Raw genomic sequence first — 56617 nt, 5'->3', positions numbered from 1 at the left:
CTTAAAAAATGTTAAACAGCCAATCTTTTTGGTGATTAATAAGATTGATCAAATTAATCCAAATGACTTGCCTGAAATTACGGCTCAATACAAAGACGCCCTCCCATTTGCAGGGATTTACCCAATTTCTGCACTTCAGGGGAATAATGTTAACCCACTAATCAACAAGTTAATCGAAACATTGCCTAATGGACCACAATACTACCCAAGCGATCAAATTAGTGATCATCCTGAACGATTTGTAATTGCAGAAATGATTCGTGAAAAGGTTTTTGAATTAACTCGTCAAGAAGTTCCCCATTCAGTGGCGGTTGACGTAACTTCTGTAAAGCGGGAAGATGACAAGCATGTGCATATTTCTGCCAATATTATTGTTGAGCGTCCCGGACAAAAGGGAATTATTATTGGTAAAAAGGGGCAAATGCTAAAGAAGATCGGTACAAGGGCGCGTCTAGATATTGAGCATCTTCTTGGCGATAAAGTCTTTCTTCAATTATGGGTTAAAGTTGTTCCTGATTGGCGGGATAAGTCTGCAATGTTAAAGGACTACGGTTACCGGAACAAAGATTATTAGTTGAAGGGATGAACCCCAATGAGTCGGATTAATACTGATTTTCGGGGAATTATAATGTTTCGTCGCGATTATCGCGAGCGGGATCTCCTGGTAAAAATCTTAACTGATAAAATTGGCCCGGCAATGTTTTTTGTTAAAGGGGCTAAAAAACGGGGCTTTCGTTTAGCTGCAGATATTTTGCCATTTACCTATGGTGAATATATTGGATCATTGGCTAATGATGGGCTCAGCTTTATTAATGCGGCCAGTGATACAGCTCAATATCGGAATATTGCAACTGATATTAGTAAAAATGCATACTCTACGTATATTCTGGCTTTAGTTGATAGCGCATTTCAAGATGGTCAAGGAATTGGTGGCTGGTTTGAGCAGGTTGCTGCTGCTCTAAAACTAATTAACCAAGGACTTGATGAACAGGTAATCGCAAATGTCATTGAAACACAATTACTGATACGCTTTGGTGTTTCGCCAACGTGGGATCGGTGTGTTATTTGTGGGCGTGATGATATTCCCCTAGACTTTTCGGAACAGTCTGGAGGAATGCTTTGTCGAAATCATTGGCATCTTGATGAGCGACGAATGCACCTTGATCCACGGTCTGTTTATTATTTACAACGGTTTTCAACCTTAAACCTCCAAAAGCTTAACTCAATTAAAATTAATCCTTCTACTAAGCGTCGTATCCAGTTTGTATTAGATTCGTTGTATGATAATGAAGTTGGATTAAATTTAAAGAGTAAACGGTTTATCCGTCAAATGGGAAAATGGGAAGAGAAATTAAAAAAATAACAATTTGCCAATTGACATTTAGAAGATGTTTATCTATTATAAGTCACGTATAAAAATATATTTACAGCAATGACAAAGAAAAAGCTAATGATGATTAATGTGAAGCGACAAGGGGAGAGTGAAAGCCCTTGAATTAGTCTATTAGTGGGGCACTTTAGCAGCTGTACTAACTAAGCTGTTTTGTAGCAATACAAAAAAGCAGGGTGGAACCGCGAATTAATTCGTCCCTGTAGAAATTGGTCGTAGACTAGTTTCTACAGGGACTTTTTTGAAAGGAAGAGTCTATATGTCTGATAAGTTAAGTGTTCAAGATATTATATTTACACTTGAAAAGTACTGGGCAAAGCAAGGCTGCATGTTGATGCAAGCTTATGATAATGAAAAAGGTGCCGGAACAATGAGTCCTTACACCTTCTTGCGAGCAATTGGTCCAGAACCATGGAATGCTGCTTATGTCGAACCATCACGGCGGCCTGCCGATGGACGGTATGGTGAAAATCCTAATCGTCTATACCAACACCACCAATTCCAAGTGATTATGAAGCCATCCCCTGATAATATTCAGGAACTTTATTTAGGAAGTCTCCGTGAATTAGGAATTGACCCACTTGAACATGATATCCGTTTTGTTGAAGATAACTGGGAAAACCCTTCAATGGGATGTGCAGGTGTTGGTTGGGAAATTTGGCTTGATGGAATGGAAGTTACTCAATTTACTTACTTCCAAGTAGTTGGTGAATTACCAATGAACCCAGTAGCTGCCGAAGTTACTTATGGACTTGAACGGTTAGCTGAATATATTCAAAATGTTGATTCAGTTTATGATCTTGAATGGGCTGATGGTGTTCTTTATGGTGATATCTTTAAGGAACCTGAATATGAACACTCCAAATACGCATTTGAAGAAAGTAACCAAGACATGCTACTAAAAGAATTTAATAACTATGAAACTGAAGCAAAACGGTTAATTAAGCTTGGGTTAGTTCACCCAGCATATGATTATGTTCTAAAGTGTAGCCATACCTTTAACTTATTAGATGCTCGTGGTGCTGTTTCCGTTACTGAACGTGCTGGTTACCTTCACCGAATCCGGATTATGGCAAAGTCCATTGCTAAGGCCTTTGTTGAAGAACGACGGAAACGCGGCTTCCCACTAATTCATGATGAAAAGCTTCGGCAAAAGACATTAGATGAATACACAAAGAAAGCTGAAAAAGCTAAGCAACGGGCAGCTAAGCAAGCTACTAAAAAGGCAAAGAAAGCACAAAAGGGGGACAAGTAACATGGCTAACTCATACTTACTAGAAGTCGGCGTTGAAGAAATGCCTGCCCATGTTGTAACACCAAACATTAAGCAGTTACATGAACGGGTAGCAAAGTATCTTAAGGAACAACGGATTTCTTTTGATGAGATCCAAGAATTTGCGACCCCACGGCGGATGGCACTCTTAATCCACGGCTTAAGTGATAAGCAACCAGATATTGATGAATCTGTTAAGGGACCAGCTAAAAAGATTGCCCAAGATGCAGACGGTAACTGGACAAAGGCCGCAATTGGGTTTACTCGTGGTCAAGGAGCCTCAGTTGATGACATTGAGTTCAAAGAGGTAAAGGGTGTTGAATATGTTTTTGTTGAAAAGCATATTGCTGGTAAGCCTGTTGCCGAAGTGCTTAAGGGATTACCAGATGTGATCACCTCAATGACTTTCCCAACACTAATGAAGTGGGGCTACAATAATCTCCAATTTATTCGGCCAATTCGGTGGTTAGTTTCATTACTAGATGACCAAGTAGTGCCATTTAAGATTCTTGACATTGAGGCGGGACGGACTACTCGTGGTCACCGTTTCCTTGGTCATGAGGTTGAATTGAAACAAGCAACCGATTATGAAAAGGCATTGCATGATGATTTTGTCATTGCTGATCAAGCAAAGCGGAAACAACTGATTGAAGAGCAAATTGATAAGATCGTTTCTAGCAATGATTGGGTAATTGATAAGGATCCTGACCTGCTAGAAGAAGTTAATAATTTGGTTGAATGGCCAACCGCCTTTTCTGGTTCATTTGATAAGAAATACCTGGTCCTTCCAGATGCTGTTCTAATTACTTCCATGAAGGATAATCAACGGTTCTTCTATCTTCGTGATCATGAAGGAAACCTCCTACCAAACTTTATTGCTGTTCGTAATGGTAATACAGATTATCTGGAAAATGTGATTAAGGGTAACGAACGGGTCTTGGTTCCACGACTTGAAGATGCTAAGTTCTTCTATGAAGAAGACCAAAAGTTGAGCATTGCAGATTATGTTGAACGACTAAAGCGGGTTAGTTTCCATGACAAGATCAGCTCAATGTATGATAAGATGCAACGAGTTGCTGTGATTGCGGCAGTAATTGGAAAGCAATTAAACTTCAGTGAAGAAGAATTAGCTGATCTAGATCGTGCGGCTAATATCTATAAGTTTGATTTAACAACACAAATGGTTGGTGAATTTGCTGAATTGCAAGGGGTAATGGGTGAAATTTATGCTAAGCTCTTTGGTGAAAAGGCAGATGTTGCTCAAGCAATTCGTGAACACTACATGCCGGTTTCTGCAGAAGGAGCGTTACCAGAAAGTAAGATTGGGGCTGCCTTAGCAATTGCGGATAAGCTTGATAGTATTATGAGCTTCTTTGCTGTTGATATGATTCCAAGTGGTTCAAATGATCCGTATGCATTGCGGCGGCAAGCCTTCGGTATCGTGCGGATTATTGCTGATCGGAATTGGCACTTACCATTATTGGATATTCAACCAGAAATTATCAAAGCCTTTGCTGAAGCAAATCTTGATGTTGACATTGATATTGATAATAACGCAGATCAAGTTCGTGCCTTCTTTATGGATCGGATCCACCAGTTATTAAGTGGTCAGCACATGAAGCACGATGTGATTGATGCTGTTACTGATACTAACTCTAATGATATTGAAAATATCCTTGATGCCGCAAACTCAATTAAGGCTCATCATGATGATGAAAACTTTAAGGAAGTTATTGAAGCATTGACCCGGGTACTCCGGATTGCAAAGAAGGGGAAGAATGATTCTGCCACCAAGGTAGATCCTAGCCTGTTCCAAAATCCATCAGAACAAAAGTTATATGATGCAGTAAATGATTTGACCAGTAAAGCAGAGCAACGAACAGTTGACGAAAACTTTACAGCACTCCGTTCACTAGCACCAATTATTAATGAGTACTTTGATGAAAATATGATTATGGATAAGGACGAGAGTATTAAGAATAATCGTTTAACCCAGTTGGGAATTCTTGCTCAACAAGCATACTTAATTGGTAATTTGGATAAACTGATTGTTAAATAAGCCTTTTTAATTGTATTGTTGTTAACTTGTGGTATCATATATGTTAGTTAATTTTGGCTAAATAGTTATGGAGGTCGCATTCCGATGAGGTTGCGGCCTTTCGTAGCTGTCTTAGTATAAATGGGGGGTGTCAGCTAGTGGCAAGAATACCATCAGAGATCATCGATCGGATCCGGAATTCTGTAGATATTAGTGACGTGATTGGTCATTATGTTCAACTCCATCAGTCTGGTAAGGGATTTGTTGGTCTTTGTCCATTTCATGAGGAACGGACTCCTTCCTTTAATGTTAATATACAAAAGCAATTTTATTATTGCTTTGGTTGTGGTCGCGGTGGAAATGTATTCCAGTTTTTAATGGAATTGAAACATATTCCGTTTACTGAAGCTGTTGAGGAAGTGGCCCAATTAGCTAATATTGAGATGCCGTCTCAATATCTTGATAATAATAGTAAGGATAATAAGCAGAATAGTGATACCCCTAACGGTAAATTAATGATGATGCATGAAGAGGCCGCTAAATTGTACCACCATGTCCTTTTAAATACCCCAGCTGGAGCTCAGGCATTGAAGTACTTAAAAGGGCGGGGAATGACTGACGAGCTTATTAATGATTTTAATCTTGGCTTTGCGCCTGAGCAGCGAATTTTAAAGCCATTTTTAACCCAGAAAGTTAATGATTACCAGCTGTTAAGAAAATCGGGATTGTTTGTTGAAAATAATGAAGGAGAACTACATGATCGCTTTGTTGGCCGTGTAATGTACCCTCTTCGAAATCAATATGGTCGAGTAATTGGCTTTTCTGGTCGGGTAATTGGTAAAGTTCCGGAAGATACACCAAAGTATTTAAATAGTCCTGAAACACCCATTTTTAATAAGCGACGAACCCTCTTCAATTTTGACGTTGCTCGAAAAGAAGCACGACAGGCATCAAAGATTTACCTGTTTGAAGGATTTATGGATGTTATTTCTGCTTATGCTGCGGGCGTCAAAAATGGGGTTGCCTCAATGGGAACTAGTTTAACAGAGGAACAAGTAGCAGTTCTTGGTCGTGCAGTTAACCAAGTTGATATTTGTTATGATGGTGATTCAGCTGGGCAGAACGCGATTGATCGGGCAATCAGCCTTTTTCGTGATCACCAGCCGCAGGGGATGCAATTACGGGTCGTCCAATTGCCAGCTGGTGTTGATCCTGACGAATATGTTCAGCAAAATGGTGCTACAAAATTTAGTAAGTACCTAGTTGATCAGGAAGAAACAGTAGTTGACTTTTATTTGCGTTTCTACCGGATAAATAAGAACCTTAATAATCAGAACGAGTTGATTTCTTATTTGGATCAATCACTGAAACTACTTGCAACCCTGCCATCTTCATTAGAACAAGATATGTACCTTACAAAACTGGCAAAAGAGTTTGATCTTGATAAGGCGACGTTAAAAAGCCAGCTAGTGGAGATTAGCCATCGCTTAGGAATTAAAGGGCATTCTCCCTTGCGCTCTGCCACGGCTATACATGCTCAACCGATTGTTAGCCATACTGTTCAGCAGCAAAAAAAGATTAATCGGACTGAGTTAGCTGAGCAGCTATTATTAAGATACATGTTTCACGATCAAGAAGTATGGGACCATGTGACAGCAATAAATAATTTTCACTTTGCACATGAGCGCTATCAAACGTTATACTTATTAGCGGAGGGTTATTTTTCTGAACATGGTGAGTATTCGGCTGCAGGACTAATGGATTATCTAAAGGAAGATAGTATTCGTTCAACATTGGGTCAAATTGAACAATTAAATGTTGATGAGGTTGTAGATATGCAATTAATTGATGACTGTATTCAACTGATTCAAAAGCAAATTCCACTATCACAGAAGATTAAAGAATTACAGTCACAGATTAGGGAAGCAAGTTCACTAAACAATAATGAGTTAGCAACTCAACTAACAATGGAATTGATAAAACTGTTAAAAAAGCAACAAGAATTAAAAGCGGAGGAGACCAATTAATATGGCAAAAAGTAAAAAGAAAGAAATCATCATTTCAAATAGTGATAACTTCGATCAAAAAAAGTATGATACCGCTGTTGGTAAACTAATTCGTACTTATAAGAAGCGTAAGCACATTAAGTATAGCGATTTAACAGAACTTGTTGCAAAGCCATTCGAATTAAATGCCGATGGGATCGATAATCTACTTCAAAACGTCGAAGATTCAGGAATTAGTGTTGTTGATGAAAATGGTGATCCAGATCCTCGAGCATTAAAGGCAACCGAAAAACTATCCCAAAAGGCAATGAAGGATACTTCTGCACCAACTGGGGTTAAGATTAACGATCCTGTTCGGATGTACTTAAAGGAAATTGGTCGGGTTAATCTCTTGAGTGCTGACGAAGAAGTAGCCTTGGCATTACGAATTGAACAAGGAGACGAAGAAGCTAAGCAAGAACTTGCTGAAGCTAACTTGCGGTTAGTTGTTTCAATTGCTAAACGGTATGTTGGTCGGGGAATGCAATTCCTTGACTTAATTCAAGAAGGGAACATGGGTCTGATGAAGGCCGTTGAAAAGTTTGATTACCGGCGTGGATTCAAATTCTCAACCTATGCTACTTGGTGGATCCGTCAGGCGATTACTCGGGCAATTGCTGACCAAGCTCGGACAATTCGGATTCCAGTCCACATGGTAGAAACAATTAATAAATTGATTCGGATCCAACGGCAGTTGCTCCAGGATCTAGGTCGTGAACCATTACCAGAAGAAATTGGTGCCGAGATGGACATGCCAACTGAAAAGGTAAGAAACATCCTTAAGATTGCTCAAGAACCAGTTTCTCTTGAAACGCCAATTGGTGAAGAGGATGATTCACACTTAGGTGATTTCATTGAAGACCAGGATGCAACTAGTCCAGCTGATCATGCTGCTTATGAAATGATGAAGAAGCAACTAGAAAACGTTCTTGATACGTTAACGGATCGGGAAGAAAATGTATTACGTCTTCGCTTTGGCCTTGATGATGGTCGGACCAGAACATTGGAGGAAGTCGGGAAAGTCTTTGGAGTTACCCGTGAACGGATCCGGCAAATTGAAGCAAAGGCATTGCGGAAGTTACGCCACCCATCACGGTCTAAGCAATTAAAGGATTTCTTGGAATAATTATGTGAAAGAGACTCAGACTTGGGTCTCTTTTTAGTTTAAACGAAAAATATGGTGGTTATGTTTGAATTTATTTTAGAGTTACCTTATTTTATTAATTATTTTTAAATAAATACTTATTAAATTAAATAATTATAAGAAAATGATTAAAGAAATCTTGACTTAAGGGTAGTAAACAAAGTAAACTTAAATTGTTTAAGTTTTAAATGATTTTACTTAATTTTCTTTATAATGTGTGTTTTTTAACAAGGAGGAACCGTCGTTATGCCAGAATTAGCTAAAGACCTGACAGGTACTATTAATCATAAATTAGCAGCCACTTCCCCTTCAGGGATTCGTGCGTTTGACCGCTCAGTTTCTAAGATTCCTGGGATTATTAAATTGACCCTTGGAGAACCAGATATGAATACTCCGGAACACGTTAAGCAGGCAGCAATTAAGAGTATTCAAGATAATGATTCTCATTATGCACCACAAATGGGTAAACCGGAATTATTGAAAGCAATTTCTGGCTATATCAAGCGAACCCGTGGTGTTGATTATGATCCAGAAAATGAAGTTGTGGTAACGGTTGGTGCGACTGAAGCATTAGCAGCAACCCTGTTTTCCTTATTGAATACTGGTGACAAGGTAATCATTCCAACACCAGTGTTTGCACTCTACTTCCCCTTAGTAGCAATGGCTGGTGCAACGCCAATTCAGGTTGATACATCTGCTGATGGCTTTGTTTTAACTCCAGAAAAGCTTGAAGAAATATTGCAAAAGGAAGGCCACGGTGCACGAGCAGTTCTCTTGAACTACCCAAGTAATCCAACTGGTCGTGAATATCCGGAAGAAACTTTGAAGGGGTTAGCAAAAGTAATCGAAAAACACCACTTATACGCAATTGCTGATGAGATTTATAGTGACCTTGTTTATGGGGTTGATCACTACTCATTGGCTTCAATTATCCCTAACCGAACGATCTTTATTTCTGGATTATCAAAGTCTCATGCAATGACCGGTTATCGGTTAGGCTATGTGGCTGGTCCGCAAGAGATTATTGCAAGTATTGGTAAAATGCACGCCTTCCTTGTAACCACCGTTACGGATAATGTTCAGGCAGCAGCTGTCGAAGCATTGAATAATGGTCAAGATGATCCGGTTGAATTCCGCAAGATTTACGAAAAGCGTCGTGATTTTGTAACTGCTGGTTTACGTGATCTTGGTTTTGAAATGTCAACGCCAGAAGGAGCATTTTACATCTTTGCAAAGATTCCGGAAGCATTTGGCAAGGATGACGTTAAATTTGCTACTGAATTAGCCCATCAAGCTAAGGTTGGTGTAACTCCGGGAAGTGCTTTTGGTGCTGGTGGTGAAGGCTATGTTCGTCTTTCATACGCATCTTCAGATGAGGATCTTCATGAGGCACTTAACCGGATTGGTAAATTTGTAAAAGAACTAAATTAGAAAAGATGGAGGGAGAGCAATGAAGTCGGGATTGACTTTGTTGTTAACCTCCTCTTTTTTTAAACATTTGCTATACTTAATGTATAAAGAAATGTTGAGAGGAAATGGTAGAGAGTGGATGCGCAAAACTTATCCCAACGCTTAGAAACTGTAGCTGAATTTGTCCCCAAAGGAGCGCGAGTAGCGGATATTGGATCTGATCATGGTTACTTACCAGCGGCATTAGCCTTGCAGAAACGAATTACTTATGCGGTTGCAGGTGAAGTTGTAAAGGGCCCCTACGAAAATGCTGTACATGAGATTCAAAAATTAAAATTGGCTAATATTATTCAATCACGACTAGCAGATGGCTTAGCTGCAATTGAAGATGCCGATCGGATCGATACAATTACGATTGCGGGAATGGGGGGAGCATTAATTACCCAAATTCTTGATGCCCACCCCGAAAAATTGACTGGTGTGTCCCGTTTGATATTACAGCCGAACGTTGGTGAGGCTCGATTAAGAACGTGGCTGATGGACCACCAATTCCAAATTATGGCTGAAAAAATGATTGCTGAAGATGACCACATTTATGAAGTGATTGTTGCTGAACCATCAATTGTTCCTTTTCGTTATAGTAAGTACGAACTGACTTTTGGGCCGTTTTTACTTGAGGCACATTCTCCCGTGTTTGATGAGAAATGGCATGGTGAACTACAGCGACAGAAAATGGTGCTTCAACAAATGAGCCATGCAAGTCAACCACCGGTTAAGAAGATTCACCAACAGGAGGAATACATAGCTTTAATAGAGGAGGCGTTAAATAATGACGACAGGTAATGAATTGATTCACCGCTTTGAACAATTTGCTAGTCCAAAATTGGCAGAAAGTTGGGATAATCCGGGACTCCAATTAGGGAATCCTGATAAACCGATTGAGCGGTTGATGACAACGCTGGATGTCCGTCCAGAAGTTGTGCAGGAAGCAATTGAACAGGATGTGGATTTTATCTTTGCCCACCATCCAGTTATGTTTCATCCGGCAAAGAATCTTGACACTCGGATCTTACAAAATGAAATGTATGCCCAGTTACTTAGTCATGGAATCACAGTTTATGCTGCCCATACTAATTTAGATACAGCAAATGGGGGAATGAATGATTGGTTGGCTAGTCAATTACGGTTAACTAATACGGAACGTCTGATTGAGGCTGGTCTTGACCCAGTATCACAAAAAGAAGTTGGGATGGGCCGGATTGGAACGTTAAATGGTTCGATGAATGCTAAAGAATTTGCTCAATACTGTATGCGGATCTTCGGCATTAAGGGCCTTCGTTGGCTTGCTGCTCCATCAGATATGGACAAACCAATTCATCGAGTAGCGGTCCTTGGTGGGGCTGGTCAAGACTTCTGGCAAGCAGCTGTTGATAAGGGAGCAGATGCGTACGTCACCGGTGATGTCACTTATCACTTTGCACATGATATGGTTGCTAACCATTTAACTGTAATTGATCCTGGACACCATATTGAGGCAATTTGTGAACAACGATTAGCTGAGCTATTTGAACAATGGAAGAAAGAAAATAACTGGGATTTTGAGATTATTCAAAACCAGCTAAATACCGATCCATTTAATTTTATGTTGAATAATGAAGGGAAGAATTAATGATGACAGAAGAAAAATATGAAGGCTTATTACCTCGCTTTTTAAAGTACGTAAAGACAGAAACGCGCTCTAACCCTGATTCAGACACTATTCCGTCTGATCCCAAGGAAACAGCGTTCTTGAATGAATTAGCGGCTGAGCTAAAGGAATTAGGGTTAAGCGATGTTCATATTAACCCTCAATCCTCCTATCTATTTGCCACTATCCCAAGTAATTTGGATTATGAAGTGCCAACAATTGGTTATATTTCACATGTGGATACGGCAGACTTTAATGCACATAACGTTAACCCACAGATTGTTGAAGATTATGATGGTAAAAGTGATATCCAATTAGATGAAGACGGTAAATATGTATTATCAACCACGGAATTCCCTAACCTAAAGAATTACCAAGGAGATACGTTAATTACCACTGATGGTTCAACACTGCTGGGTGCTGACGATAAGTCAGGAGTAGCCGAAATTATGACAATGGCTGCATATTACATGAAACATCCGGAGATTAAGCATGGTGAAATCAAGATTGGTTTAGGCCCAGATGAAGAAATTGGTACCGGTGCTGATCACTTTGACGTTGACGACTTTGGTGCTGACTTTGCCTATACCGTTGATGGTGGCCCATTGGGTGAACTAGAATACGAAACCTTTAACGCTGCTCAAGCAGAAATAGAAATTTCCGGAAAGGATGTTCATACTGGGGTAGCTAAGGGAACCATGGTTAACGCTATCCAGGTTGCTATTGATCTCCATAACAGTTTACCAGTCCATGAGCGTGCTGAACGGACTGAAGGTCGGGAAGGGTTCTTTCACTTGTATAAATTTGATGGAACTGTCGACCATGTGCGGATGGTTTACCTTATTCGTGATCATGATCGGGAAACTTTTGAAGAACGAAAGCACCTGCTTGAACGGATTGTCAACGGTCTTAATAATGAGTTAGGTAGTAAACGGATCAACATGAACCTTTATGATCAATACTATAACCTTAAAGATGCGCTTAAAGGAAAGATGGAATCGGTTGAAATTGCTAAAAAGGCAATGGAAGATTTGAATATTAAGCCAGTAATTTACCCGGTTCGTGGTGGAACTGATGGTTCAACAATTTCTTATAAGGGATTGCCAACACCAAACCTGTTTGCTGGTGGCGAAAACATGCACAGTAGATTTGAGTACGTTTCCCTACAGACGATGGAAAAGGCATTGGATGTTCTTCTTAAGATTAATGAATTAAATAGTCAGAATAATTAATAATTATTTATTAAAGGAACTTGGCGGAAGTTATGTTTGTTTTCTGTAAAGTTCCTTTTTGTTTTGACTGATGTAAATACTTTAGAGATCATCATTGAGTTTAAACTTGCATTCAAATGAATAGTTTGGTAAGATAGCAACTGTTCTTAATGATAATGATTACTATTAAAGGAGAAGAGAATGAAAAAATACTTCATTGGTATGAGTGGCCTTGTTAGTTTATTACTTGTGATTTTAGCGTTGTCATTTATTCCCTTTAAAACGCTTAATACTGATAAAAAGCCAATTCGGGTAATTACTGGTTTAAACTTCTACGGAGAGGTTGCTCAGCAGGTTGCTGGAAAGTACGGGAAAGTAACGTCATTAATTGATAATGCATCGGTTGATCCTCATGATTATCAGCCAGGAACTGCGCAGGCAAAACAGGTTGGGGATGCAAATGTCGTTATTGAAAATGGCCTGGGTTATGATGAATGGTTAAATAAAATCGCTCATTCGGATAACCAGAATCACGCACAGAAAGTGGTAAATGTTGGTCGTTTAATGGGCAAACAAACCGGGCAGAATGAGCACTTGTGGTATGAACCATCAACGATGAAAAGACTAGCACAGGACTTAGCTGTCCAATACGGAAAGTTGGATTCAAATCACCAAAGCTATTACCAAAAGAATGAGCAAAAATACATTGACTCATTAAAACCATTGGAACAGGAAATTGCTAAAATTAAAGCAAACGTTAGCCCAGAAAATAATAGGGTTGCAGTCAGTGAACCGGTATTTGATTATGCATTAACGGCTTTAGGCTATCAAGTAGTGGATCAACACTTTGAAAAAGCCATTGAAGATGGTAATGATCCATCACCACAAGATATTCAACAACTGCAATCTGCAATTAAAAATCATGAAATTGCGTTTTTCGTTGAAAATTCCCAAACGAGTGATCACGTTGTTAATGGTTTGGTAAAGCTAGCACGTAAACATCATGTTCCAGTGTTAAAAGTAACGGAAACCAAGCCTAATAGTGCCAAGTCTTATCAAGAGTGGATGCTTTCACAATATCGGGCACTATCACGAATTCAGCAGGGAGAGAAGTAGAATGTCAATTGTCACAGTTAACGATTTAGCGGTTGCTTATGGTAACCATCAGGTAATTCATGATTTAAGTTTTAATATTAACCAGGGAGATTTTTTAGTAGTAATCGGCGAAAATGGGGTCGGAAAAACAACTCTTGTTCGGTCGATGCTGGGCTTTACTAAGCCACAAAAGGGTGAAATAATAATTAATCCGCAAACAAAAATCGGTTATGTTCCTCAATTCCGGAATATTGATCAGGAATACCCCCTTTCAATTCGCGATTTTATAGCATTGAATGTTCCTCATAGTTTTCTTCCTTGGCTAAAAAAGGATGAACGTCAACGGGTAAACAAGGTAATTAGCGAGACAAACTTACAAAAAATTGCTGACCGTCCCCTTGGCTTGGCCTCTGGTGGTGAGAAGCAGCGGGCTTACTTGGCTCAAGCCCTGCTTCCTAGTCCGGGACTGTTAATTTTGGATGAGTCAACTGCAAGTTTGGATAATGAGATGAAATATGAGCTATTAGATTTGGTTACTCGTTTTCAACAACAGGGACTTAGCGTGATGTTTGTAACCCATGACTGGGAACTAGCTCAACATTATGGAACTCGCTTTCTTCAGATGACCGGGGATGGGTACTTAACGGGGACGATCAATGAACTTCCCCAACCAGAAAAGGAGGTTAAGTAATGTTAGAACTAAGTTTTATGCGCCACGCCTTTATTGCCAGTACTTTTATTGCCATTGTTAGTGGCTTTGTTGGCGTCTTTGTTGTTGCAAGGAATCTTTCATTTCTGACTCATACACTATCTGAAATTGGCTTTGCTGGCGGTGCGTTTGCAGTCTTCATTGGCTGGCCGGTTCTTAATGGGATGATCCTCTTTACAATGCTTAGCTCAATTCTTGTTGGTCAAATGAGTATTAAAGAATCGCGTCGTGAAGCAGTTACTAGTGCTGTTTCGGCTCTTTTTATTGGCTTTGGAATCCTCTTTCTTTCTTTAAGCAGTAAAAACGCTAGCTCGGCAACTAATATTCTTTTTGGAAGCGTTGTGGGGATAAATTTAAGTGAAGTTTGGCAACTAATTTATTTATCAATCATTGTTATTTTGGTAATTTTTGCAACTTATCGGCAACTTAAATTTACTTCGTTTGATGCAATCGGAGCACGAGTGAGTGGACTTAATGCTACATTGTATTCCGTTATTTTTTTGGTTATTTTAGCATTAAGCGTGAGTGTTGCGGCTCAAATTGTTGGTTCACTCTTAATTTTTATCCTTTTAACTCTTCCGGCAGCTAGTGCAAAATACTTTACTCATGGGGTTGCTAAGATGATTGGGTTAGCAATTCTCTTTTCACTTTTAGGAACTTGGTTAGGGCTTTTCCTTGGTTATTTAACTAATTGGCCAGTCAGTTTCTTTATTGCAGTGATTGAAGTTATAATTTATTGCAGTGCTTTAATTAAACAAAAGATGAGCGGAGTTGAATAAAAAAAGAACCAGGAAATTGCTTTCCTGGTTCTTTTTTATTCTTTCTTTTTTTAAGAATTAGTTTCTTGATGGATCAGCTTTTCGTGTGATGAAGTATACACAGTTAGCAGCAACTAAGCCGAAGACAACGGCCAAAATACCGGTTAATAGGTAATCTGGTGTCATTGTTTCTAGTTGACTATCAATGTAAGCTAAGATCTCACCTAAGATGAGAGCAATAACACCACCACCGATGTTTGCTTCTAATAGTTTCACTCGGAACATCTCCTTATCCATCTCAATTAAAATAATTTTAACACTTACTAAATAATCCTGCTAGCCCTTCACAGCATAATTTAACAACATTTGCTATAATTTCTTAATGAAAGGGGGATGAATGAAGGTGAATTTTGCACCGCTTCAAGTAAAAAGTAGCTATTCACTGTTAAGGAGTCCAATTCGGATAAAGAAATTAGTTATGGCTGCTAAAGAACGTGGCTATTCAGCACTTGCGTTGACTGATAAAAATGTTTTATATGGTGCTGTTGATTTTTATAATGCTGCTAAAGAAGTTGGAATAAAACCAATTATTGGCTTGCAATTGACGATTACGTTAAATAACGTTGACGGGACTAACTTAGAATTAGTTTTTTTGGCTAAGAACAAGACTGGTTATAAGAACCTAATGGAACTTTCCACCCTTCAGCAGACAAGTAATCGTGAACAGTTGCCATTATCATTTGAGCAGATTAAATCATTTCTTTCCTCACTTTATGTTATTATTCCACCACAATCCACGGTGTTTAGTTGGCTAAAGGCTGATGACACAGTTATTCAGCTTTTACGTGATACGACAGATCAGGATAGCCTTCTTTTAGGAACTAATCCCCAATTAGATCAAATTCAACGGTCAACGTTAAGTCAATTAGCAATAAACCATTCCTTAGATCTTATAGGAGTGAGTCCCGTTGAATATTTGAATGCAGATGATTTGTTTGCCACTAAGGTTCTTCAAGCAATTGACGCGAATGTTCAGCTAGATAATGTGGAAACTAATGCAAGAAAGCTAGGCAACCACTACCTTCGTACACAGGCAGATGTTTTATCTGCTTATCAAAGAGTAAAACTTGACCAGGCAGCTGCGAAGACAGTAGAAATTGCAAAAAATTGTAATCTTGACTTTGAATTTAAACAACCAATTCTGCCACATTTTAGTACCCCTGAAGGACAATCAGCTGCTGAATACCTTCGACACTTATGCATTGAGGGATTGAAAAAACGGCGGATTGCTCCAGAATTGAAATTAAGTGATTACCAACAACGTCTGGCAAAGGAATTAAAAGTGATTCATGAGATGGGATTTGACGATTACTTCCTAATTGTTTGGGATGTTATGCGATTTGCCCACCGGGAAAAAATAACAACGGATCCGGGAAGGGGTTCAGCAGCAGGGTCTTTGGTAGCTTATGCCTTAGCAATTACCGATGTTGATCCCTTACAGTACCATCTGTTATTTGAACGTTTTCTTAATCCTGAGCGAGCACAGATGCCGGATATTGATTTGGATATTCCTGATAACCGACGTGGTGAAGTTCTTGAATATGTCCACCAAAAGTACGGGCATCAACGTGTTGCCCAGATTATCACTTTTGGTACCCTTGCGGCTAAGCAAGTTATTCGTGATGTGAGTCGGGTATTTGGCTTGAATCGCTATGCAGTTAATGAACTTGCTAGTGCCATTCCTCATGGCCTCCACGTCACATTAGCAGAGGGATTAAAAGAATCACAACGTTTGCAAAACCTGCTTAGTGATCATCCAGAATACCAATTATTGTATAAGGTCGCTCAAAAGTTAGAGGGCCTTCCCCGACATTATTCGATTCATGCTGCTGGGGTAGTATTATCCGAAAGCCCGCTTCATGAGATTGTTCCTCTCCAGGACGGGAGTGAGGGACTATTAATGACGCAATTCCCTAAGGATACGGTTGAAGCCTTGGGACTACTAAAGATGGACTTTCTGGGATTGCGAAACCTGTCGATTATGGATAATATCCTAAAATTAATTCGACAGCAGCAACCGGACTTTAATCTTTCTACGATTTCATTAAATGATCCCAAGACATTAGCCCTCTTTCAACGCGGCTTAACCGATGGCGTATTCCAATTTGAATCAGCGGGGATTAGGGAAGTGCTGATAAATCTTCACCCAGATGATTTTGAAGATATAGTTGCTGTTAACGCTCTTTACCGTCCAGGACCATTGGAAAATATTCCTCATTTTATTGCTCGTAAACGGGGAGAAGAAACATACCAATTACCAGATCCCTCGCTAGAACCTATTTTGGGATCAACATACGGGATCTTAGTTTATCAGGAACAAGTTATGCAACTGGCTTCAGCAATGGCTGGTTTTAGTTTGGGTGAAGCCGATCTGTTACGTCGTGCGATGAGTAAGAAAAAGCAGGCGACGATGGAAGGAATGCGTACTAAGTTCTTAAATGGTGCACAGGCTAATGGGTATACAGAAGATTTGGCGGAGCAGGTATTTAATTATATTGATCAGTTCGCTAATTATGGTTTTAATAAATCACATGCAGTTGCCTATTCAAAGATGGCTTTCCAGATGGCATATCTAAAAGCTAATTATCCGGGAGAGTTCTTTACCGCGTTAATGAACGCTGAGCCAAACGTTGATAAATTAAAGGCACACGTTCAAGATGCGCGTCAGTTTGGGGTTGAACTTGTCGGTCCACGCATCAACCAAAGTCAAACTAGTTTTTCACTCAATAACGGTCAATTATATTTTGGCTTAGCATCAGTTAAGGGACTGCGTCGAGACTTAATTCGAGAAATCATTCAAGAGCGCAAGCAAAACGGTCCGTATAAGGATATTCGAAACTTCATTTCTCGATTGGCTAGTAAGTGGCAGAAGAGTGAGCTAATTGAACCACTTATCTATGCCGGAGCGTTTGATGGATTAGGCTATAACCGTGCCGAGATGATTGACGCTTTGCCAATGTTAATCTCCGGAATTCAACTATTCGGAAGTACTGATGAACTTGAAAGTGATCCGGCATTACAATCAACCATTGCTTCCCGCCAAGAATATCCACTTACAGAACGCTTAGCAAAGGAAAATGAATATTTAGGGGTTTATCTTTCTGGACACCCTGTGGCCCAATATAAAGGACTAATGACGAGGTATAATATCCAGTCTGCTAGTCAACTCCGTCCTGGTCAAAATGTTATAGTTTTAATGCTAATTAATCATGTTAGAACGATTTATACGAAGAAGAATCATCGGCAAATGGCATTCTTATCAGGAACCGACCAAACCGGTGAAATTAAGGTAACGGTTTTTCCCCGTCAGTTTGATCGTTACCAAGAACTATTACAAAATAATCGCGTAGTAATGGTTAGTGGCTATGCAGAGCAACGTAAAGGACATGGCCTCCAAATTATTGCTGACCGAATTTGGGATGCAAAGCGGCTACGTCAACAACAACCGGCTACTCAGCAACGGTGGTTTTTGCGAATTTTACCCCAAAATAATACCGAACAAATTCATCAGCAACTTTATCAATTTATGGCAGCTCATCGAGGACCAATTCCAGTTATCATTTATTATCCGGAAAATGACCAAAAAAAGATTCTGCCCAAATTACGGTGGCTAAATTCAAAGAATGAGACATACCAGGGATTAATCAAAATCCTGGGAAAGGGAAACGTGGTCTTCCAAAAGCTATCTTGATATTTGTCAAAAATTAATACTTAATGAGATTTATTAAATGATAGCGTTTTCCCAATATCTTTTCGCAAAAAACTACAGACACAGATTTTGAAAAGTGCTATCATAAGGCTGTGCAAATGAGGTATGCAAATGCAAACCGCAGTTGATGCATAAATGCAAAGGAGAGATTCATTTATGAAGAAAACCAAGATTGTAAGTACACTTGGTCCTGCAAGTACAGATGTTGACACCATCGTTAAGTTGATTAATGCTGGTGCAAATATTTTCCGGTTTAACTTCTCACACGGTGACCACCCAGAACACTTGGGACGGATGGAAAACGTTAAGAAGGCGCAAGAAATTACTGGTAAGCACGTTGGTTTAATGCTTGATACCAAGGGTGCTGAAATCCGGACTACTGTTGAAAAGGAAGGCAAGATCAACTTTAAGATCGGTGACAAGGTTCGTATTTCCATGGATCCTTCAATTGAAGGTACCCACGAAAAGATCGCTGTTACTTACCCAGGCCTTTATGACGATACTCATGTTGGTGGCCACGTTCTTTTTGATGATGGTCTTATTGACATGTTAATCGATGAAAAGGATGAAGAACACAAGGAACTTGTTTGTCACGTCCTTAACAATGGTGTTCTTGGTTCTCGGAAGGGTGTTAACGCTCCTGGTGTTTCTATCAACTTGCCAGGAATTACTGAAAAGGATAGCAGTGATATTCGTTTCGGTTTGGACAACAAGATTAACTACATCTCAGCTTCATTCGTTCGTAAGGCTCAAGATGTTCTTGATATTCGTGAACTCCTTAAGGAAAAGAACATGGAAGATGTTCAAATCTTCCCTAAGATCGAATCACAAGAAGGTATCGACAACTTCGAAGAAATCATTGAAGTTTCTGATGGTTTAATGGTTCCTCGTGGTGACATGGGTGTTGAAATTCCTGCTGAAAATGTGCCAATCGTTCAAAAGCACATGATCAAGCGTTGTAATGAATTAGGTAAGCCAGTTATTACTGCTACCCAAATGCTTGACTCAATGCAAGAAAACCCTCGTCCAACTCGTGCCGAAGTTTCTGACGTTGCTAACGCTGTCTTTGATGGTACTGATGCCACTATGCTTTCTGGTGAAAGTGCTAACGGTGATTACCCTGTTAAGTCAGTTGCAATGATGAACGCTATCGATATCAAGGCTGAAAACCACCTTTGGGAATTCGGTACTGAAAAATTTGACTGGGACAAGTCAGACGTTACCGAAACTATCGGTTCAGCTGTTGCTAATGCAGCTAAGGACTTAGATATTCACACCATTGTTGCCTACACTGCTTCAGGCTACACTGCTAAGATGATTTCTAAGTACCGTCCTAACGCTGATATCGTTGCTCTTACTCCTAATGAACGGGTAGAACGCGGCCTTATGATCAACTGGGGTGTTCAACCATACGTTGTTGACGAAATGAAGAACACTGATAAGATGTTCGACTTAGCTGCCAAGAAGGCTGTAGAACTTGGCTTTGCTAAGAAGGGTGACAAGATTATCGTTGTTGCCGGTGTACCTCTAGGTGTTAAGGGTGCTACTAACATGATGCGGATTAAGACTATTGACTAATTAAGTCTTATGAAACTATCAAATTAATTAAAAGCTCTTGTGGAATTCCACGAGAGCTTTTGTTTTTCATAATACTAGTAAAATTACGCTGAGCCGTGTAAAATTAATTATTAGTAATTATGAAATCGGATTAATGAAAGTGGGATTATTTAATGAATTCAGCATTAGGAAAAGTTGTTACAGCAGTAATGATTGATGAAAATGAAAATGATTACTTTATCCAACCTGACCGGAATGGGCAAACGTACCGGCTTCCCAAGGATGAAAGCCCCCAAGTTTTAAATATTGGAGGCCAGGTTCGCGGCTTTGTTTATGAAAATGAGGATCACCAACTTCAAATGACGTGTAAGCATATTCCAACGGTCCAGGTTGATCATTATGATTATGGAACAGTGGTCAGTGTGCGGCGAGATCTTGGGGTATTTGTAGATATTGGTTTGCCAAATAAAGATATTGCAGTATCATTAGATGATTTGCCATCACTAAAGCACCTTTGGCCCAAACCCGGTGATCGACTTCTCCTTTCTTTGCAGGTTGATGATAAAGACCGAATTTGGGGGAAACTTGCTGATGATCAAATTTACCAAGCTATTTCTGTTGCTCCTAATAAACGCCTTTTAAATCGTGATACTTATGCAACTGTTTACCGATTAAAGATGAGCGGTACTTTTGTGTTAACTGATGGTTACCATCTTGGTTATATTCATCCAAGCGAACGTGACCAAGAACCGCGGCTTGGACAACGGGTAAAGGCACGGGTGATTGGCCTTTCATCTCATGGCGGCCTGAATCTCTCCTTAAAGCCACGGGCATACCAGGCAATTAGTGAAGATGCCCAAATGCTTCTGGCTATGTTGGAGCATAACCAAAATCGCCGGTTACCGTATACTGATAAAACGGATCCGACTGTGATTCGTGAGGTCTTTGGAATTAGTAAGGGACAATTTAAACGGGCGATTGGTCACCTATTAAAAGCTGGACTAGTAAAAGAAGAGGACGGCCAATTAATCCTCCTTGAAAAGAAGAATGATAATGCTGGAAACGATTGATCGCTTTATTGATTACCTAGTAACCCAAAAAGGACGCTCACATAATACATGTCAAAGTTATCGTCATGACTTAAAAATGTGTGTTGCTTTTTTTGAAGCCAACGGAATTGGAAGTTGGCAAAAGGTTGACCAATACGCTGTAATTAACCTGATCGCTAAACTGAAACAGGAACATCGTGCTAGTACGACGATTAATCGGACAATTTCTAGTCTTCGTCAACTCTTTCGTTATCTCTTGCGTCGGCATGAAATTCAGGTAAACCCCATGGACTATGTTGATCATGAACATGTGGCACCAAAGAAGCCCCCGATTACATTATCCCAAAAAGAAATTGAACAATTATTTATGATTCCCGATACGACTACTACTAATGGCTTGCGTGATCGGACATTATTAGAATTAATGTATGGAACGGGAATGTTAGTTAGTGAATTGATTAACCTCAAGCGCTCACAGGTTCATCTCGATTTACAAATTCTTCAGCTCCAGGATAATCCCCATCATCAGCGAATTGTTCCTTTAGGAAAAATGGCAGGTGAATGGCTTAAAAAGTATCTGGAGACTACGGCTGATACTTCCAGTGAATATGTTTTCTTAAACGCTCGTGGTCATCAGATGACACGGCAGGGGGTCTGGAAGAACTTTAAAAGGATTGTTAAGGAATCAGGGTTGAAAAAGGATATTACTCTTCAAACCCTCCGCCACACTTTTATTGCTGATCTATTGAATAATGGTGCTAGTTGGCAGGTAGTCCAGACGCTTCTAGGGAGAGAAAGTGGACGAGAAAATTATGAATCATATGTTCATTTTGATTCACAGGAATTAGTGACCATTTATCACCAATGTCACCCACGGGCATAAAATCTCAGGGAGGAAAAAATGTTAGTTCGATACCGAAAAGACTATGAGAAGATCGCAATGGGGCTTTTGTCCTTCCTCCCAGAATTGCGTGATTATGACCAGCTTGCTGATGCAATTAAATCTTCTTTGGATCAGAATTATCAGATTTATCTCTGGAAGGATACAGAAGATAATCATTTTATTGGAATTATTGTTATCGAAGTCGGTAAGGAATATGTCTTGGTCCGCCATATATCATTTACACCAACTGACCGTTCCGGAAAAAATGTTTATGCATTGTTAACGGCAGTTCACGGACAATATCGTGAACGAAGATTAATGGGGACATTAAAGACTCAACCGCTAATTTCAAATTGGGAGCGAAACAATGAAAAGTGAACAAGAAGTAATTCCACGCTATCCCTTTCAACCAACACTTAAGATTGGTGGTTTTGAGGGACCGCTCGATCTTTTACTCCATTTAATTCGGCAATCAAAAATGGATATTTATGATATCCAAATTGAGGAGATTACACAACAATACTTTGATTATTTAAGAACGATGAAAAGTCACCAACTTGAGGTAGCTGGTGATTATTTTGTGATGGCCGCAACCTTGATGAATATTAAAAGCCGATTGCTTCTTCCACAACCAGAGGAAGAAATAGAGGAACAAAACGAAGAAAGTGTTGACCCACGGCAAGAACTAGTGGAACAGTTATTGGAATACCAACGTTACCAGAAGGCAGCTTCACATTTGAAAGATAAGGCTGATTTTCGGCAGGCAGAATATACTAGGCCAGCAATGCATGTTCCGGCTGAAATGATTGCTAAGCATGTTGAACCAGGGGTTACGTTAGGCCAACTTCAGCAAGCATTTGCCGATGTCCTTAAACGTCACCAGTTAACTTCTCCAGTTCACGAAACAGTGGCAGCGGAAAAAGTAAGTGTTGCTCAAAGGATGAACCAGGTTTTTGCAATCGTTAAACAGGCAGCTACGAGGTTTGATGACTTATTTATTGGGAAACGAACCCGTGATGAATTGGTTACAACGTTTTTAGCAATTTTGGAATTAACTAAGCATCAAGCAATCGCTGTACACCAGGAAAAATTATTTGGACCAATTATTTTAGTGGAGGGATCAAAAGGTGAGCAATACCGAGCCAACTAACCTAGCGAAGATTGAAGGGTTACTCTTTATTAGCGGGGATGAAGGAATAACTTTAGGAGATCTCGCAAAAATTACTGGTTTCATGAAACCAGCTGTACTGGAACTACTAAAAAGATTAAAGGAAAGGTATGAAGGTGAGTCTGACTCTGCATTAGTTTTATTAAATAGTGGGGATACATACCGCTTAGCAACTAAGCATGAACTATCACCAGTGATTAAGCACTATTTTGAGGTGCCTTTAACGATTCCTTTGACACGGGTATTATTAGAAGTTTTAGCAATTATTGCCTATCGTCAACCAATTACTCGTTTGGAAATTGATGATATCCGTGGAGTTCAAAGTTCTGCTTCGTTACAAAAATTAATGGCCCGTGGATTGATCAGTACCCATGGACGATTAGAAGCACCAGGGAGACCATTCTTATATGTGACAACGGATAGTTTTTTAGACTACTTCGGCTTATCCTCATTAAAGGAATTGCCACCCTTGGCTGAACAAGAAGATCTTGATTTAAACAATCTGGATGGTGACTTATTTTTAGAAGCTTTACAGGCACGACAAAAACAACAGGAGGAGCAAAATGGAACGTCTACAAAAGGTAATGGCTGAAGCAGGAGTAGCATCTCGCCGGGCTTCTGAGAAATTAATTGCTAGTGGCCATGTTCAAGTTAATGGAAAGACAGTAACGGAGATGGGAATTAAAGTTAGTGAACACGATGAAGTGATTGTCGATGGTGTTCTCCTTCATCGTGAAGCCCATGTTTACTACTTGCTGAATAAGCCTCGTTCAGTAATTACGAGTGCTCATGATGATAAAGGGCGGCGGACAGTTGTTGATATCCTGAAGGAGGAAGGGATTGAAGAACGAGTATATCCTGTTGGAAGATTAGATTACGATACTACCGGAATTTTAATGTTGACTAACGATGGTGACCTTGCCAACCGGTTAATGCACCCAAAATTTGAAGTTGAAAAGACATACATTGCAAAGGTTCGGGGAATTATTAATAATAATGATCTTAAGCAATTGCGGGTCGGGGTAAAAGTTAATGGGCGATTGACGAAGAAGGCTAAAACTCGCCTAATCGAAACCGACCAGAGAAAGAAAACAAGCTTGGTTAAGTTAACCATTCATGAGGGACGTTACCACCAAGTAAAGTTAATGTTTGATGCAGTTCACCACCCCGTTATCAAACTTCACCGTGAAACTTATGGTCCATTAGATCTTCATGGACTCCAATCAGGCGAATTTCGGGAATTGAAACCTGATGAGGTTAAATTACTAAAGAAAATGAGTAAATAGTTATGATACCCGAGGAGGACTAAAAGATTAGGGGCAAAATGGGGCAAAAAAACGGAAAACTACGGAATTTTACGGAAATATAAGGAATGTAGCATTTTGCCTTATCCTTGACAGACCGCTAAATCCCGGGTATTATAATGGTGTAAAATTTTATAGGAGTTGTCTTCAAGGCGCGGTGAAATTCCCGACCGGCGGTATAGCCCGCAACCCATTTCGATGGTTGATCTGGTTTGATTCCAGAGCCGACAGTATAGTCTGGTATGCAGAAGATTCTACTACATTTATTTAAACATGAATGAGAATGCACGTTGCTGACAACCGAGGTTAAGTAACGTGTTTTTTATGTTTAAATATTTTGAAGGCAATCTCGATAGGAGGTTGTTGTCGATGGTTACATCGCATCAAAAGGTTCACCAAATGGTTGGTGTTAGTTGTTTAAGTGCATTGGCGTTTATTTTAATGTTATTTGAATTCCCAGTTTTGCCGGTTGCTCCATACCTTAAAATGGATTTTTCGGACTTGCCGGTACTGATTGGTGGGTTTATTTATGGCCCAGCTGCTGGGGTAATGATTGCATTTTTGAAGTGTCTTATCCATGCTCTAACCCGTGGCTTTTCTGCTGGTGAGTTAGTTGGAATATTGGGCAATTTTCTTTCCTCACTAGCATTGCTATTACCATTTTGCTGGGCTTGGAAACATAAGTCATGGTCATTTAAGCGTCAATTATGGCTAGGAGGAATTGCTTCTACAATTACCTTAGTTGTGGTTATGGCTCTATTAAACTGGTGGGTTCTAACTCCACTTTACATGGCCCTTTGGAACTGGAAATCAACACTACCAATTCCAGAGTTAATTGCTGTTGGTGTTGTTCCTTTTAATTTAATTAAAGGTGTCCTCGTTTCGGCTGTGTTTGCGCTAATAGCTGTTCGACTAAAATCGTGGCTTAATCAAAAACGACTTGAAGAATAATTTGATATTAATAAGCGACCTTTATCTTTGCAATTTGTGAAGTTAAAGGTCGCTTTCTTAGTCTTTAGCAACTTTAAAATGATCACGTTTCTTTTCGGATCATTTTAAATTCTTTCCGTTATAATTAATTAGAGTGGAGAGTGAAAAATGGATAACTTATTAAGGTTCTTTAATGAGCATCAGCCGCGGCGGATTAGGGTAATTGAAAATACGTTAAAAAACCGGCGAACAGTATCAACGCTTTTCTGGGCTAAGCAATACGGACTTCTTAACTGGACGGGAGCTTACCGTTCATTAGAACGTAAGGAATTTGATCATTCAATTAAGAGGTTGGTTAAAGATAATCTAATTCGTCTTGATTCAGCAGGACAAGCACTTTTAACAACTTCCGGAGTGTTGAAACAGGAGGAATTAGTTGATGAAGAATATCAACCACACTTCTTTGATTGGTATTGGTTAGCTAATACACGACGAATTGAACAACGGTTACTTCTCGGTATCCAGGTTGTTTCTGAACTAACATACCATAATCGTTATTATGCACCGTTAACTAATGAATATCATGAACAACAAGTTGTTAAACACTGGCTCTTTAATTGGCGTGGGAACATTGCTAAGCAGCTATTTAAGGAGCTTGAATTGTTTGGCAATTCGCTAGAGAGTGTGGATGAACGATTAGTTAACTATTTCTTTTACTCACTAATTGGTCATCAGATAACTGGTAAAAACGAACTTCAATTTTGTCAGCAGCTCCCCATTCCTAAGGGACAATTACCGATTATTAAGCAAGATGCCCTATTAGCAATTGCAGCTTTTGCTAATAGTTATCAAGGAGCATTATCTCGGTTGTTGGAGGAGTTATTAGCACCAAGCCCGTTGAGTTATAGTGGTAACCAAACTCTATTACTCTACCAACGTGGTTATTCGATTACTCAAATTGCAAAGAGAAGAAAGATTAAGGAAAATACCGTTCGTGAGCATTTGTTAGAAACAGCGATCGTTTATCCTGAGGCCATTGACTGGGAGCGACTTTTACCGGAGACTATCCGACTACAGTTGACTAAACAATATCATGGGCCAATCGATAAATGGAGATTTAATCCAGAGACTGTTCCTGGTGGACCAGCAGCTTTTTATTATTTTCGTCTTTTTCAACTTTATCAGGAGAGAGTAAGGTAAATGATTAGTGATCATCAATTATTAGCAACGTTAAACGCTAAATTCGGCTTCTCGTCATTTCGTGATGGACAAAAAGAAACCGCTAAAGCAGTTTTGGAACATCAAGATACGCTCGCTGTTCTGCCAACTGGGGGCGGAAAATCACTACTTTATCAATTGCCAGGATATTTGCTTCCTGGCTGTGTACTAATCGTCTCGCCACTAATTTCATTAATGCAAGATCAAGTTGAACGCCTACATCGCTCCGGAGAGAAAAAGGTTCTAATGGTTAATAGCCAATTAACCGGTAAGAGTCGTCAGCAGGCAATTCGGCAACTTTCTTCATTTAAGTTTATCTTTACTTCGCCTGAGTCTCTTACTAATCCGGAGATTATTCAAGCGCTAAAGAAAGCTAAAATTTCGCTATTTGTGGTTGACGAAGCCCATTGTATCTCACAATGGGGACCAGATTTTCGCCCTGAGTACCTTCTCCTTAGTGCGATTAGGAAGAACCTCGGTTCACCGACTACACTCCTGTTAACCGCAACCGCAACTCCAGAAGTACGACAAGATATTATCCAAAAAATGGGATTGGAAAAAGCGGCAGTTACTCAAGTGATTCGTTCTGTAAATCGTCCAAATATTTATTATGCTGTTGAGCGTTTCTTATCTGCAAACGAAAAGGAACAATACTTGATTGAGCAGGTTAGTCGGTTAGCTGGCCCAGGAATTATTTATTTTGCTAGTCGAAAATTAGCAAGTCAATTTGCAGAAAAGTTAAACAAAGAAACCAATAAAAACGTTGCCGCTTACCATGCGGGAATCGCACCGCTTGATCGGTACCGGTTGCAGCAGCAATTTATGGGAAATCAGATCCAGTTAATTTGTGCAACCAGCGCTTTTGGAATGGGAATTGACAAGGAGGATATTCGCTTTGTCATTCACTTCCATGAACCAGCAAACTTAGAAAGCTATGTTCAGGAAGTGGGACGAGCTGGCCGTGATGGTCAGCCAAGTTTGGCACTTCTCTTGTATTGCCCAGGGGATGAACAAATTCAGCGAACACTAAATTATATTGACTTGCCAGAAAGTACGCTCTTAGAGGCAGTTAAGAACAAACAACAACCTGCTAGTGTACTGGGAGATAATCATGAACTATTTTCCTTTTACCTAAAGCATGGGTATAACGGGAAAATGATTATAAAAGCATTTAAAAAACGGCAGAAGAATTTAAGCAGTCATTTGGAATGGATGGCTCGTTATATAAACAATACGAAGATTTGCCGACGAAAAATGATATTAGATTATTTTGGTGAGCAGCTTGAACATCCACAGGAGCCATGTTGTGATATTACTGAACCGACGTTAATTCAACGGTTTGAACACCATGGCGGTAAGACAATAAAAGGGCGACAGGCAAGTGTAAAATTAGATTGGCAGGAACAACTTTATCAGTTACTTAATATTAATCACGATAAAGAAAACTAGACATTTAATGATTACTTGCGCTACAATCAGAATGTTAATTTTAAATGAAAAGGAGGGGTAACCATGGGTGAACGACGAGAGGAAAGTCGTGAGGCAAATGACCGGTTATGGGATAAAAAGTTTGCTGATAATGAGGATTTAGGTAGTGATGGACACTTATCACGGACTGAACATCGGCGGCAAAGAGAACATAATTCTACAATTACCACCGTCCTGATTGTTTTAATCATTATTTTAGCAGCAATCCCACTGATATATTGGGTTAACCATAAGCAAACATTAAATCATCCAGTAAGGACCGAGCGGTTAGCAGAGGCTCAATCATCTAAAAAAAAAGCTCAATCAAAAAAACGGGAAACCAGTTCAAGCAAACGAAGCTCTATGAGCTCGTCTAGTGAGACTAAAGGAAGTTCCAGCTCAACAATGAGCAGTAGTTCATCAGTTAGTTCAAGTTCTTCTTCAACGGTGAGTCAGTCATCTTCAAGCATGGCCCAGTATGCAATTGTGCCACGTAATGGAAGTTTATATCGTGTTGCAAGACAGAATGGGATCTCTGTTAATGAGCTGATGCGGTTAAATGGTTTAACCCCCAATGCTCACCTAACACCTGGGCAACGTTTAAGAGTTCGATAATAGATTAGGAGAGGATTAAATGTCGACTGGATTACAAGTCGCTATTGATGGACCAGCTTCAGCAGGAAAGAGTACGGTTGCTAAGCTGGTTGCTAAAAAGTTTGGGTATATTTATTGTGATACAGGGGCAATGTATCGTGCAGTAACTGTAGCAGCATTGCAAGAAGGAATTGCAATGGACGATACAGAAAAGATTGCTGACTTGGCCAAACAGATTAAAATTACGTTTCAACCTGCTGAACCAGAACAACGGGTTTTCATTAATGGTCAAGAAGTAACAAGGGATATCCGTCTTCCAAAGGTTGCAAAGAATGTTTCAGCGGTTGCTGCGATCCCAGCTGTTCGTCAGGAAATGACCAAGCAACAACGACAGATTGCTGCTGAGGGCGGAATCGTAATGGATGGTCGAGATATTGGAACTACAGTGCTTCCCAATGCACCTGTAAAAATTTTTATGGTAGCTACAGCTTACGAACGTGCCCGTCGTCGTTACCTAGAAAATAAACAAAAAGGAATAACAACTTCGAGCCTTGAAGAATTACAACGGGCAATTGAATTGCGGGATAAGAAGGATTCAACCCGTAAGGTATCACCTCTAACTCAAGCGAGTGATGCCATAAGATTAGATACTACTAACCTAACAATTGACGAGGTTGTTGAGAAAATTAGTGAAATAATTAAAAAAACTGAAAAACATTTAGCATAATTACTGGAAATGTTAGCGCCTTTCTAGTAAAATAGTCTTCAGAGTTGATTGTCGCAAGGAGGATTTTTTTTAATGGCTGAAAACAACGAAAACAAAAACGATATGTTAGAAGCTCTCGATAGCATTGAAACTGTAAAAGTGGGTGATGTTGTTAAGGGTGAAGTATTGGCAATTGATGATGATCGCCAAGCTATCGTTGGTATTAAAGACGCAGGGGTTGAAGGTGTCGTCCCTGCTAAGGAATTATCAACCAAGCCAGTTGAAGACATCAATGACGCAGTTAAAGTCGGTGACGAACTTGACTTAGTAGTTATTTCTAAGATCGGTAACGATAAGGAAAATGGTAGCTACTTACTTTCACACCGTCGTCTCGAAGCTCGTAAGGTATGGGATGACATCCAAAAGAAGTTCGATGCTGGTGAACACATTACAGCTAAGGTTACACAAGCTGTTAAGGGTGGCTTAGTAGTTGATGCCGGAGTACGTGGCTTCGTCCCTGCTTCAATGATTACTGATCACTACGTAGAAGACTTGAACCAATTTAAGGGTCAAGAACTTGAATTTAAGATTATTGAAATCGAACCTAGTGAAAACCGCCTTATCCTTTCTCACAAGGAAATTGTTAAGGCTCAACATGAAGAAGCAGCTAAGGAAATCTTTGCTAAGCTTCAACCAGGTGATGTTGTTGAAGGTAAGGTTGCTCGGATGACTAACTTTGGTGCCTTCATTGACCTTGGTGGTGTTGATGGATTAGTTCACGTTTCTGAAATTTCTTATGATCATGTTGACAAGCCTTCTGATGTTTTGGAAGCCGGTCAAGATGTTAAGGTTAAGGTCCTAAGTGTTGACCCTGAACGTGAACGGATTTCACTTTCAATTAAGCAAACATTACCTGGACCATGGGATGATATTGAAGAAAAGGCTCCAGAAGGCAGTGTTCTTACTGGTACTGTAAAGCGGTTGACCAGTTTTGGTGCCTTTGTTGAAGTCTTCCCAGGTGTTGAAGGTTTGGTACACATTTCTCAAATCTCTCACAAGCACATCGCTACACCAGCTGATGTTTTGAAGCCTGGTCAAGAAGTTAAGGTTAAGGTCTTGAATGTTGATCCTGAACGTCAACGTCTTGGTTTATCCATGAAGGCTCTTGAAGAACGTCCAAAGGATGAAGAAAACAACGGTAACGAAAACCGTGGTCGTCGTCGTCCTCGTCGTAACAACAACCGTAACTTCATGAACAACGCCCCTGAAGAAGAAAGTGGCTTCTCAATGGGTGACTTAATTGGTGATCAATTAAAGGGCTTGAAGTAATCGAGACCACATATTAGCTTAGAAAGGGGTATGGCATTTCTGTCATACTCTTTTTATTTCGAATAAGAGAAGGAAGGTGTAAAGATGGCAAATCCTGTTGTTGCAATTGTCGGTCGACCAAATGTGGGGAAGTCGACATTATTTAACCGAATTGCTGGAGAACGAATTTCAATTGTAGAAGATACGCCTGGAGTTACACGTGATCGGATTTATGCCCATGCTGAATGGTTAGGAAAGAATTTTAACTTAATTGATACTGGTGGGATTGAAATCTCTGATCAACCCTTATTAACCCAGATCCGTCAACAAGCAGAAGTAGCAATTGATGAGGCAGATGTTATTGTCCTTGTCGTTGATATCCAAAACGGTGTTACTGATGCGGATGAGCAGGTTGCAAAAATCCTTTATCGTTCTGATAAGCCAGTTGTATTGGCTGTTAATAAGGTTGACAATCCTGAACGACGAAGTGATATATACGATTTCTACTCATTAGGTTTAGGTGAGCCTTACCCTGTTTCTGGAGTTCATGGGGTAGGGGTTGGTGATTTGCTTGATGCGGTTATTAACCACTTCCCTGAGACGGCAGATAACGAAGATGATGGAACAATTCACTTTAGTTTGATTGGACGCCCAAATGTCGGAAAATCATCACTAGTTAATGCCATGCTGGGTGAGAACCGGGTAATTGTGTCAAACGTTGCTGGGACAACTCGTGACGCTATTAATACCCGTTTTACTGCTAAAGACGGCCAAGAATTTACCATGATTGATACAGCCGGAATTCGTAAAAAGGGTAAAATTTATGAAAATACTGAACGATATTCTTTAATGCGTTCAATGCGTGCAATTGATGATAGTGATGTTGTCTTAGTAGTTCTTAATGCTGAAGAAGGTATTCGGGAACTTGATAAGCACATTGCTGGTTATGCTCATGAGGCCGGCTGTGGAGTGATTATTGTTGTTAATAAATGGGATACCATTAAGAACAAGGATCACCGAACAATGACTGATTTTACAAACTTAATTCGGAATGAGTTCCAGTACTTAAATTATGCCCCAATTGTCTTTGTTTCTGCTAAAACTAAGCAACGACTTAATCAATTACCAACAATGATTGAGGATGTTTATAAGCATTGTCGGCAACGAATTCAATCATCAGTTCTTAATGATGTCCTTATGGATGCATTGGCTGCTAACCCAACACCAACCCAGAATGGGCGACGATTAAGGGTTTATTATGGAACCCAGGTAGCAATTCAGCCACCAACATTTGTAATTTTTGTCAATGATCCAGAATTAATGCATTTCTCGTATCAACGATATTTAGAGAACCAAATTCGGCAGGCATTTGATTTTACGGGTACCCCAATTCGGATTATTAAGCGGAAGCGACAATAAATTGCTCGTTTTGGTTATAAAATTCTGAAAAAAAGGGTGAAAAAGCCTATAAACCGCTTGTCATCAAGGTTTCACTATGCTAATCTTAACAATGAAATTATACGAGTTCTTCGTATGTTTCGTTAATTTTGGACCACTCAAAATTAACATTCATTCATTGGTGCAATCGATTATTTGGTTGTATTAAATGTTGGAGGTGAAATTCAATGGCTAACAAAGCAGAATTAGTAAGTAACGTTGCAACTGCAACTGGTTTAACTAAGAAAGATGCTACTGCTGCTGTAGATGCAGTATTTAGCTCAATCCAAGCATCATTAGCTAAGGGTGAAAAGGTTCAATTGATCGGCTTCGGTAACTTCGAAGTACGTCAACGTGCTGCTCGTAAGGGTCGTAACCCACAAACTGGTCAAGAAATCCAAATCCCTGCAAGCAAGGTACCAGCATTTAAGCCTGGTAAAGCTTTAAAGGATGCTGTTAAGTAATTACGGATTACTTGATAATAAAAAGGACCGTGACTTTTGGTTCACGGTCCTTTTTTAATGCTCTTGGGAACTGTATTTAGTCTAACTATGCTAAGATAATTAGTGTGATGGGTAATGCTAGAGGAGGAAAATAATGACTTATTCTGAAAAAATGTTAGAACAAATTCAAGCTGGACAAATGCCAGCTGCACAACAATCCTTTACCGAGGCCCTGGCTAAAGATAGCGATGATATGATTTTTAGTTTAGCTGAAGAGCTTTATGGGATGGGTTTTTTACACCAGGCACGACAAGCCTATTTGCATTTGTTAGCAAAATACCCGAATGAGGATGAACTGCGGGTTAATTTAGCTGAAATTGCGATTAGTGAAGGTCATAATGATGAAGCACTAACATATTTATCTCAAGTACAGCCAGATTCTGATGCGTATTTACAGTCATTGTTAGTAGCAGCCGATTTATACCAAACTGAAAACGAATACGAAGTTACTGAAGAGAAGTTAAAAGAGGCCTACCGAATTGCCCCTGATGAACCTGCAGTCCAATTTGCCCTTGGTGAATTTTATTTCATGACCAGTCAATTTGACGAGGCGATCCAGTACTACTTTGAACTTATTCGGAGTGGCTATACCGAATTTGCTAAGATAAACATTGCTGGACGACTGGGAATTTGTTATGCCCAAAGCGGAAAGTTCAAGCAGGCCCTTGGTTACTTGAGACAGGTTAGTCCGGAATACCGAACAAGTGATATTCGCTTTCAAACAGGGTTAACTGAATTGCAGTTAGGGAAAACTGCTGATGCAATTAAGACTTTTAATGACTTAATCCAAGATGATTCTCAATATGCTTCAGTTTATCCTGAATTGGCTAAGTCTTACGTTCAAGAAAACAAGTACCAACAGGCATTAAAAGTTCTTCAAGAAGGGTTAGCCGTTGACCAATATAATGCTCGTCTGTATGCTCAAGCAGCTGAAGTAACTAGTCACCTTGGGAATAATAAGTTGATGGATGAATACCTAAAGAAGGCTCATGATCTTGATCCAGACAACCTAACTATTACCCTAGAATATAGTAACTTTCTTTTGCATATTCATGATGATGAGGACAATATTATGCTTTTGGAACCACTTGTCGAAGAGGATGAAGTTGATCCACAAATTTACTGGAACCTGGCTCGTTCATACCAACAACTAGAAAAGTTTGAGCTTGCTGGGAAATATTACCAAGAGGCAATGGTTACCTATAGTGAAAACCCAACTTTCTTAAAAGAACTAATTAACTTTTATCGTGAAGCCGGTGATACTGAACAAATGGTAGATGAATTAAAGCATTACCTTAAATTGGTACCGACAGACGATGAAATGCAGGAACTGTTGGATGAATACGAGGATTACTAAAGAGTTAAACAAAACAAGGATCAAATGATCAATGAGATGCATGGTCATTTGATCCTTGTTATTTATTATGGCTAATTAGTTGTTTTTGATAGTACAGTAACGACGCCGGATCTAACCTTAACCGTTCCATTAATTGAGTATCAGATAATTCAGGATGATGGCTAAGTTCATAAAGAACAAATGCTTGGTGAAGAAACTTGGGGGCAAGACTAAAACCAAGGTAAGTTTCATCCTGACGAAGATACTTATGAAGCCCGGCATTGGATAGTCCAGGATTATCGGGAGTAAAGCGCTGCTTGAGAAAGATTTGTGGAGAGTTTTGCAGTTCTTGAATGGGCTTAATGAACGAGTTGAAACTAGTAATGAATTGCTTTTCAGCTAGATTATTTGGGGCAAGACTATTCCAAACCTTTTCGAATCCTGGAGCGAGAAATTCACTGACTGTATAACCACGATTAGAAAGAAATAGAGTTAAACGGGTATAAAAGTGAATTTGATCGTCTTGAAGGATTTCGGGAAGCTTTGTAATCCACTTGGTGGTTAAACGTTTGTTAGGGTTAGTAGCTTTTCCGTGAATTGTAAGTGTAGGGTAGGTGCTAATTAATTGATGAGTGAAAAGGTAGCGGAAGTAACGGTTAAGGTGGGAAAGATTCTTATTATAAGTACTCAGAGTAATCTTTTCATCCTCTTTTAACGCTGTGAGGAAGGCACGGACATCAGCTTCTGTAAGATTCTTTAGTTGAGGATTGGTGGAAAATTCTGGTCGGTTACTCATCAGAAAGCTAAAAAAGTGGGCTAGTGTTGCGTTATAAGTTTTAATTGTTAGGGGAGCAAGTCCTTGTTGTGTTAAAAATAATTGAAAACGGTCTTGGTATGGGTAATTCATAGCGGCCTCCTTAATAAGCAGAAATTTACTTTAACTAGCATTCTAAAACAAAAACCACAAAAAGAAAAACAAAAACAACAGTTCGCACGTCCTTGCTAGATTTGCTATAATCGATGTTGACTAAAATACGGAGGACTTGATTAAATGATCATCAAACACTTACCAGCAATATTTGAACCTGCGCGACCTGTTTTGCGAAGGATTGAAGATGCAGGTTATGAAGCTTATTTCGTAGGCGGGTGTGTTCGGGATACAATTCTTGGGGACCCAATTCACGATATTGATATTGCTACGAGTGCTTACCCTAGTGAAATAAAAGCGATTTTTAACCGAACCGTTGATACTGGGATCGAACACGGGACAGTAATGATTCTTGATCATGGTACGGGGTATGAAACCACAACATTTAGGACTGAATCAGGCTATCAAGACTTTCGACGACCAGATAATGTAACCTTTGTCCGTTCTTTAAGTGAGGATTTAAAACGCCGCGACTTTACAATTAACGCTCTTGCTTTAAAGGAAAATGGTGAAGTAATTGACCTCTTTAACGGCCTGGATGATTTAAAAAAGCATCTAATTAAGGCAGTTGGCGATCCTAACGAGCGGTTCCATGAAGATGCTTTGCGGATGATGCGTGCGGTTCGTTTTGCCAGTAAATTAGATTTTGTGATTGCTGCTGAGACCTTAACTGGAATTAAACAAAATGCTGAACTATTGGCTAAGATTGCTGTAGAACGGATCCGGGTAGAATTTGAAAAATTATTAATGGGTCAAAATCCAGTTGCAGGTCTTAGTAATTTCCTTCGTACGGGACTTTATCGGTATTGTCCTGGATTAGCTAACCAACATGACTCCTTAAGTGGGCTATTATTACTGAATAACTGGCAAATCCAAAATGTTGATCAAGCATGGGCAGTAATTATGACACAGTTAGGACTTAATGCACAAGAAACCAGTAATTTTCTTCGGCAATGGAAAACTTCAAATGAGTTAATTGCTAATGTAAAAAGAATGTTACCGGTAATTCAGGAATTAAAGACTCAAAAATTATCATCGTTATTTTTATTTAACGCCGGTGAAAAAGCAGTTCAGGGCGCTAACCAAGTTGCTAAATTGTACGGTTGGTCAATTCCTGATGAACAGTTAAAAGAACAATATAACGCATTGCCTATCAAAAGTGGTAAGGAATTAGCGGTTAATGGTGGAACCTTAATTAAGGAATCTGGGATTAAACCGGGACCGTTACTAGGAAAGATTCTTAACCAGTTAACTGTGGAAGTGGTCAACGGTAATTTGGCAAATAATAAGGGCGACTTAATAACTGAAGTAGAAAAAATTAAAAAAGAGGGATAGAAAGAATGCAAACAATGCAGGCTGAAGGTTTAACTAGTACCTACGGGGAGAAGACCTTATTTGATAATATTTCCTTTACAATTAACGAGAATGATCGAATTGGGTTAATTGGTGTTAATGGGAGTGGAAAGTCCAGTCTTCTGAACGTTATTAGCAGACGAACAAGTCCAGAGAAGGGAACAATCACTACACCAAATGACTATACGATTGGTTATTTAGAACAACAACCCGCACTTGATCCAACTAAGACAATAATGGGTGCGATCTTTGAGGGCGAACAACCAGTTTTTAAGACAATTCGTGAATATGAACTTGCCCTTGATCGTTTTAGTAATCATCCAGAAGATCTTAAAGCAATGGATCAGTATACGAAGATGCAAGCAAAGATGGATCAGGAAGATGCTTGGGAGGCAGATAGTCGGGTTAAGACAATCCTTACTCAGTTAAAGATTAAAAATGTTAGCCAGAAGGTTAGTGAACTATCTGGTGGTCAACAAAAGCGGGTTGGCCTTGCCCAAGTGTTAATTCAACATCCTGACCTTTTACTATTAGATGAACCGACAAACCATTTAGATCTCGATTCGGTAGTTTGGCTTCAGGATTTTCTTGCTTCTTATAAGGGAGCAGTCCTTTTAGTAACTCATGATCGGTACTTCCTTGATCAAGTTACGAATCATATTTGGGAATTATCTTTTGGTAACCTTTATCACTATGATGGCAATTACCAAGATTTTGTTCAGCAAAAGGCAGAGCGTGTAGAGTTAGCTAAGGACACCGAAAAAAAGAATCAACAATTATATAAAAAAGAATTAGCTTGGATGAGAACGGGAGCTAAGGCACGGTCAACTAAACAAAAGGGCCGGATTAATCGCTTTCACGAGTTAGAGAATAAAGTTGGCAATCTTAAAACAGACGAAGATATTTCAATTAATCTTGGTTCCCAACGGTTGGGTAAGGATGTTATAAAGTTTAAAAATGCCAATTTAACATTAGGTGATCATCAAATTCTTCAACACTTTGACTGGTTAGTTCAAGCAGGAGATCGGATCGGAATTACGGGTGAGAATGGAGCTGGAAAGACAAGTCTCCTAAATGTAATTGCCCAACGGGTTCCATTGGATAGTGGTGTATTGAAGATTGGTGAAACAGTCAAGCTCGGTTACTATACTCAGCAAACTGAAGGAATTGATGATGATAAAAGAATGATCAGTTTCTTAAGTGAAATTGCTGAAAACGTTACTGATAAAGATGGTAATAAGTTAAGTGTTACCCAACTTTTGGAACGCTTCTTGTTTCCCCGCTTTATGCATGGAACCTTAATTAGGAAACTTTCAGGGGGTGAAAAACGTCGCCTCTACCTATTAAAAATTTTAATGCAACAACCGAATGTTCTTCTTCTTGATGAACCAACAAATGATTTAGATATTGGGACACTAACTGTCCTTGAAGACTATCTGGATAACTTTGCGGGTACCGTGATTACGGTTTCTCACGACCGTTATTTCTTGGATAAGGTTGCGGATGATTTACTAATTTTCCATGGGAATGGGGATATTCAACGTTATACTGGTCGCTTTACCGATTACCTGGCTGATACAAAAAAGCAAGTAGAGGTAGAACAACAGCAAAAGAAAGCGGAGAAAAAGCAGCAGACAGCAGAGAAGAAACAGTCAATAACTAGCGAAAAGAAAGAAAAGACTAAGTTAACTTATGCTGAAAAATTGGAGTGGGATCATATTGATGATGATCTTGACCAACTTGATAATCAGCGAAAAGAAATTGAAAAACAGATGACTGAACAAGCTGCAAATTACCAAAAATTAGCGGAATTACAAAAGAAGCTAGATCAGGTAAAAAAGAAAATTGACGAAAAGACGGCACGTTGGGAATATCTGAGCAACTATGTTGAGTAATAGATAGTGAGGGTAAGTAATGACAATAAATGAAAATGAACAGCAATATTTAACCTTAGCGCAATACGTACTGGATCATGGTCATACAAAGAGTGATCGTACCGGAACCGGAACTCGCTCTATTTTTGGTTATCAAATGCGGTTTGATCTTGAAAAGGGATTCCCTCTTTTAACAACTAAGAAGGTTCCGTTTGGTTTAATTAAAAGTGAATTACTATGGTTTCTTCGTGGAGATACCAATATCCAGTTCCTCTTGAAGCACAAGAACCATATTTGGGATGAATGGGCGTTTAAAAAGTGGGTTGAAAGTGATGAATACCATGGACCTGATATGACGGATTTTGGTCACCGTTGGTTAAAGGATCCAGAATTTAAGCAGGTATATTTGAAAGAGAAGCAAGAATTTTGTGACCGAATTATTAACGACGACGATTTTGCAAAGAAATATGGTGACTTAGGACTAGTTTATGGAAGTCAATGGCGTCATTGGAAGACAAGTAACGGACAAACCATTGACCAAATTGCAAATGTAATTCAGCAAATTAAAACAACTCCAAACTCACGAAGAATGATTGTTTCCGCCTGGAATCCAGAAGACGTCCCTTCAATGGCACTTCCACCTTGTCATACTATGTTCCAATTTTACGTGAACGACGGAAAGCTAAGTTGTCAACTTTATCAGCGAAGTGCTGATATCTTCCTTGGGGTACCATTTAACATTGCCAGTTATGCGTTGTTAACTCACATGATTGCTCATCAGTGTGGACTTCAAGTTGGGGACTTTGTTCATACTTTAGGAGATGCTCATATCTATTTAAACCACTTGGAACAAGTTAAGGAACAATTGTCACGAACACCACATGAAGCCCCTAAACTAATTTTACCGGAGGAGCCCAAGCCAATTGATGAATACCAAATGAGCGATATTAAGCTAGAAGGCTATACCCATGAACCGGCGATTAAAGCTCCCGTTGCAGTTTAACTTGATAAGGAGAGATAGAATGCGTGAAGTTAATTTTATTTGGGCAGAAGATCTTGATGGCTGGATTGGCAAGGAGAACAGCTTGCCATGGCATGTTCCAGAAGACCTAAAACATTTTCGTGAATTAACTGCTAGTCACCCAATTATTATGGGGAGAAAAACCTACGATTCAATTGGACGGCCGTTACCACATCGACAAAATATTGTATTAACTCACCAGGCAATTGCTGATGAACGGCTGACTGTTGTGCACGATGTTGAAACGCTTGATCAACTTATTGATGCTTTACCGGATAACCAAGTCTATGTAATTGGTGGGGCACGGATTTTTTCTTTGATGATGCCATTAGTTAATAAACTTGAACGAACGATTATTAATGGGCATTATAATGGGGATGTAAAAATGCCATCGATCAATTATGATCAATGGCATTTGATTAGACGCGATGAATCTAGAGATGATAATAAAGTTAATTGTTGGTTTGAAACTTGGGAACTAAACAAAGAAAAGAATTGAGAAAAACATCAAGATAGTTCCTGCTAAAACAAAGATGTGCCAAATAAGGTGGGTGTATTGAGTTGGCCGACTATAAAAGAGGGCACCGATTGTGAAGGTGATCCCACCGGCAAGAAGTAAGCCAAAGCCAACTGGCCCTAAAGCCTCCCAAAGCGGCCAAAAGGCGACAATGCATAGCCACCCCATAAGGACGTATAAAATGGTTGACCAATGACTCTTCTTTTTCAACCAGATACTCTTGTATACAACCCCAATGATGGCTAGTCCCCAAATGACACCAAATAAGGTCCATCCTTGCCAAACGCGAATACTTACTAAACAATAAGGAGTATACGTGCCAGCAATTAGGATATAGATAAAGTCGTGATCGAGAATTTGAAAGACTCGACGCGCTTTTGTAAAGTAAAGTGAATGGTAGAGAGTAGAGAATAGGTAAAATAGTACTAGGGTACTCCCGTATACGGTAAACGTAACAATTCTCATTGGATTGCCTGTTCGGACTGCATTAATGATTAGCAGAACTAAGCCAGCAACTGCAAGGCCAAGGCCAATTCCATGAGTGATTGCATTTCCAATCTCGATGACTACCGAATGCTCGGTATTTCTGCTTTTTTCCATTTTTCTACCCCTTTCGTATAATGTAGCAATGAATTTTGTTGCTACTTTTGCTATACTTAAATAATAAATAATTAAGTTGACCATAGCAAATCTATGTAGCATAATAGTTTATAAAATCTTGTCATCTAGTTTTGAAGACTAGAATATTATAACATAACATTTTCTAGGAAGAGTGAATTTTCATGGGAAAGATTAAGATCGTTTGTGATTCTTCTGCCGGATTAACGGAAGAAGAAATTAAGAAGTATGACATTACGGTTATTCCATTAACGGTAATGATTGATGGAACTGTATATGTAGAACGGGAAACCATTACTAATGACCAGTTCCCAGAGTTGATGAAAAAAGCTAAGTCACTACCTAAGACATCTCAGCCACCGATTGGTAAGTTTGTTGACGCATTTAATAAGCTTGGTAAGGATGGCAGTGAGGTTCTTTGTGTGAACATGATGGAATCCATTAGTGGAACTGTCCATGCTGCTGAGCAGGCTGCAGGAATGACTCAGACAAAGGTTACTGTCTATGATTCTCAAACAACCGATCGGGGAATGGCCTTTCAAATAATTGAAGCTGCTAAGGTGATTGAGAATGGGGGCTCTGTTGAGGATGCCATTGAACGAATGAAGTATGTTCTTGCCCATTCTAAACTTTACTTAGCAATTGATAATTTGGATAATCTGGTTGCAGGTGGTCGTGTTAGTAAATTTGCCGGTGCTCTTTCTAGCCTTTTGAATATTAAGGTAATGCTTCAGGTTTATGATGGTCAGATTCATATTATTATGAAGGGACGGGGGAAGAAGGCCCTTCATAAAGAATGGGATCGGATTCTCAAAGAAATGAAAGATGGAGCAAAAGTTATGGGTGCTGGTATCTCTCACGTTCAAGGTGATAGTGAAGTCAACCGTCTTTTAACTAAGATTAAGGAATTTGAACCCAATCTTGATGTGGTTGTTCGGGAAACAGTACCAATTATCGCTACCCATACTGGATTAGGAGCTTGTTGCTTGCTCTACTATACTGAATAAGTCTAAAATTTAACATTTTTAAAGCGGTCATAGTTACTATGCCGCTTTTTTGGTAAAAGGTGAAAATAATAATGAGAAAAAGAAAAATATGGTTTTGGGTAATTCTGATTTTATTACTGTTCCTAATTGGTAGTTGGTATAGCTACCGTTACTTCTTTCGTTCAGAAATTAGGCAAGAACAGCCAGTTAAGCGTGTAGAGAGGAGAAATGTAAAATTAGTTGCGGTTGGTGATTCGCTTACTTATGGTCAGGGTGACGAAGAAAAAGATGGCGGTTATGTTGGGATCATCAAACAGAAGATTCAAAACAAATATAAGAAGACTACTGTCTCGACAGCAAACTATGGTGTAAGTGGTGATCGGTCTGATCAAATCCTTGCCCGGTTAAATAAACAAAAAAAGATGCAGACGGATTTAAAAAATGCTGATGTAATTGTAGTAACGGTTGGCGGAAATGACTTAATGCAAACTCTTGAAAAAGACATTATGATGGATTCACAAAGTAAAATTCAATCAAGCATTAATCAGGCCCAGGGAACGTATGAAAATAAATTAAATCAGTTATTTACAGCAATTAGAAAAGAAAATCAACATGCACCCATTTTTGTAATGAGTATTTATAATCCGGTATATACGTACTTCCCGGATGTTGCAGCGATTAACGATTCGATTAAGCAGTGGAATCAAGCAACCGAAAAAGTAACGAAAAAATATGCTAAGATGCACTTTGTTAGTATTTATAAGGTGATGTCGTATGGCCAATATCAGACAAAGAAACAACGGCAACAATTAATTCAGCAAGAAGAAAAAGTTAACCATGGTAAAGTAAAGCAGTCACAGTTGCTATCGATTATGGGGAATAAGGATCATAACTTGAATGAGTATATTTCAACTGAGGATAACTTTCACCCCAATCATTTAGGATACCAACACATGGCAAACCAATTGTTTAGGAGTATGGTTAAGTATGATAGCTGGGAATATGTGAGGAAATAGATAATGGTTAGTAAGAAGAAAATTAATTGGTGGAAATGGGCATTTATTGTCTTAGTATTGGTAATTGTAGTTTCATCTGGTGTGATCCTCCATCGGACAACTGCACCAGCACCGCAACCGGAAATGGTCCAGTCAACAAAGGTTAATGATTCATCGTTTGTAGTTGAGTTAAACCGAAAGCAAGTAAATGCCTTATCAGCAAACTATTTGGATAACTTCTTAAAGGATAATAAAATTAAGTATAACTTTATGGTTGGTGAAAAGTACGCAACCTTAGTAGGAAACACTAAATTTCTCGGTACGAAAGTTCGTTTTGCAATTAATTTTATTCCTGAGCGTACAAGTCAAGGGAATGTTCTTTTACGTGCTAAGGGGTTAAGTGTTGGCCGCCTTAATATCCCAATTAAGTTTGTTATGGGGTATATTGCCAAGAATTATAATATTCCTAAATGGGCTTCTATTAATCCAAAGAAGAAGACGGTTCTATTAGACCTAAACCGTTACAGTAAGAATCGGCAATTGAAGTATTCAGCACAGGAAATTAATATGCAAGATGGTCACTTTAAATTCTTAATTACTGTTCCTGAAAAATAAGAGGAGGAGATTAGATGGCAATTCGCGATAGCTTTTACCATTACCTAATGACTCAACGGAAACCTACTGATGCAAATGAAGTTGAACAATTTGCTAATAACGCATTTTTTGATTCAGCATTTCCTAAACAGTCAACAGATTTTGATGAGATTTCTAAATATTTAGAAGAAAATGCAGATTATTTACCATCAATGACAATTTTTGATACTGCCTGGCAGCAGTACCAGGACGCAATGAATTAGGAGGTAGAATAAATGGCTACAATTCAATGGTTCCCAGGGCATATGGCAAAAGCGCTACGCCAAATTCGTGAGCAGATGCCCTTGGTGGATATTGTCTTTGAACTTGTCGATGCTCGAGTTCCATATTCTTCGCAGAATCCTGAAATAGCACTAGCAGCAGGTGAAAAGCCACGATTATTAATTATGACTAAAACTGACCTTGCTGATCCAAAGAGATTAAATGAATGGTTGACCTATTTTAAGGAACATGATCAACCAGTCTTAGCCCTTGACTCACGGCAGCAAAATGTTAGTAAAATTGTCACAGCAAAGAGTAAGGAAATCCTCCACGATAAATTAGCAAGGGAAGCATCAAAGGGATTGAAGAAACGACCAATTCGTGCAATGTGTGTGGGCGTTCCTAACGTTGGGAAATCAACCTTATTGAATCACCTGGTAAAGAAGAATGTTGCTATAACGGGAAATCGACCAGGAGTTACAACAGGGCAACAGTGGCTTCGTTCGTCTGCTGAGCTTGAATTGCTCGACACTCCTGGAGTTTTGTGGCACAAGTTTGCTAGCCAAAAGCAGGGGACAATGCTTGCACTTTCAGGGGCAATTAAAGACAGTCTTTATGCAAAGGATGATGTTGCCTTATTTGCTCTCAAATACCTTCGTCATCAACAGCCTGATGAATTGAAGAAACGATACCGCTTAACAGATGCTGATCTAGATGAAAATGTTTCGGAGCCTGACCTATTATTAAGGATCACTGAAAAAATGGGCTTCCGTGATGATTATGATCGGGCAAGTGAAAGTCTAATTTTCGATTTGCGGAAGGGTAAATTAGGACCAATCACAATGGAAGTCCCAGCAGACTTAAACGAGGATGGGATTAATGAGTAAGCAAACCATTGCGGAAATTAAACAAGAATTAAAGGAGCTCCATGATCCTGATTCACCATTGCTGACAGAATTATTTGAAGATCCCCGAAAGGGAGTTCAAAATGCTCTTAAGCAGTGGCAACGACGAGAAGAACGACATCAAAAAGCAGTCGCTGCATTTCACCAACGGTTTAAATTTGAAAATTACTATTGGAAACATGGATGTCGTTATGTCGCCGGAATGGATGAAGTTGGACGAGGCCCATTAGCAGGACCGGTGGTTACCTGTGCTGTTATTTTAGATTCATCATTTGATCTAATTGGAGTTACTGATTCAAAACAGCTTACGCGTCATGAACGCGAAAATCTCTATCTGCAAATTGTTAATGAGGCAGTTGAAGTTAGTATTGCGGTTAATAATTCGCAAGAAATTGACCGATTAAATATTTATGCAGCAACGCAAGACGCAATGATGACAAGCGTTCGACAATTGCATCACCAACCTGAACATTTGATTGTTGATGCTGTACCATTGCCTGAACTTAATATACCGCAAACGACGCTAATTAAAGGGGACCAAAAATCAATTAGCGTCGCTGCTGCCAGTATTGTTGCAAAGGAATATCGTGATCACCTTATGCGAGATTATGATCGGGTTTATCCGGGTTATGATTTTGCTGAAAATATGGGATATGGGACAAAAAAGCACCTAGCAGGATTACGCCAATTAGGAGCAACCCCGATTCACCGTCGTTCATTTAATCCGGTTCCAGAGTATTTAAAATAATAACAAATTTAAAATTCTCCGTACTAATAAGTAGGGGGAATTTTTTATGTTACAAGTTAGAGAATTTTTATTAAAATTATGCCTTTGTCCAGGATTAAGTCCAATTTCACGGTGGCGTTTATGGAACACGGCTGAAAAGGAACGGTCATTTAATAATATTAGCTTACTGATTGAACGTTCAGGGATCAGTATTCGGGCACAAAATGCGTTGTTAAACAAGTGGGAAAGTTTCGAGCTACAGGAAAAGGTCCAGTTAAATATGAAGCAATCTTATATAACAATTGTCGACAATGAGTATCCAAAACAATTAAGCGAAATCTTTTGTCCACCGTTAGTCTTGTTCTATCGTGGTGATATTAGTTTATTGAATACACAGTGTTTAGCAGTGGTTGGGGCACGTCAAATGACAAGTTATGGTTCAGCAACGTTAAAGGGGCTTTTGCCGGTAGTTGTAAAACACGGAATTACGATTGTGAGTGGATTAGCTGCAGGAGTTGATGGGTTAAGTCATCAGATTACTTTAGAACGGCAGGGAAAAACAATTGGTGTTGTTGGTTGTGGTCTGGACCAAGTGTATCCACGGAACCATCAAGCTCTCCAAGAGGCGGTTGTCCAAAAAGGATTAGTGATTTCAGAGTATGGCCTAGGTGAGGCGCCGGTTGCTTTCCATTTTCCGGAGCAAAATACAAAGGCTCGCTAATTATTGCTGTGATAGCAGCAATATCAGCGAGTCTTTGTATTTTAAATTAGTTGTAAGGGGCATAAAAGGGGAAAATTACATCATTTTTATTATACTATTATATTTTTCTTGAGCTTTTTTAGTTACATGCAAATATACCCTTGAAGTTATCTCGGAATCTGAGTGACCTAGTCGCTTTTGAATTATATATAATGGTACACCCATTTCAGCTAGTTTGCTAACGTGAGTATGTCTAAAAGTGTGGCTAGATAATATTTTGTGCAAATTAAGTTTTTTCTTACATATAATTAATTGATTATTTAGTGCATCTAGAGAGACAACATGATTTTTTACAGTAAATAAGAAGTCATTTTTGCGCTTATTTTTAGAAAATGCGTTATAGATTTCGACGGCTCGATCAGGTAGAAGAATTGTACGATAGCTAGACTCGGTTTTTGTAAGTGGGCTTTTATATTGTTCATTAATAGTTAGTCCGTGATAAACAAGAGTACCATGTATATCAGCTAAATATTGCCCATTATCTTTATGAATATTTTTTATTTGAATGGTGCTAGCTTCTCCAAACCTCATACCAGTTAGAGATTGCCATTCACATATTGATGCGTATGTTTGTCGGAAAGGCGAGAGACACTCATTCCTCAGATAGTTAAGAACTTGTTCTAACTCGTCATCTTCTAGGAACTTTTCTTCAATGGTATTCGTAGTTTTTCGCCTGGGCCAATTAATTTGTAAATTAGCAGTAGGAATAGATGTTACATAGTCATGTTGATAAGCATACTTAAAAATATGATTTAGTTTTGCTTTTAGCTGCACTACGAAATTTTTATCATAATCTTCTTTGTATAGCATATTTTCAAAAAGATTAATTAAGTATTTTGGAGTAATTTTATTAATTAAAGTATCATAACCAATACGTGATTTTATTTGTTTCTTATAGGACAGCCATGAATAAAATGTACCAGATAGAACTTGTTTTTTGTAAATTGGCTCCCATTCTTCGATTGTTTGACCGAGAGTAACACCTTGTTTAATAATCCCGTCTTGAATGTGTTGGAGCTTATACTCTATTTTTCGTTCTAAAGCTATTTGAGCCTTTCTACGGGTCTGATTGGTATTCTTATCATAAGTGACTGAAACTTTTCTATATTTGCCTGTTAGTGGGTCTTTATACTGTTCTCTGAACTTTGTCTTGCCATCTTTGGTTTCTTCAGCCCACATAATTATTCCTCCTCGAAGTCAATCATGCTAACGGATTCCTCCAAATCATCTAATAGTTCGTTTTCTTCGATGAACTTAATCCATTTTTCCTTAGGGGTATGATTGTTAGCTTTAATTGCTCGAGCGAGCTTGTCGTAAATATTTCCAATAAATTGATCGGTGAACTTATCAACTTGACGTTCAATCCGTGCGTCATTCCATCGTTTAGCTGGTTGGCGCTTTTTGTTTTTGACTTGTTGATCTGCTCTAACTTTATCTTTGAAGTTAGCAACAGCAGTTGAGTTGTTACCAATATATTCTAGTAATTCCTCTTTATTCATAAAAAGGCTTCCTTTCGTACATATGTTCTTTTAAATGTCTTTTTAAACCGGTCGAAATCGACCGGTTTAGTTAATTACCATTTGTGGTTAAGCATGTAATCTTCCCACTCTTTACGCCATTGTTCCTTTTGCTGTTCATTACTTGCTTGGTACTCCTCAAAAGCACCTAAAATTACCTTCTTTAGGGCCTCGTCATTCTTAGACTCACCATTATATTTAATACTAAGTTCGCCTTCACTATAAGTAATATTAAATCCTTTTTCACTTTTAGTTTCATGGGCAAGAGATTCCTCTAAAACCACTTTTTCTCGTTTTATCGTTGAAAATTCCTTGAAAGTTCGATAAATGTTATAGCATACACAACAGACATAAAATGCTAAACTAATAATTATAAAAGCTTGCGCTATACCTGACTGATATTTCTTTATAGTTTGTGAAGCGGTAACAATGATTGTAACAATTAGCCATGCAACACTTAAAATTGGAAATCTTTTTCTAATACTAGGGGGAATGAAAATTTGTTTGAAAATTTTAGATTTAGAGATAATATAGACACCTTTCTTAATAGTTTGACCTACTGGCAAACACTCAATTTATTTACCGTGCTAGCACAGGGACAATCGCATATTTCATATAGTGATGCCAAAGCTAAAGCGATTATCAATTATGATGATAAAGAGAAACTTAAAATTCTTCTTGAACAAGCCCTCAACAGCCCAGATCCTAAGATGTAGTCCTTTCTCCGGAGGGGCTTTTATTTTCACTTTCTTTTTGAACCGCTCCACAAATACCAGTGGGGCGGTTATTTTTATTTATTCATCTAACTTTATCTTGCCACTAATGTATGAATAGTGAGCAACTGGCATTCCATCGTTACCGTCAAACTCAACATAAGCTCCCTCGTTTGTGCCGTTATCATACGAATAAATCAAATCGACTATGCTTTTATATAGTGACTTTTGTTCGTTATCGGATAGAGCAGTAGCTGTATTGGGAACAGTCACTTTAAATTGGTCGCCATCTGGCTTCATCGAAAAGCCATCTAATTCAGAGTGCTTAGACATTTCTTCATTTAATGCATCACAAGTATTTTTGACTCGTGCTTTTGCAACTTCGTCACTTTCTTTTTCATCAGAAGAATCGTCCTCGTTAAATGAACTGGTTTTTGACGATGAGCTTGCTGTATCCGCGGATTGGGATGTTGAGCTATTATTTTGACGATATACACGGTTAACTAACGGTCCAAAAGCTATCATCAATGCAGCAAAAACTATTGCTCCCTGAAAAATAGATTTTATGAATTTATGATTACTAAAATTACTCCAAGCAAGTTTTCCAAAATAATATGCAATAATAACGCAGATAACCATCCAAATAATTCTTGAAAGCATTTGATACTCCTTAATAACTTTTTTCAAACATTTCTTTAAACATACGTCGTGACTCGCACATCGCCCACTTCTCTGCAAGTAGGGTAGTGTGTTCTTTTTTATTACTCAAGTCGCCATAGTCAAAGTCGGAATGTACAACCTCGTGAAGTGCCGTCTTTAACCAGTCGATATTATCTTGATTTTCGTTCAAGTAAACATCGTTACCAACAATATGTCCGTGATAGTGTTTGTTTGGTACATCAATCATCCAGAATCGCAACCAAGGATATTTATCCTCTATTTTTTCTAGATCGGTCATTGAAACACCTTCTTAGACACGTCGGCGGTTCTTCATTGCGATTTTTACCATCTCGATAATATCATTTCGCTCTTCGTCAGAAATATCAGGATCAATAGAATAAGCAACTAGTTTTTGATTTTCTGACATCTCTTTGTTACTGTTTCTCTCTTTAGTACGTCCTAACAAGTAATCAGACGAAACATTAAAATAGTTTGCTAACGCATTAAGGGTATTTGCGTTAGGGATTGCACGCCCGCTCTCCCAGGCAGTTACAGTTTGTTGAGTGACGTGTACGCCATTAGCTAGATCAGTTTGTGTAATTCTTTTTTCTTTACGCAAATCCTTAATAATTTGCCCTGTACTCATAAAACAATCCTGCTTTCTTTACTTAGTTTTATGGTTTAATTATAGGGCTATATAAAGTTTTTTAGTAGTTTATATAAAAAATATTAGTTTTTAGTATTGAAAATATAAAGTTTATGTGTATAATAGAGAATGTAAGTTAAGGAAAGGAGAGATGATATGACGGATACATTGAAGTCATTGCGAGTTTCAAAAGGATACACTCAGAAGTCACTTGCAGAAAAACTCGGTGTGAGCCCAATTACCGTATTTCAATGGGAACACGGTAAATATAAACCAACTCCTACAATTATGCCGAAACTTGCTCGGGAATTAGGCATAAGTGCTAAACAATTATTTTTTACAATTAATAACAAATAAACTTTATATTTTATCTAAAAATATATAAATTAAAATTGTGGAAACAGCTAACTAAGGAGGCGGTGAGATGAAAGAAGAAAACAAAAAAGATGCTTGCTATGTTGGCAAAGATAGCAAACATCTTATTACAGTCAGTTGCAACGATAAGAAAATGACTGTAGTTATTCAATCAATTGGAAATATTAAAATTTATCGTCTGGATCTATTTTAACGAGATGGAGATCTCCATCGTTACCTGCTTCAAAAATACCATTAGTACGGATAATGATTTTGCTTGCAGATGCCTTCCAGTAGATTACAAGTCCAGTACTGTAGACAAACAATTGCTCTACTTCTGATGATGTTTTGGAAATTAAATAATCGGTGACATCAACAGTATCATCGGTATAATTGTCCATTTTTAGATTTTGGGAAATTGTCATGTCATGTATGGTGCTTAATGAATATTCATGAGTCATCTTAATGTGTGTAAACATATTGCTTCACCTCCTTTCATCAGGAGATGTCTTAAGTATAGCAAAAGAAAGGAGTTGATCAGATGGCAACAGCTGAGATAAAGGTAGTTACTTTGGAGCTTCCGAAGCTTCATGAAATGATGATTGAGTTAGCGAAAGAAGGTGTTAAGCAGTACGTCAAAGAACAAGAAGAAAAGCAAACACATACTGAACAACCTGTTCCGATGGCGGAGATTGTTAAGAGCCGTCGCTATGGATGCCGTAATACGGTAGCGAAATATCGTGATGAAATCATTGCTGAAAATGATGGACAAGCGATTGTAGCTAAGCACGGCAGTCGATATTACTTTGATCCAGCCAAGTTTGACGATTGGTTTATGAAGAGAAAGAAAATACACAAAGAAAAGTTAAAAGTTGATCCACGAAGGAGGTAATCATGGCGCAGATAGTATTTTTCACAGCAGTAGCAATTGCGATGCTGATTGTGCTGGGTAATTCGTTTCAGATGAAGTATCAAGGGAAGCATGGAAAAGGAGTTTCAGATGATGAGTATTGAATCATACAAGGCAAAACTTAATAAATTTATTGAGCTTTGCAAAGGACAAGTTCAATTCAAAGATTTTTCAAACCAAGAAAAAGATGAGCTTGAGGAAAACGCAATTGCTATTTTTAGCAATAACCACTTAGACGATGGTGAAGTTACCAACGACGTTGCTAAGTATTTTCTGTTCTTAATCAATCCACGGAGCATAAAAGCAGTTGATGAATTTTATGAATCCCGCAATGAAGAAGGACCATCTTCATTCAGAAAAAAAGAACTTTTGGGAATGAGGTGAGAAGTCATGATTAACGAAGTTCTACACTCGCGGTTGATTGCTTTCGTAATGGGAAGCTGGTCAGTTTATTGCGGAAGTATAGGCGCTTATGATGGCGCAACATTCATTCTTTTGTTTTATGGATTGATGCTTTTGCTAAACCACTTGGATCAAAAAAAGAGCACTCGTTCCGCAAAAACGAATGCTCAAAAGTAAATCACATAAATATATATTTAACGAGGTTAATTATAACGCATGGATGAATATACAAACAACCATTTAACAAGAATTCAAGGATTCATGACTTATTACAGTAGCTACATTGATAGTGCGCTGAATGGTCATGTAAGCGAGATTAAATTAGCAGAATTAATGACTCAAATCATTGTTTCGATTGACAGTGGATTTCTTGATGATGTCAAAGAACTTGAAAAGTATCTTTACAATCAAGCAGATAAGAAAGGGGAGCTCGACCATGAATAACGATTTAGATAAAGCAGAAAAGAAATGGCACGATCCCGAAGATAGCAGTAACCCTTATCTCTACGATGATTACGTTGAAGAAGACGGGAACTACTACAGTAAGTCTGACTATGATGCTATGTACAAAGCTGATGAAGAAGAGGATTAGCAATGATTGATGAAACTACTTTTGCTGGAGATGAAGCTTCAGCAATCAACCAACGCCTTAGAGAATACCGAGCTAACAAAAAAGCACTTGATGAGCTTGATAAATCAGAAAAATCAGAACTCGAAGAAGTGCGTAATTTCTATGCTTACAAGCGTAAGAAGATAAATGAAGATAACGACCTATTGCTTACAGAATTGCTAGGCTTCATTGATTATGAACACGGTCAAACATCAGTAACAACTTCAATGGGTAATGTTCAGGCACGGACTACAAAAGATTCATGGAAGTGGGGAGGTAAAGTTAACCAACGCAAAGCAATGAAAGTATTACCTGATAGTTTGCTAAAGACCGTTACTTCAAAAGAGCTAGATAAAGCCAAGATTAAAGAAGCTACCACCATTACTGATGATGGAAAAGTTATCCTCAATGAAACTGGAGAAATCGTTGATGGTTTATCCGGTGTTAAAGGTGGTAAGAAGCAAGCAGTAATTCGATTAGATAGAAAAGAGGATTAGCCATGAAGTTTTACAAAGCAGGAGAAATCCCAGAAGTTCCCAATATGTACTTCGTATACGGAGACGGGGGAACAGGTAAGACCAGCCTTTTCAAACAGTTCAAAGGTAAAAAGCTTTTATTCAGTTTTGATAAGTCTACCAATCCATTAAGAAATCAAAAGGATACTGATTTCATGGTAGTTGAAGAACAGGACTTCCCAAATATTCAACAACTGGTAGTTGGTTTCCTACAAAAAGCAATAAGAAGTGGTAGATATGATGCCATCGCATTAGATAACGTTACATCGTTGCAAAATTTAGTTTTGGAAAATATTGATAATGCCGCCAAAGATAATCGGCAGAATTACCAAAAGTTGCAATTGTGGTTCAGGCAGTTGGCTACCATGCTACGTGAGAGTGACATAACTATCTATGCAACAGCCCACCAAGTTGATAATGGTACCGGTGGTTTAACTGGTGCAGGTCGCTATGGAGCTGATATGAACGAAAAGACGTTCAATGCATTCACTAGTGTGTTTGATTTTGTTGGGCGGTTATATGTAAAAGATGACCAACGATGGATTGATTGTGACCCAGAAAGCGGTAATCACGGTAAAAATCGGATTGACGGGCGCAAGAATTTCCATGCCGAAGAACTAATTGAACCAAAAGAAGAACAAGAAACGCAAGAAAATAAACAAGAAAAGGGAGTTGCTTAATTATGACTTTATTTAAGGTAGATTCAAACAATGTATTCGGAAAAAGCGTTGAAGAAGCAGGTATTTACAACGTTAAGGTTTTACCATCATCAGAATTGAAGAATTCAAATGCAGGTAATCCAATGGTAGTGCTCAATTATGAAGTATTAGATGGCAAATATGCAGGTGGAGAAATTCGCTTCGATAACGTTGTATGGCAAGAAGGAACAACTGAAAAGGTAGATCAATCAATCAAGCGTTTTAACACCATTATGGTAGCTGCAGGAGTTCCAGATGGTACACCATTAAATACTTTGAATGATTTTGTAACAGGAATGATTGGAAAGACACTTGCCGTTGAAGTTGAATGGGGAGATCCAACACCAAAGGGAAATGTTTATTTAACTGTTCGGAGCTACCACAAGTTATTGAAAGAAGGTAGCCAATCAAACGGACAAAAGCGCCCACAAAATAGCGTAAGTCAAAATGCTGGGTTCAGTAATAACCAATTCAATAACAATGCACAAGGCCAAGCATCTAATCAAAACAATGGTGCACCAATCAACCTAGACGATAGTAACTTGCCATTCTAAGGACTGATTTAAGTGGTTTTAGCTAATGCATACTTCAGAAGAAAGAGAGATGGGTCAAAAGGCTATGGCTTGCTTGATTACATAGAGCAACCAAACCTTGAACACCTAGCCAACATTAATGATGGGAACGTTCAAGGAATACCGGTTGAAGTCAAATTCATAGATAAACGAAAAGTAAGTGCGTTACAACGTAATTTCTATTTTGCCTTGCTAGGTGACATTGTTAATTGGTCAGGCGAAGATAAAGAAATTGTTGATGACTATTTCAGAAGCCTTTATTGGGAAAAGAATTGGGGTCAAGAAATTAGTCTAAAAGATACTACCGAGAACACAGTTAGTGATGCCAAAAAGCTAATTGATTTAGTCATTGATTTTGTTTTTGATAACCAAGTACCAATCAAACGTGGATATGAGTTACTACCAAGAAACGAAGAACATTTCCAGTATGAATGTTTAGTCCACAGGCAATGCTTAATCTGCGGTCAGCCAGCCGATATACACCACATTGATGAGGTCGGTATGGGAAGAGATAGAACCAAGCTAGACCATACGAAATTTAGACTGATGGCATTGTGTAGAGCACACCATACAGAGTTTCATAAGATTGGCCCAATTGAGTTTTGTAGTAAGTATCACTTAACAGCACCGGGAATCAAATTAAATGTCGATGATTTAGAAAAGATTGGTGTTAAAGGAAATTATCAAAAGTAGGAGGTGAAGTCATGAATTACCTGCAAGAAATTCTGAACTTTGAGAAATTGCAAGAACTAAACCGATTATCTCCAGGACAGGCTAGAGTTTGGTATGTACTAATGTACCTCAACAACATAACCGGCTGGCAATCATGGTTTACGGTTGCAAGTTCCACGCTCGAATTTAGAAGCGGTTTATCTCGTCAGGGTGTAATTAAAGCACGGAACGAACTTAAACAGCTAGGGTATATTGACTTCAAAACTAATGGAAGAAGCGCTACTTCTTACCACATGAAGCCATTAATGCAAGGAAGTGTACAACCCAGTTTACAAGGTAGTATACAAGATAGTTTACAACCTAGTTTACATGATGGTTTACAAGGTAGTGTACAAAACAGTAGCGCATTATATAAACAAAACAAAACTAAACAAAACAAAACTAATAATAGTGACAAGTCGCCAGCGACCCGTCACAAGACACAACAAAAATTTGCTGATGATTCTGTTGAGATGCAGTTAGCGATGCACCTGTTTGTCAAAATCAAAGAGAACAACCCTGACCACAAAGGCCTAACTAGTAGTCAGAAGCAGAAGTGGGCTGATAGTATCCGCCTAATGATTGAGCGAGATAATCGTTCACCGAAGCAAATTAAGAACATGATTGACTGGTGCCAGTCCGATAACTTTTGGAGAAATAACATTCTCAGCACTGCTAAATTGCGAAAGCAGTATGACACGATGGCCCCTAAAGCTAGAGAACAATGGATTAACCGTCAACCAGCTAAGCGAATCTTCACGTAGGAGGTGTAGTCATGTCATTTATGAAATTAGACCTCAACCTAGATCCTGCCATCTTTACTGAACATGGCGTTGATATTCATGGTTCCATAGCCAAAAAACGTTTTGAAGAGCGCAACAAGCAAATGGAACGTAAGTACAATCAGCAAGCTATCCGTAATCGGCAAAAGCTGGTTTGGGATAAGTCATTGTGGGGATCAGGAGAAATTGAGTTTACCTTCGCTGACTGGAAGCCTGATGATCGCCAAAATAAAGCTAAAGCTAGAAGCCTGGGCAACAAGGCTTTCAAGTTAGCTAAAGAGATGGTTAACGGACACTTGAATGTTGCTATGAGCGGACTTGCTGGGGTTGGTAAGACTTCACTAGCACTAGCGATGGCAAATGCCTTAAAAGATTCAGGTAAGACAGTGCTGTTTGTATCAGTGATTGCTCTTAGTGAATTGCTATCAGAACAGTACGATTATCAGGACCGCAAGGAACGACTACAAAGCCTTAGAAAAACGATGTGCAGTTGCGATGTACTGATTCTCGATGATTTAGGAGCTGATGGCGGTAGCGTTGATAAAGTCATGACTAATGGCTACACAGGTGCTCGTAAAGACATGCAAACTTTGATGTTTGAAGTTGCCAATTGTCGTTATGAGGGTACGAAAGACGAGCGGAAAAAAGCTCGTGAAAATCATAAGAAGTTAGTTAAACCAGTTCATCAAACGATTATTACAACCAATAATCTTACAAAAGAGCTTAAAAAGATTTATGGTGAGCGGACAATTAGCAGACTAGTTACTCAAGACCCTAATCACCGCTTGGCATTTAACGACATGGAAGATATGCGAGTGAAAGAAGGAATCTAAATGCTGTGGGGAGAAAAAGTGAAGTATCAAGGTAATGTTTACACGGTAACCAGTACATATAACGATGGCACGGTTGACCTTGACTATAACTTTAACGTAAAGCGAAATGAGGTAAAGCTGGTATGACATATGAACGACTGAAAGCTCTGTATGATGCAGAAGCTAACGTGCATTACAAGGGCAAATTGTGTGAGATTATCGGTCTCAACGATAACAAACAAACCGCAAAAATAGCTGAAGTTGGAAAAATGTTCGCTATTCCATTTGAAGTGAAAGCTGAGAAATTGAGTTGACTGATAAAGAGATGATGGAGCGCTACCTTTTTGGTGGCCGGGTAAATTATCAAGGCGAGCGTTATCACGTAATCGATGTTAGTCATTCGAAGAATGCCTACACGATAAAACGTGACCATGATGTTGTACGCTTGAGTGGCATTAAAGCTAGTGAGTGCGAGCCTTACGATTAGGAGTTGAAGAGATGGATAGTACGTTATATGCGTTTCTGTGGTTTGCAATTGCGCTGATTGCAGTAACAACAATGAAATTTGCTGGTGGCTGGGTACTGTTACCAGTTGTACTAGTAATTATCTTGGCTTTCATTGCCGGGAAGATGCGAGAGGGATGGTAAGAATGGAGATTAAGTTAGATGACCATTACACAATTGTCGGTGGTAGACATGGTCAAATACAGCTTATAAGACATAAGGCTAACCCGGAGCGACGAAAGGGCAAGATTATTAACGGAGATACGCTTTATTTTCAAACATTCGGTCAGGCAGTTAAGACTTATATCAAAAAGTCAGCTAATGAATCTGATATTAAAACCCTTGAAGAACTAGCAGCATTCATTGACGGCAAGCTTAAGGGTGTAGAACTGAAGATTAATCAAGTATTGGAGGAGGAAGAATGATGCCATGTAAGGTTTGGAGGGATGCAAATGAGTAGACAACGAAAACGGCACCCTGACACTGTCAATGCAGGGAAGATGTACATGGCAGAGCGTAAGGCTAGCTTTAAAGTCGGATATTATTCTGACAGGAAACGATGGAGAGCAGTATCTCGGCTGATTGGCTGGCCTCCTAAGCGGTTGTACTGGTGGGGATTTATGAACTGGGTTGGTTATCAGCATCCAGAAGCTTACAGTTTAGAGGTTAAGTATTTGAGAGGT

Annotated in this window: 69 protein-coding genes and 1 riboswitch (2 of these 70 only partly in view); of the genes, 59 read left to right on the top strand and 10 right to left on the bottom strand. The window is 39.0% G+C overall.

The window, feature by feature from the left end:
• The 13 genes from era to H9564_RS02600 form a co-directional block, all read left to right on the top strand.
• On the top strand, window positions 1-574 hold the 3' portion of the coding sequence (era, locus tag H9564_RS02660; RefSeq protein ID WP_191684004.1) for a GTPase Era. The gene continues 332 nt to the left of window position 1, outside the view; only the last 574 of its 906 coding nucleotides appear in the window; the start codon falls outside the window, past its left edge; its stop codon occupies window positions 572-574.
• 18 nt (window positions 575-592) lie between these two features.
• Window positions 593-1363 carry a DNA repair protein RecO gene (gene recO, locus H9564_RS02655; protein ID WP_191684003.1) on the top strand — a complete coding sequence of 257 codons (771 nt, stop codon included), beginning with the start codon at window positions 593-595 and terminating at the stop codon, window positions 1361-1363.
• Between the two features lie 286 nt (window positions 1364-1649).
• Window positions 1650-2645 (top strand): glycine--tRNA ligase subunit alpha, encoded by a 996-nt coding sequence (gene glyQ, locus H9564_RS02650; protein ID WP_191684002.1) that lies wholly within the window; start codon window positions 1650-1652, stop codon window positions 2643-2645.
• A gap of 1 nt (window position 2646) precedes the next feature.
• The gene (gene glyS, locus H9564_RS02645; protein WP_191684001.1) at window positions 2647-4722 is read left to right on the top strand and encodes a glycine--tRNA ligase subunit beta; all 2076 of its coding nucleotides are present in this window, start codon (window positions 2647-2649) and stop codon (window positions 4720-4722) included.
• 137 nt (window positions 4723-4859) lie between these two features.
• Complete coding sequence (gene dnaG, locus H9564_RS02640; protein ID WP_191684000.1) at window positions 4860-6728, top strand: DNA primase; 1869 nt, start codon at window positions 4860-4862, stop codon at window positions 6726-6728.
• 1 nt (window position 6729) lies between these two features.
• Window positions 6730-7872, top strand: a complete 1143-nt coding sequence (rpoD, locus tag H9564_RS02635) for an RNA polymerase sigma factor RpoD (protein WP_191683999.1) — start codon at window positions 6730-6732, stop codon at window positions 7870-7872.
• A gap of 264 nt (window positions 7873-8136) precedes the next feature.
• A complete protein-coding gene (locus H9564_RS02630; RefSeq protein WP_191683998.1) occupies window positions 8137-9321 on the top strand; it encodes an aminotransferase class I/II-fold pyridoxal phosphate-dependent enzyme in 1185 nt (394 codons plus the stop codon).
• A gap of 114 nt (window positions 9322-9435) precedes the next feature.
• Window positions 9436-10143, top strand: a complete 708-nt coding sequence (locus tag H9564_RS02625) for a tRNA (adenine(22)-N(1))-methyltransferase (protein ID WP_191683997.1) — start codon at window positions 9436-9438, stop codon at window positions 10141-10143.
• Window positions 10130-10969, top strand: coding sequence for a Nif3-like dinuclear metal center hexameric protein (locus tag H9564_RS02620; RefSeq protein WP_191683996.1), 840 nt, complete (start codon window positions 10130-10132; stop codon window positions 10967-10969). The genes H9564_RS02625 and H9564_RS02620 overlap by 14 nt, the downstream gene beginning before the upstream one ends.
• A 2-nt stretch (window positions 10970-10971) precedes the next feature.
• Window positions 10972-12219, top strand: coding sequence for a peptidase T (pepT, locus tag H9564_RS02615; protein ID WP_191684013.1), 1248 nt, complete (start codon window positions 10972-10974; stop codon window positions 12217-12219).
• A gap of 180 nt (window positions 12220-12399) precedes the next feature.
• Complete coding sequence (locus H9564_RS02610; protein WP_191683995.1) at window positions 12400-13314, top strand: metal ABC transporter solute-binding protein, Zn/Mn family; 915 nt, start codon at window positions 12400-12402, stop codon at window positions 13312-13314.
• Window position 13315: 1 nt separating this feature from the next.
• Window positions 13316-13984 (top strand): metal ABC transporter ATP-binding protein, encoded by a 669-nt coding sequence (locus tag H9564_RS02605; protein ID WP_191683994.1) that lies wholly within the window; start codon window positions 13316-13318, stop codon window positions 13982-13984.
• Window positions 13984-14781 carry a metal ABC transporter permease gene (locus tag H9564_RS02600; RefSeq protein WP_191683993.1) on the top strand — a complete coding sequence of 266 codons (798 nt, stop codon included), beginning with the start codon at window positions 13984-13986 and terminating at the stop codon, window positions 14779-14781. The genes H9564_RS02605 and H9564_RS02600 overlap by 1 nt, the downstream gene beginning before the upstream one ends.
• Before the next feature lie 57 nt (window positions 14782-14838).
• Here H9564_RS02600 and H9564_RS02595 read toward each other — a convergent pair whose 3' ends face one another.
• Window positions 14839-15045 (bottom strand): DUF2929 family protein, encoded by a 207-nt coding sequence (locus H9564_RS02595; RefSeq protein WP_225209518.1) that lies wholly within the window; start codon window positions 15043-15045, stop codon window positions 14839-14841.
• Between the two features lie 118 nt (window positions 15046-15163).
• On the opposite strand from H9564_RS02595, the gene dnaE reads away from it, so the two are divergent.
• The 17 genes from dnaE to H9564_RS02510 all read left to right on the top strand — a co-directional run bounded on the left by dnaE (window position 15164) and on the right by H9564_RS02510 (window position 34010).
• Window positions 15164-18511: a DNA polymerase III subunit alpha gene (gene dnaE, locus H9564_RS02590; protein ID WP_191684012.1), complete on the top strand. Its 3348-nt coding sequence runs from the start codon at window positions 15164-15166 to the stop codon at window positions 18509-18511.
• A gap of 174 nt (window positions 18512-18685) precedes the next feature.
• A complete protein-coding gene (gene pyk / locus H9564_RS02585) occupies window positions 18686-20107 on the top strand; it encodes a pyruvate kinase (protein WP_191683992.1) in 1422 nt (473 codons plus the stop codon).
• Between the two features lie 152 nt (window positions 20108-20259).
• Entirely contained in the window at window positions 20260-21156 is an 897-nt protein-coding gene (locus H9564_RS02580) for a CvfB family protein (RefSeq protein ID WP_191683991.1), read from the top strand.
• On the top strand, window positions 21140-22018 hold the full coding sequence (locus H9564_RS02575) for a tyrosine-type recombinase/integrase (protein ID WP_191683990.1): 879 nt from the start codon (window positions 21140-21142) through the stop codon (window positions 22016-22018). Before H9564_RS02580 ends, H9564_RS02575 begins: the two co-directional genes overlap by 17 nt.
• Window positions 22019-22036: 18 nt before the next feature.
• On the top strand, window positions 22037-22396 hold the full coding sequence (locus H9564_RS02570) for a reductase (RefSeq protein WP_191683989.1): 360 nt from the start codon (window positions 22037-22039) through the stop codon (window positions 22394-22396).
• Window positions 22386-23168 (top strand): segregation and condensation protein A, encoded by a 783-nt coding sequence (locus tag H9564_RS02565; protein WP_191683988.1) that lies wholly within the window; start codon window positions 22386-22388, stop codon window positions 23166-23168. Before H9564_RS02570 ends, H9564_RS02565 begins: the two co-directional genes overlap by 11 nt.
• Window positions 23146-23778, top strand: a complete 633-nt coding sequence (scpB, locus tag H9564_RS02560) for an SMC-Scp complex subunit ScpB (RefSeq protein WP_191683987.1) — start codon at window positions 23146-23148, stop codon at window positions 23776-23778. The genes H9564_RS02565 and scpB overlap by 23 nt, the downstream gene beginning before the upstream one ends.
• On the top strand, window positions 23750-24472 hold the full coding sequence (locus H9564_RS02555) for a pseudouridine synthase (protein WP_191683986.1): 723 nt from the start codon (window positions 23750-23752) through the stop codon (window positions 24470-24472). The genes scpB and H9564_RS02555 overlap by 29 nt, the downstream gene beginning before the upstream one ends.
• A 157-nt stretch (window positions 24473-24629) precedes the next feature.
• Window positions 24630-24747, top strand: a riboswitch (FMN riboswitch).
• A gap of 112 nt (window positions 24748-24859) precedes the next feature.
• Window positions 24860-25441, top strand: coding sequence for an ECF transporter S component (locus tag H9564_RS02550; protein ID WP_191683985.1), 582 nt, complete (start codon window positions 24860-24862; stop codon window positions 25439-25441).
• Between the two features lie 147 nt (window positions 25442-25588).
• A complete protein-coding gene (locus H9564_RS02545; protein WP_191683984.1) occupies window positions 25589-26620 on the top strand; it encodes a helix-turn-helix domain-containing protein in 1032 nt (343 codons plus the stop codon).
• Entirely contained in the window at window positions 26621-28087 is a 1467-nt protein-coding gene (locus H9564_RS02540) for a RecQ family ATP-dependent DNA helicase (protein WP_191683983.1), read from the top strand.
• 63 nt (window positions 28088-28150) lie between these two features.
• Window positions 28151-28720: a LysM peptidoglycan-binding domain-containing protein gene (locus tag H9564_RS02535; RefSeq protein ID WP_191683982.1), complete on the top strand. Its 570-nt coding sequence runs from the start codon at window positions 28151-28153 to the stop codon at window positions 28718-28720.
• A 19-nt stretch (window positions 28721-28739) separates the two neighbouring features.
• Window positions 28740-29426 (top strand): (d)CMP kinase, encoded by a 687-nt coding sequence (gene cmk, locus H9564_RS02530; RefSeq protein ID WP_191683981.1) that lies wholly within the window; start codon window positions 28740-28742, stop codon window positions 29424-29426.
• Between the two features lie 72 nt (window positions 29427-29498).
• The gene (rpsA, locus tag H9564_RS02525) at window positions 29499-30734 is read left to right on the top strand and encodes a 30S ribosomal protein S1 (protein WP_191683980.1); all 1236 of its coding nucleotides are present in this window, start codon (window positions 29499-29501) and stop codon (window positions 30732-30734) included.
• Between the two features lie 84 nt (window positions 30735-30818).
• Window positions 30819-32132, top strand: coding sequence for a ribosome biogenesis GTPase Der (gene der, locus H9564_RS02520; RefSeq protein WP_191683979.1), 1314 nt, complete (start codon window positions 30819-30821; stop codon window positions 32130-32132).
• 206 nt (window positions 32133-32338) lie between these two features.
• Window positions 32339-32614, top strand: a complete 276-nt coding sequence (locus tag H9564_RS02515) for an HU family DNA-binding protein (protein ID WP_003717019.1) — start codon at window positions 32339-32341, stop codon at window positions 32612-32614.
• 133 nt (window positions 32615-32747) lie between these two features.
• Window positions 32748-34010 (top strand): tetratricopeptide repeat protein, encoded by a 1263-nt coding sequence (locus tag H9564_RS02510; protein ID WP_191683978.1) that lies wholly within the window; start codon window positions 32748-32750, stop codon window positions 34008-34010.
• Between the two features lie 58 nt (window positions 34011-34068).
• On the opposite strand, the gene H9564_RS02505 is transcribed toward H9564_RS02510, so the two are convergent.
• Window positions 34069-34896, bottom strand: a complete 828-nt coding sequence (locus tag H9564_RS02505; protein WP_191683977.1) for a phage integrase N-terminal SAM-like domain-containing protein — start codon at window positions 34894-34896, stop codon at window positions 34069-34071.
• A 144-nt stretch (window positions 34897-35040) separates the two neighbouring features.
• Between H9564_RS02505 and H9564_RS02500 the strand changes: the two genes are divergently transcribed.
• Genes H9564_RS02500 through H9564_RS02485 form a run of 4 tightly spaced genes read left to right on the top strand, consistent with a single transcriptional unit; the run spans window position 35041 to window position 39664 of the window.
• Window positions 35041-36252 (top strand): CCA tRNA nucleotidyltransferase, encoded by a 1212-nt coding sequence (locus H9564_RS02500; protein WP_191683976.1) that lies wholly within the window; start codon window positions 35041-35043, stop codon window positions 36250-36252.
• A gap of 5 nt (window positions 36253-36257) precedes the next feature.
• Window positions 36258-38165, top strand: coding sequence for an ABC-F family ATP-binding cassette domain-containing protein (locus tag H9564_RS02495; protein WP_191683975.1), 1908 nt, complete (start codon window positions 36258-36260; stop codon window positions 38163-38165).
• A gap of 19 nt (window positions 38166-38184) precedes the next feature.
• Entirely contained in the window at window positions 38185-39147 is a 963-nt protein-coding gene (locus H9564_RS02490) for a thymidylate synthase (protein ID WP_191683974.1), read from the top strand.
• 19 nt (window positions 39148-39166) lie between these two features.
• Window positions 39167-39664, top strand: coding sequence for a dihydrofolate reductase (locus H9564_RS02485; RefSeq protein ID WP_191683973.1), 498 nt, complete (start codon window positions 39167-39169; stop codon window positions 39662-39664).
• Here the strand turns inward: H9564_RS02485 and trhA are convergent.
• Complete coding sequence (gene trhA, locus H9564_RS02480) at window positions 39644-40282, bottom strand: PAQR family membrane homeostasis protein TrhA (protein ID WP_225209516.1); 639 nt, start codon at window positions 40280-40282, stop codon at window positions 39644-39646. The genes H9564_RS02485 and trhA overlap by 21 nt on opposite strands.
• 182 nt (window positions 40283-40464) lie before the next feature.
• Between trhA and H9564_RS02475 the strand changes: the two genes are divergently transcribed.
• From H9564_RS02475 to H9564_RS02445, 7 genes are all read left to right on the top strand, one after another.
• Window positions 40465-41307: a DegV family protein gene (locus H9564_RS02475; RefSeq protein WP_191683971.1), complete on the top strand. Its 843-nt coding sequence runs from the start codon at window positions 40465-40467 to the stop codon at window positions 41305-41307.
• 71 nt (window positions 41308-41378) lie between these two features.
• Complete coding sequence (locus H9564_RS02470) at window positions 41379-42302, top strand: SGNH/GDSL hydrolase family protein (protein WP_191683970.1); 924 nt, start codon at window positions 41379-41381, stop codon at window positions 42300-42302.
• 3 nt (window positions 42303-42305) lie between these two features.
• Window positions 42306-42896: a YpmS family protein gene (locus H9564_RS02465; protein ID WP_191683969.1), complete on the top strand. Its 591-nt coding sequence runs from the start codon at window positions 42306-42308 to the stop codon at window positions 42894-42896.
• 14 nt (window positions 42897-42910) lie between these two features.
• On the top strand, window positions 42911-43138 hold the full coding sequence (locus H9564_RS02460; protein ID WP_225209515.1) for a YozE family protein: 228 nt from the start codon (window positions 42911-42913) through the stop codon (window positions 43136-43138).
• A 12-nt stretch (window positions 43139-43150) separates the two neighbouring features.
• The gene (ylqF, locus tag H9564_RS02455) at window positions 43151-44023 is read left to right on the top strand and encodes a ribosome biogenesis GTPase YlqF (RefSeq protein ID WP_191683968.1); all 873 of its coding nucleotides are present in this window, start codon (window positions 43151-43153) and stop codon (window positions 44021-44023) included.
• A complete protein-coding gene (locus H9564_RS02450) occupies window positions 44016-44789 on the top strand; it encodes a ribonuclease HII (protein WP_191683967.1) in 774 nt (257 codons plus the stop codon). Before ylqF ends, H9564_RS02450 begins: the two co-directional genes overlap by 8 nt.
• 46 nt (window positions 44790-44835) lie before the next feature.
• Window positions 44836-45489 carry a DNA-processing protein DprA gene (locus tag H9564_RS02445; RefSeq protein WP_225209514.1) on the top strand — a complete coding sequence of 218 codons (654 nt, stop codon included), beginning with the start codon at window positions 44836-44838 and terminating at the stop codon, window positions 45487-45489.
• A 75-nt stretch (window positions 45490-45564) separates the two neighbouring features.
• Here the strand turns inward: H9564_RS02445 and H9564_RS02440 are convergent, their stop codons facing one another.
• From H9564_RS02440 to H9564_RS02415, 6 genes are all read right to left on the bottom strand, one after another.
• Window positions 45565-46707, bottom strand: a complete 1143-nt coding sequence (locus tag H9564_RS02440) for a tyrosine-type recombinase/integrase (RefSeq protein WP_191683966.1) — start codon at window positions 46705-46707, stop codon at window positions 45565-45567.
• A 2-nt stretch (window positions 46708-46709) separates the two neighbouring features.
• Window positions 46710-47027, bottom strand: coding sequence for a hypothetical protein (locus H9564_RS02435; protein WP_191683965.1), 318 nt, complete (start codon window positions 47025-47027; stop codon window positions 46710-46712).
• A 74-nt stretch (window positions 47028-47101) separates the two neighbouring features.
• On the bottom strand, window positions 47102-47611 hold the full coding sequence (locus H9564_RS02430) for a hypothetical protein (protein ID WP_191683964.1): 510 nt from the start codon (window positions 47609-47611) through the stop codon (window positions 47102-47104).
• A gap of 228 nt (window positions 47612-47839) precedes the next feature.
• Window positions 47840-48418 carry a hypothetical protein gene (locus tag H9564_RS02425; RefSeq protein WP_191683963.1) on the bottom strand — a complete coding sequence of 193 codons (579 nt, stop codon included), beginning with the start codon at window positions 48416-48418 and terminating at the stop codon, window positions 47840-47842.
• 10 nt (window positions 48419-48428) lie between these two features.
• Window positions 48429-48716, bottom strand: coding sequence for a hypothetical protein (locus tag H9564_RS02420; protein ID WP_191683962.1), 288 nt, complete (start codon window positions 48714-48716; stop codon window positions 48429-48431).
• A gap of 12 nt (window positions 48717-48728) precedes the next feature.
• Window positions 48729-49064, bottom strand: a complete 336-nt coding sequence (locus H9564_RS02415) for a helix-turn-helix domain-containing protein (RefSeq protein WP_191683961.1) — start codon at window positions 49062-49064, stop codon at window positions 48729-48731.
• A 156-nt stretch (window positions 49065-49220) separates the two neighbouring features.
• On the opposite strand from H9564_RS02415, the gene H9564_RS02410 reads away from it, so the two are divergent.
• Both H9564_RS02410 and H9564_RS02405 read left to right on the top strand, forming a co-directional pair.
• Window positions 49221-49421, top strand: a complete 201-nt coding sequence (locus H9564_RS02410; RefSeq protein ID WP_191683960.1) for a helix-turn-helix transcriptional regulator — start codon at window positions 49221-49223, stop codon at window positions 49419-49421.
• Between the two features lie 67 nt (window positions 49422-49488).
• On the top strand, window positions 49489-49632 hold the full coding sequence (locus H9564_RS02405) for a hypothetical protein (protein ID WP_191683959.1): 144 nt from the start codon (window positions 49489-49491) through the stop codon (window positions 49630-49632).
• Here the strand turns inward: H9564_RS02405 and H9564_RS02400 are convergent.
• Window positions 49604-49897, bottom strand: coding sequence for a hypothetical protein (locus H9564_RS02400; protein WP_191683958.1), 294 nt, complete (start codon window positions 49895-49897; stop codon window positions 49604-49606). The two genes, H9564_RS02405 and H9564_RS02400, sit on opposite strands and share 29 nt — an antisense overlap.
• 62 nt (window positions 49898-49959) lie before the next feature.
• Between H9564_RS02400 and H9564_RS02395 the strand changes: the two genes are divergently transcribed.
• The 16 genes from H9564_RS02395 to H9564_RS02325 form a co-directional block, all read left to right on the top strand.
• The gene (locus H9564_RS02395; RefSeq protein WP_191683957.1) at window positions 49960-50310 is read left to right on the top strand and encodes a hypothetical protein; all 351 of its coding nucleotides are present in this window, start codon (window positions 49960-49962) and stop codon (window positions 50308-50310) included.
• 108 nt (window positions 50311-50418) lie between these two features.
• Window positions 50419-50712, top strand: a complete 294-nt coding sequence (locus H9564_RS02390) for a hypothetical protein (protein WP_191683956.1) — start codon at window positions 50419-50421, stop codon at window positions 50710-50712.
• Window positions 50713-50718: 6 nt separating this feature from the next.
• Entirely contained in the window at window positions 50719-50907 is a 189-nt protein-coding gene (locus H9564_RS02385; protein WP_191683955.1) for a hypothetical protein, read from the top strand.
• 39 nt (window positions 50908-50946) lie between these two features.
• Complete coding sequence (locus H9564_RS02380; RefSeq protein WP_191683954.1) at window positions 50947-51174, top strand: hypothetical protein; 228 nt, start codon at window positions 50947-50949, stop codon at window positions 51172-51174.
• Window positions 51167-51322 carry a hypothetical protein gene (locus H9564_RS02375; protein WP_191683953.1) on the top strand — a complete coding sequence of 52 codons (156 nt, stop codon included), beginning with the start codon at window positions 51167-51169 and terminating at the stop codon, window positions 51320-51322. The genes H9564_RS02380 and H9564_RS02375 overlap by 8 nt, the downstream gene beginning before the upstream one ends.
• Before the next feature lie 2 nt (window positions 51323-51324).
• Entirely contained in the window at window positions 51325-51837 is a 513-nt protein-coding gene (locus H9564_RS02370; RefSeq protein WP_191683952.1) for a hypothetical protein, read from the top strand.
• Between the two features lie 2 nt (window positions 51838-51839).
• Window positions 51840-52535 (top strand): AAA family ATPase, encoded by a 696-nt coding sequence (locus H9564_RS02365; RefSeq protein WP_191683951.1) that lies wholly within the window; start codon window positions 51840-51842, stop codon window positions 52533-52535.
• A gap of 2 nt (window positions 52536-52537) precedes the next feature.
• The gene (locus H9564_RS02360) at window positions 52538-53107 is read left to right on the top strand and encodes a DUF669 domain-containing protein (RefSeq protein WP_191683950.1); all 570 of its coding nucleotides are present in this window, start codon (window positions 52538-52540) and stop codon (window positions 53105-53107) included.
• A gap of 12 nt (window positions 53108-53119) precedes the next feature.
• Window positions 53120-53818, top strand: coding sequence for a putative HNHc nuclease (locus tag H9564_RS02355; protein WP_191683949.1), 699 nt, complete (start codon window positions 53120-53122; stop codon window positions 53816-53818).
• An 11-nt stretch (window positions 53819-53829) separates the two neighbouring features.
• Complete coding sequence (locus H9564_RS02350) at window positions 53830-54600, top strand: helix-turn-helix domain-containing protein (RefSeq protein WP_191683948.1); 771 nt, start codon at window positions 53830-53832, stop codon at window positions 54598-54600.
• Between the two features lie 11 nt (window positions 54601-54611).
• Window positions 54612-55451, top strand: a complete 840-nt coding sequence (locus tag H9564_RS02345) for an ATP-binding protein (protein ID WP_191683947.1) — start codon at window positions 54612-54614, stop codon at window positions 55449-55451.
• On the top strand, window positions 55452-55577 hold the full coding sequence (locus tag H9564_RS09250) for a hypothetical protein (RefSeq protein WP_263600657.1): 126 nt from the start codon (window positions 55452-55454) through the stop codon (window positions 55575-55577).
• On the top strand, window positions 55574-55744 hold the full coding sequence (locus H9564_RS02340; RefSeq protein ID WP_191683946.1) for a hypothetical protein: 171 nt from the start codon (window positions 55574-55576) through the stop codon (window positions 55742-55744). Before H9564_RS09250 ends, H9564_RS02340 begins: the two co-directional genes overlap by 4 nt.
• A gap of 184 nt (window positions 55745-55928) precedes the next feature.
• On the top strand, window positions 55929-56078 hold the full coding sequence (locus tag H9564_RS02335; RefSeq protein ID WP_191683945.1) for a hypothetical protein: 150 nt from the start codon (window positions 55929-55931) through the stop codon (window positions 56076-56078).
• Between the two features lie 2 nt (window positions 56079-56080).
• Window positions 56081-56359 carry a hypothetical protein gene (locus H9564_RS02330; protein WP_191683944.1) on the top strand — a complete coding sequence of 93 codons (279 nt, stop codon included), beginning with the start codon at window positions 56081-56083 and terminating at the stop codon, window positions 56357-56359.
• A gap of 27 nt (window positions 56360-56386) precedes the next feature.
• Window positions 56387-56617: the 5' portion of a hypothetical protein gene (locus tag H9564_RS02325; RefSeq protein ID WP_191683943.1), read on the top strand. It continues 9 nt past the right edge of the window; the window shows 231 of its 240 coding nt (coding positions 1-231); its start codon is at window positions 56387-56389; its stop codon lies off the right edge, out of view.

It is taken from the genome of Limosilactobacillus avistercoris (assembly GCF_014836425.1).
Lineage (GTDB): Bacteria > Bacillota > Bacilli > Lactobacillales > Lactobacillaceae > Limosilactobacillus > Limosilactobacillus agrestimuris.
This window is presented reverse-complemented; position numbering and strand designations above follow the sequence as displayed.

Bases quoted from the DNA above. Each gene is read 5' to 3' on its own strand.
- H9564_RS02500 (WP_191683976.1), top strand. From the start codon at position 35,041: ATGATCATCAAACACTTACCAGCAATATTTGAACCTGCGCGACCTGTT.
- H9564_RS02330 (WP_191683944.1), top strand. From the start codon at position 56,081: ATGGAGATTAAGTTAGATGACCATTACACAATTGTCGGTGGTAGACAT.
- H9564_RS02485 (WP_191683973.1), top strand. From the start codon at position 39,167: ATGCGTGAAGTTAATTTTATTTGGGCAGAAGATCTTGATGGCTGGATT.
- H9564_RS02415 (WP_191683961.1), bottom strand. From the start codon at position 49,064: ATGAGTACAGGGCAAATTATTAAGGATTTGCGTAAAGAAAAAAGAATT.
- H9564_RS02490 (WP_191683974.1), top strand. From the start codon at position 38,185: ATGACAATAAATGAAAATGAACAGCAATATTTAACCTTAGCGCAATAC.
- H9564_RS02405 (WP_191683959.1), top strand. From the start codon at position 49,489: ATGAAAGAAGAAAACAAAAAAGATGCTTGCTATGTTGGCAAAGATAGC.
- H9564_RS02375 (WP_191683953.1), top strand. From the start codon at position 51,167: ATGAATAACGATTTAGATAAAGCAGAAAAGAAATGGCACGATCCCGAA.
- ylqF (WP_191683968.1), top strand. From the start codon at position 43,151: ATGGCTACAATTCAATGGTTCCCAGGGCATATGGCAAAAGCGCTACGC.
- H9564_RS02475 (WP_191683971.1), top strand. From the start codon at position 40,465: ATGGGAAAGATTAAGATCGTTTGTGATTCTTCTGCCGGATTAACGGAA.
- H9564_RS02435 (WP_191683965.1), bottom strand. From the start codon at position 47,027: ATGAATAAAGAGGAATTACTAGAATATATTGGTAACAACTCAACTGCT.
- rpoD (WP_191683999.1), top strand. From the start codon at position 6,730: ATGGCAAAAAGTAAAAAGAAAGAAATCATCATTTCAAATAGTGATAAC.
- H9564_RS02335 (WP_191683945.1), top strand. From the start codon at position 55,929: ATGGATAGTACGTTATATGCGTTTCTGTGGTTTGCAATTGCGCTGATT.
- H9564_RS02425 (WP_191683963.1), bottom strand. From the start codon at position 48,418: ATGCTTTCAAGAATTATTTGGATGGTTATCTGCGTTATTATTGCATAT.
- H9564_RS02580 (WP_191683991.1), top strand. From the start codon at position 20,260: ATGAATTCAGCATTAGGAAAAGTTGTTACAGCAGTAATGATTGATGAA.
- H9564_RS02545 (WP_191683984.1), top strand. From the start codon at position 25,589: ATGGATAACTTATTAAGGTTCTTTAATGAGCATCAGCCGCGGCGGATT.
- pepT (WP_191684013.1), top strand. From the start codon at position 10,972: ATGACAGAAGAAAAATATGAAGGCTTATTACCTCGCTTTTTAAAGTAC.
- H9564_RS02345 (WP_191683947.1), top strand. From the start codon at position 54,612: ATGTCATTTATGAAATTAGACCTCAACCTAGATCCTGCCATCTTTACT.
- rpsA (WP_191683980.1), top strand. From the start codon at position 29,499: ATGGCTGAAAACAACGAAAACAAAAACGATATGTTAGAAGCTCTCGAT.
- H9564_RS02630 (WP_191683998.1), top strand. From the start codon at position 8,137: ATGCCAGAATTAGCTAAAGACCTGACAGGTACTATTAATCATAAATTA.
- H9564_RS02535 (WP_191683982.1), top strand. From the start codon at position 28,151: ATGGGTGAACGACGAGAGGAAAGTCGTGAGGCAAATGACCGGTTATGG.
- H9564_RS02570 (WP_191683989.1), top strand. From the start codon at position 22,037: ATGTTAGTTCGATACCGAAAAGACTATGAGAAGATCGCAATGGGGCTT.
- H9564_RS02515 (WP_003717019.1), top strand. From the start codon at position 32,339: ATGGCTAACAAAGCAGAATTAGTAAGTAACGTTGCAACTGCAACTGGT.
- H9564_RS02605 (WP_191683994.1), top strand. From the start codon at position 13,316: ATGTCAATTGTCACAGTTAACGATTTAGCGGTTGCTTATGGTAACCAT.
- H9564_RS02395 (WP_191683957.1), top strand. From the start codon at position 49,960: ATGGCAACAGCTGAGATAAAGGTAGTTACTTTGGAGCTTCCGAAGCTT.
- H9564_RS02550 (WP_191683985.1), top strand. From the start codon at position 24,860: ATGGTTACATCGCATCAAAAGGTTCACCAAATGGTTGGTGTTAGTTGT.
- H9564_RS02400 (WP_191683958.1), bottom strand. From the start codon at position 49,897: ATGTTTACACACATTAAGATGACTCATGAATATTCATTAAGCACCATA.
- H9564_RS02600 (WP_191683993.1), top strand. From the start codon at position 13,984: ATGTTAGAACTAAGTTTTATGCGCCACGCCTTTATTGCCAGTACTTTT.
- H9564_RS02360 (WP_191683950.1), top strand. From the start codon at position 52,538: ATGACTTTATTTAAGGTAGATTCAAACAATGTATTCGGAAAAAGCGTT.
- trhA (WP_225209516.1), bottom strand. From the start codon at position 40,282: ATGGAAAAAAGCAGAAATACCGAGCATTCGGTAGTCATCGAGATTGGA.
- pyk (WP_191683992.1), top strand. From the start codon at position 18,686: ATGAAGAAAACCAAGATTGTAAGTACACTTGGTCCTGCAAGTACAGAT.
- cmk (WP_191683981.1), top strand. From the start codon at position 28,740: ATGTCGACTGGATTACAAGTCGCTATTGATGGACCAGCTTCAGCAGGA.
- H9564_RS02370 (WP_191683952.1), top strand. From the start codon at position 51,325: ATGATTGATGAAACTACTTTTGCTGGAGATGAAGCTTCAGCAATCAAC.
- H9564_RS02350 (WP_191683948.1), top strand. From the start codon at position 53,830: ATGAATTACCTGCAAGAAATTCTGAACTTTGAGAAATTGCAAGAACTA.
- H9564_RS02420 (WP_191683962.1), bottom strand. From the start codon at position 48,716: ATGACCGATCTAGAAAAAATAGAGGATAAATATCCTTGGTTGCGATTC.
- H9564_RS02460 (WP_225209515.1), top strand. From the start codon at position 42,911: ATGGCAATTCGCGATAGCTTTTACCATTACCTAATGACTCAACGGAAA.
- H9564_RS02410 (WP_191683960.1), top strand. From the start codon at position 49,221: ATGACGGATACATTGAAGTCATTGCGAGTTTCAAAAGGATACACTCAG.
- H9564_RS02470 (WP_191683970.1), top strand. From the start codon at position 41,379: ATGAGAAAAAGAAAAATATGGTTTTGGGTAATTCTGATTTTATTACTG.
- H9564_RS02540 (WP_191683983.1), top strand. From the start codon at position 26,621: ATGATTAGTGATCATCAATTATTAGCAACGTTAAACGCTAAATTCGGC.
- H9564_RS02385 (WP_191683955.1), top strand. From the start codon at position 50,719: ATGATTAACGAAGTTCTACACTCGCGGTTGATTGCTTTCGTAATGGGA.
- H9564_RS02505 (WP_191683977.1), bottom strand. From the start codon at position 34,896: ATGAATTACCCATACCAAGACCGTTTTCAATTATTTTTAACACAACAA.
- H9564_RS02450 (WP_191683967.1), top strand. From the start codon at position 44,016: ATGAGTAAGCAAACCATTGCGGAAATTAAACAAGAATTAAAGGAGCTC.
- H9564_RS09250 (WP_263600657.1), top strand. From the start codon at position 55,452: ATGCTGTGGGGAGAAAAAGTGAAGTATCAAGGTAATGTTTACACGGTA.
- H9564_RS02565 (WP_191683988.1), top strand. From the start codon at position 22,386: ATGAAAAGTGAACAAGAAGTAATTCCACGCTATCCCTTTCAACCAACA.
- H9564_RS02380 (WP_191683954.1), top strand. From the start codon at position 50,947: ATGGATGAATATACAAACAACCATTTAACAAGAATTCAAGGATTCATG.
- glyS (WP_191684001.1), top strand. From the start codon at position 2,647: ATGGCTAACTCATACTTACTAGAAGTCGGCGTTGAAGAAATGCCTGCC.
- H9564_RS02510 (WP_191683978.1), top strand. From the start codon at position 32,748: ATGACTTATTCTGAAAAAATGTTAGAACAAATTCAAGCTGGACAAATG.
- H9564_RS02495 (WP_191683975.1), top strand. From the start codon at position 36,258: ATGCAAACAATGCAGGCTGAAGGTTTAACTAGTACCTACGGGGAGAAG.
- H9564_RS02610 (WP_191683995.1), top strand. From the start codon at position 12,400: ATGAAAAAATACTTCATTGGTATGAGTGGCCTTGTTAGTTTATTACTT.
- der (WP_191683979.1), top strand. From the start codon at position 30,819: ATGGCAAATCCTGTTGTTGCAATTGTCGGTCGACCAAATGTGGGGAAG.
- H9564_RS02445 (WP_225209514.1), top strand. From the start codon at position 44,836: ATGTTACAAGTTAGAGAATTTTTATTAAAATTATGCCTTTGTCCAGGA.
- recO (WP_191684003.1), top strand. From the start codon at position 593: ATGAGTCGGATTAATACTGATTTTCGGGGAATTATAATGTTTCGTCGC.
- H9564_RS02340 (WP_191683946.1), top strand. From the start codon at position 55,574: ATGACATATGAACGACTGAAAGCTCTGTATGATGCAGAAGCTAACGTG.
- H9564_RS02620 (WP_191683996.1), top strand. From the start codon at position 10,130: ATGACGACAGGTAATGAATTGATTCACCGCTTTGAACAATTTGCTAGT.
- H9564_RS02595 (WP_225209518.1), bottom strand. From the start codon at position 15,045: ATGTTCCGAGTGAAACTATTAGAAGCAAACATCGGTGGTGGTGTTATT.
- H9564_RS02365 (WP_191683951.1), top strand. From the start codon at position 51,840: ATGAAGTTTTACAAAGCAGGAGAAATCCCAGAAGTTCCCAATATGTAC.
- H9564_RS02465 (WP_191683969.1), top strand. From the start codon at position 42,306: ATGGTTAGTAAGAAGAAAATTAATTGGTGGAAATGGGCATTTATTGTC.
- H9564_RS02555 (WP_191683986.1), top strand. From the start codon at position 23,750: ATGGAACGTCTACAAAAGGTAATGGCTGAAGCAGGAGTAGCATCTCGC.
- H9564_RS02390 (WP_191683956.1), top strand. From the start codon at position 50,419: ATGATGAGTATTGAATCATACAAGGCAAAACTTAATAAATTTATTGAG.
- glyQ (WP_191684002.1), top strand. From the start codon at position 1,650: ATGTCTGATAAGTTAAGTGTTCAAGATATTATATTTACACTTGAAAAG.
- H9564_RS02440 (WP_191683966.1), bottom strand. From the start codon at position 46,707: ATGTGGGCTGAAGAAACCAAAGATGGCAAGACAAAGTTCAGAGAACAG.
- H9564_RS02575 (WP_191683990.1), top strand. From the start codon at position 21,140: ATGCTGGAAACGATTGATCGCTTTATTGATTACCTAGTAACCCAAAAA.